The organism is Rhizobium leguminosarum bv. viciae USDA 2370, from assembly GCF_002008365.1.
GTDB lineage: Bacteria > Pseudomonadota > Alphaproteobacteria > Rhizobiales > Rhizobiaceae > Rhizobium > Rhizobium leguminosarum.
Map to the genome: position 1 here is coordinate 168,954 of NZ_MRDL01000007.1, position 55,478 is coordinate 224,431.

Below are 55,478 nucleotides of genomic sequence, written 5' to 3' on the forward strand. Positions count from 1 at the left end.
CCGCCGGCTTGATCCTCAAGCGACACAGGAATATATAAAAATTTGATATAATCGAACTCTGGAGCAGACGTTCGTGGACCTGAACCAGCTTCGATGTTTCGTGTCGGTAGCGGACGAGCTTCATTTCGGGCGGGCTGCTCAAAAGCTTGGCCTCCTGCCGGCGTCGCTATCTCGGCACATACGCCTGCTTGAAGAATCCCTCGGGACGCGGCTGATGGCGCGAACGACACGCAGCGTGTCGCTGACGGAAGACGGTCTCGTCTTCCTGGAAGGCGCGCGGGAGATCCTCGCCAAGACCGAAGCTCTTCAGCAACGGTTCCACACTTCCCGCCAGGCAAAAGCGGATGTGCTGCGGATCGGGGCGATCGACAGCGCGGCAGCAGGGCTCGTCCCCATGCTGTTGCACGATTTCCGCCAGCAGTGTCCCGACGTCTCGACGCAGTTGTCGGAAGACAAGACGATCAGGCTGATCCCGAAACTCCTGTCGGGTTCATTGGATTTGGCATTCATCCGCGCCCCCGATATCGTCGACCCCAAGCTGAAGACGATGTTTCTCTTCCATGAGACCGCGGTCGTCGCCATGTCCGAGAACCATCGACTGGCTTCGAGAGCCAGCGTGAGAATCGAAGACCTCGCCGACGAACCGTTGATTGTCCCGGAACGTCGATCGCGGCCGCATAGCCATGACCTGACGATGAAGCTGTTCATCGAGGCGGGACTGCAGGCGCGGGTGGCCCAGCTTGCTGAAGAAAAGCAGACGATTGTCAATCTCGTGGCCGCAGAGATCGGGCTGGCGATCGTTCCTCAATGGACATCGCGGCTCGCCGTCAGCGGCGTCCGTTACATCGCTCTCGATATGGGAGGGACGGCGGCCATGAACAAGCTTCCCCTATCGGTCGCGTGGTTGAAGGGCGTCCGCGACCCGGGACGGGATCGCATTCTCGCCATGCTTCAAGACAAGCTGGCCCACTATGCCGAGCTTGCCTGACAATCGAATTCAATTGCCGCCGCGTGGTTTGACGATGGGCGCCAACGAGCACGCTTGTTCGAAACTGCTCTTGATGATAGGAAAATCGCATGGACAACACCGTGATCAGCACCTTCGTGATGATGATGCCGCGCTCATAGCGTGGCGGGTTTCGTGCGTCCAGAATGCACCAGCGACCGCCCTCGAGGCGGTCTTTTCATGGGTCGATCCGTCTCGCGGGCATTAACAGCCTTCGAAAGGAAACGCCGATGAACAAGATCTACATCACCACCTCCATCCCCTACGTGAATGCCGCGCCGCATGTGGGCTTCGCTCTCGAGCTCGTCCAGGCCGATGCCTATGCCCGCCATTTCCGGCTTCTCGGCCATGACGTGCGCTTCCAATGCGGAACCGACGATAACAGCCTGAAGAATGTCCGGTCGGCGGAAGCCGCGGGACTGGAGGTGAGGGACTTCGTCAATGCCAACGCCGACAGGTTCGAGCGCCTTGGCGGCCTGCTCGATATATCCAACGAGGAATTCGTCCGCACGTCGCGCGATCCGAGGCATATTGCCTGCGTCCACGCCTTGTGGAGGGCATGCGCTGAAAATGGCGACCTCTATCGCAAGGCCTATGAGGGCCTCTATTGCGTCGGTTGCGAGCAATTCTACGAGCCGTCGGAACTCGATGACGGGCGCTGCCCGGAACACGGCATTGCCCTTGAGACCATCCGTGAGGAGAACTGGTTCTTCAGTCTCTCGCGATACGGCGACCGGCTGCGTGAGCTCGTCGAGACCGGGGGGCTTCGGATCGTTCCCGCCCATCGGCGCAACGAGGTCCTTGCCCTTTTGCGGCACGGCCTGAGCGACATCAGCGTGTCGCGCAGCGCCGAACGGGCGCGCGGCTGGGGTGTGCCCGTCCCCGATGGAGATGAGGTCGTCTACGTCTGGTTCGATGCCCTGGCGAACTATCTCACAGGCCTCAGCCACGGGTCCGACCCAACCCTGCTGCAGCACTATTGGAACGGCGGCCAACGCATCCACGTCGTCGGCAAGGGCATCTCCAAGTTCCACGCCATCTACTGGCCGGCCATCCTGCTTTCCGCAGGCCTGCCGCCACCTTCGTCGATCCTGGTGCACGGCTACGTCACGGTGGCCGGAAGATCGGCAAGTCGGCCGGCAACGGCATCGATCCGGAACGCATCATCCAATCCTACGAAACGCCCGACGCACTGCGATATTACCTGCTCCGGCATATACGCTCGGGTGACGATGGCGATTTCTCAGACGAGCGTCTGGAAGCCGCCTGGTCGGGAGAGTTGGCAGGGCAGCTCGGAAATCTCGCCAACCGGGTCCTTGCCCTTCTGTCGACCTCGTTCAACGGCATCGTTCCGCCAGTGCCAGACAGCGAGCTTGTGGAGGAGGCTGCCCGCCTTCCGGAGAAGGTGGCTCGAGCCTTCGCTGCCTACGAGCTCCATGTCGGCCTCGCGGATATTTTCGAGTTCATCGGTGCGGCGAACAGGCGGTTTGCACAACGCGCGCCATGGGCCGATGCGAAAGCCCTGCTTGCCGATCTCACGCCGGGCGATCGGAAGGCGACCGCTACTCGTCTTGGCGCTTCCCTGGCCGAGCAGGTCCACGGCCTTGCGATCATCGCCCGCTGCCTCCTGCCGTTCCTGCCAAGCTCGGCCGCAAAGCTGCATTCCAGGCTCGGAATACCGTCTCCTCGCCTCTATCGGGACCCCTTGATCGTGGCTGGAGTCAAAGCCGCCCCGCAAGCCGTCCTCTTTCCGCAAAGAGCGGCGGCTTGAAGGGGAACCAGCCCGAGATGCTCTGCGCTGCAACTAGCCAGCGCAGGGTTTTGACGTGATCCAGAGTGTCATGAAAGTTTCATATTCAGGCTATTTCCGAGAGCGGGAAAATAATCTACTATTTTAGTCAGGAAACGAGATTTCCTGAAACAACGAAAAGGATACTGATTGGAGATATTTCTTGTGGTTACCGTGCTCGTTGGAGGCTTCGCACTGATCTTTGCGCTGATCGCAAGGGCAGAAAGAGGCGCCACCACCCAGACCACCGCAAACACCAAGCGCAGGTGGGGCAATTCGGAAGGCTCCGGCGATGGAGGTGGAGGCTGGTTCGATGCCTCAGGCGACGGCGGCTGTGATGGCGGTGGCGGAGATGGCGGAGGAGGAGACTAAATCAAACTGAAATCGATAGAATGCCCGACCGCCTCAAGGCGGTTTTTTGTTGCCCGGATTCCAGGCCGTATCGAGACGGCCATACCGCGGGACCATCAGACGGAGCTGTCGAAGGCTATTTGACGGGCAAGTGGACCAACTGACCCACAATCATTATTCCTACGCCAACTGCGAGTATCTTGCGCCAAAATCCAAGTCCAGGTAGTACTGGATTTGATTTTGGGGGAAATCGCTATGGTAAAATCTGAAGCCGGCAGCCCGTATATTTACGGCGTCGACGCACTACGATTTGTATGTGCACTCATGGTAACGATGTTTCATCTTGGATTTGCTTCCTGGGCTTCGCCCTTATATCTAAGACCTTACAAAATGCCCCTGATAGAGAATATCGCCCAACCTGGATGGGTTGGTGTCGAATTGTTTTTCGTCATATCAGGGCTCGTCATCGTCAACTCTGCCGCTGCAGCCACTGCGATGTCGTTTCTCAGGGGGCGAATTCTGCGGCTCTATCCAGCAGTATGGATATGTGCGTCACTGACGCTGATCGTCATTGCAACTCAAGACGTTAATCGCCGCATCATCAAGAACTATCTGCGGTCGATCACCCTCTACCCTGGCGGGCCATGGATCGATGGCCAATATTGGACCCTGGCATGTGAGATCTGTTTCTACGCCCTTGTCTTCATCATGTGTGCGATGGGTCAGAAGGCAAGGATGCCTGCTCTGGCGCTCGGCTTGTCACTGGCCAGCACGGTGTTTATCGCTCTGTTATACGCCCTTCCCGATTCAGACATCCTGGCCACATTCACGGAGACCGCCTGGCGGGCCATCCCTTTTTACTATGGCTGCCAATTTGCCATTGGCATCTACATCTGGCTTTTGTCTCAAGCTCGGATGAGCCGAATTTCCTGGGTGGGTTTGATCTGCGCCTTGGTGACGGGGGCGGCTCAGATATACATGGCAGGCGAAAATACCAGCGAGCGCACTCTTGCCGCAGCCGGTCATTCCTTCTCGCCGCTTCCCGCAGTCGCAATCTGGGTGGCGGGGCTGATATCAATCGTTGCAAGCGTGACCTATGCCAAGCAGATCAGTCGTCTGCCGACCGCCCTCCTTCAATCGGTCAAAACCCTCGGCTCGATGACCTACCCGCTCTATCTGCTGCATTTCGCGATCGGCGTCCAACTTCTCGACTGGCTGACTGATCTGGAGATGACACCGCTGTTGGCGCTGGCCTTGGCCGTTGCGATCGTCTGTGTAATGTCGCTGGCGGTGTGCAAATGGGGAGAGCCTCCCATCCGCAGCGTTTTGCGATTGGTCTTCGACAGGCTTGGGCAACGCGTTGCGGGTCTTCAGGCGAAAGAGTCTCGGGTTTAGGTGCCCGAGCCCTTCATAGCGTCTGCGCTGTGAATGTGTCTTTCCGCCCACGTCGGCGCAGCTGTGCGGTCGGGTTCAATCCAAGGGCATCACAAAGGTGAAGCGTGTCTCGTTGTCACCGGAACTGACCGTGATGGCCCCGCCATGGGCGCGGGCGATTTCCGAAGCGATATACAAACCCAGCCCCAATCCTCTTTGACTTGTGCCGGCTTCGCCTTTGAAGAAAGGCTGGAAAAGCCGTGTCATCGCATCGCTGGAAATAGGAGCGCCGCCGTTGGCGATCCAGAGCTCCAGTCTTCCGTCGACGGTTGCCGCAGATAGCCGCACCGGTTCGTCCGGCGTCCCATGGGTCAGGGCATTTCCCAAGAGATTGGACACCAGCTGGCCAATCCGGCTGCTGTCGCAACTTATAGGGCCGTCTAATTCGATGCTCACCTCAATCCTGCGGTCGAGGTGACTATAGCGGAGTTCTTCGATGACCTGCCGCAGGATCGGCTCGAGCTCCTCCGCTCGCCTGTCGAGCACGATGCCGCCACCCAATCGTGCACGCGCGAAGTCGAGGACGTTGTCGATCAGGCCAGACATGCGAACGACGCTGCCCTGCATCAAATCGAGAACTTTAGTCGAGCGATCGGTCTGCTCTTCCTTTCGCAACATACGCCCCGCAGCGGCAATCGAGGCAAGCGGGTTGCGCAGGTCATGGCCAAGGATGGCGATGAACTGCTCCCGCAACTCGGCGGTTTGCTGTTCGAAGTCGAGCTGGGATTTGACGATGGCACCGGCCGTGTCCGCCGCCGCGCGCGCTTCGACCAGCTCCCGTTCATAACGGCGACGCTCGGCAGCCTGGAACATCGTCACACGGGTGAAAAGCAGGGCACCGTCTTCTGCACGTCTTTCCATGGCATTGGCGAGCACAGGCAGTTTTCTACCGTCCGCCGCCACAAGATCGAGGGCAACCTCGTTGAAAAACCCTTGCATGCGCAGCAAAGGCGCAAAATGGGTTTCGTAGAATATACGGCCCGAGGTGTTGAGCAGATCGTGAAGTCGTTTGCCGAGGAGTTGCTCGGCAGGGATGCCGATCCAGGTCGACAGCGTTTTGTTCACCTTGACGATGCGCCCGTCCGGCTGCAGCGAAAGATAGCCGCATGGCGCGTTTTCGTATAAGTCCTCAAGGTCTTCCGCCGGCATGGAGATCTGCGTGTCGGGACCGCTCATCAGACGAACCGCCGGATTGCAGAGATGACCTCGTCGGGAGCGCTGAGGTTAGGGCAGTGGCCACTTGCGTTCAGCACGACCAATTGACTATTCGGGACCTGCTGATGGACGAATTCGCCGACCTCTTCGGAGGCGATGATATCGTCGCGGCATTGAAGGATCAGCGTTCTGGCGGTGACGCGCGGAAGGTCGCGGCGATTGTCTGAGGTGAAGGTCACCCGTGCGAATGCCTTGGCGATCTCAGGATCGGTGCGGCAGAAACTGTTTGTCAGCTCTTCGCTAAGTTCCGGTCGATCCGGATTGCCCATGATGGCGGGTGCCATGGCGGCAGACCACCCCAAGTGATTGTCGTCCAACGATTTCAGGAGTTCGTCTATCTCGGCCGCGCTGAAGCCGCCGATATAGTCATCGTCGTTGATATAGCGCGGCGACGGCCCGACAAGGATCAGGCTTTCAAACAGTTCCGGTGCCTCCAGCGACGCGATGACGCCAATCATCGCGCTGACGGAGTGCCCGACGAAGACTGTTTGCGTCAGGCCAAGCGCGCGGCAAATTTCCACGAGGTCATCGGCATAACCAGACAATGAAGAATACTTTCCGGCATCATAAGCTGTGAGATCGGATCGTCCCGCGCCAACATGATCGAACAGCACTGTCTTGAAGTCGCCTTCAAAAGCCGGAGCCACGAAGCGCCACATATTCTGGTCGCACCCGAATCCATGCGAAAAGATCATCGCACGCTGGCCATCGCCCCGGACTTGAACATGATTTCGATCGATGACGGTCATCTCGTCCTCTTCCCTGCTTTCATAGCATGTTCAGCCTGTTTTGGATTGAGGAAAGATTATCCAGGCGCCAGCCGTTTGCTGCATACCTCAGTCCGTCACTTTCCGGAGCTTGAAGAAGAATCGCCGAGGGTCGTCGCGCACACACATCATTCCGGCAATCTCGTCATCGTCAATCCTCCGGAAGTAGTCCACGATCGGCTGTTTGTCGTAGATCATCGCAGCCGTTTCGATGCCGTCGACGGCCTGAAGCCGTAACGAAGCGGTCGTGCCTCTCGCTCGAAGCATCTTCTGCAGGTATGAGAACCAGCTGCGCGCGACGAACGTCCGGCCAAAGGGCGCTATCTTGATCGCCAGCCTGATGGGTAAGAAGCTTGGCTCGAGCGCCACCAGTCGGCCCGGTCTCCACGTGAAGAGCAGGGCGTCCGCCCGCATGTCGGAATGGAAGCGCTTGCCGAACCAGTTGAGATTCTCGAGCACGCCGTCCAGTGGATGATCCGACGGAATGCCGACGCCGCTCCAGAGGCCGACCATGTCCTTCGGCTGGACAGGATCCAGCGACCGGAACCAGGCAGCCATCTCCTCCTGCTGGTCGCCTCGCATGATTTCTCCTTCAGGGATGTTCGTTGCGACAAATGAAAAGAAGGTTTGGAAGGTCCCGTTCATGCGGACCAGGCGGAACGCCTGGTGCAGGCTTTCGCATAGGCTCTATGTCTTTAAGCGCAACGGCCCCCGAAGGGGCCGTTGGGGTATTCACCAGACAAGACCGGTCTATGCGTCAGGCGCGCGACGGCAGCAGGGGATAGCCGACCATGACGGCGCGGCCAAGCAGGGCTGCGACGAAGGCCTTGATCACGTCGCCGGGAATGAAGGCCATCGAGCCAACGAAGGCTTTCGTGAAGCCGAAGCCGGCGACGGTGGCGAGATAGGTGATGCCGAAAGCGTAGAGCACGACGATGCCGCCGGCCATGGCGGTGAGGAAGAAGCTCACCGTCTGCACCAGGCCGGATTGCTGTTCGTTGACCAGCCGTTCGCTGAGATAGCCGGTGACGAAGGCGGCAAAGATCCAGCCGATCAGGAAGCCGGCCGTTGGCGACGCGAAGATCGCAAGCCCGCCGCGGCCACCGGAAAGCACCGGCAGGCCGATCGCGACCAGAACCAGCACGATCAGCACGGCAATCGCGCCGCGCCGGGCGCCGAGCACGACACCGGCCATCATGACGCCGAGGGATTGGGCGGTGATCGGCACCGGAATGAAGCCGAGCGAGATCGGCGGCAGCAGGCCAAGCGCCACGATGATCGCGGCAAAGAGGGCGGTAAGAACGAGGTCGCGAGTGCTCATCATGAATTCCGTGTTTATCAATCGTTAACTCACATGCCGCCGAATTCCGCGCGCGTCAATCGCCGCGGCGATATTATCCGCATCCTTAAGGGTCAGGATGATCAGCGGCGCAAGCAGCGTCGTCGGCCGGACCTTCAGCCCGCGTGCCTTATGCGCCTCGCGGATCGCCTGATAACGGCCGACGATCTCCGGCACGAAACGCAGCACCAGCCCCAGCGCCAGGCCGATATCGTCGGCCTGCACCCAGCCGGTGCGTTCGAGCGGGCGGGCAAGCGCCGTCACTTCGTCGATGAACTCGGTGATCGACGTCGTCGCCGTCACGGTGGCGGCAAGCAGCATCAATGCCGTCAGCCGCAGCAGCGGCACGAGCGCCTCCTGCCAGGGATTGAAGATGAGGTTGAAAAGCGCCACGACCGCGATCGTCAGGAAGACCGGCCGCAGCCGCCTGAGCCCATTGGCAAACGGCAGGCCGATCATCCGGTAGAGAACCGCCGTCAGCAGCACGGCGATCGAAAGCAGCAGGATGTTGCCGCTGATGAACAGCACGACGCCGAAGACCGTCAGCGACAACAGCTTTACCCGCGGCGAAAGCCGGTGCATCACGCTGTTGCCTTCGACATAGAGCGATTGCATCAGGCGGCGATCTCCTTGTAGCGGGCGATCGCCTCGGCAGCCGGCGCATCGGCGGCAAGCCGCCCTTCATGAAACAGCAGCACCCGCTCGAAACCGGCGATCAGCTCCAGATCATGCGTGATGATGATGGCGCTTTCCGGGAGCCCGGCGATAATCCCTTCGACCAACGCCCGGTTCTTGAGGTCGAGCTGGTTGGTCGGTTCATCGAGGATGAGAATGCCCGGTCCCGTCGCCAGCACCGAGCAGAGGGCCGCCACCTGCAGCTCGCCGCCGGAAAGCTCGTGCGCGCGGCGCTCGCCCAGCGCCTCAGCGCCGAAGCGGGCCAGCACGCCCTCGACCTTTGCCTCGATTTCCGCCTTGGTTAAGCCGCGCCGCTTCAGCCCGAAGGCGATGTCGTCTTTGACGATCGGCAGGATGATCTGGTTCTGCGGCGACTGGAAGATGAAACCGACATCGGCCACAGCAGCCTTCTCATCGCTCGTGTCGCGGCCGTTGACGGTGACGCGGCCGACCGATGGCTTGGTCAATCCGTTGATCAGCCGCGCGAAAGTGGTCTTGCCCGAACCGTTCAGCCCGATGACGCCGATGCGTTTTCCACTGATGCCAAGCGTCAGCGGCTGCAGCGCCACCCGTGCCCCGAAACTGACCCCGGCGCCTTCGAAACGAATATCCAAACCCATCCCTCGCATCCTCGCGATCCCGCTTCTATACGGGGAATCTCGGGTGATGAAAGAGTAAATCTCCTTGTCGATATCGGGTGGCTAGGAAGATTTTCCGGATTATGATGCAGTCATGACGAATCTGCTTTCCAATTCCGACGCCCGCCGTGTCTTTCTTGCCAAGCAGGGCCTCAGCGCCCCGCCGAACCGCGCCCTGACCAAGGCCGGCCTGCTGCAGCTCATCCATGAACTGGGTTTCGTCCAGGTGGACAGTATCCAGACGGTGGAGCGGGCGCATCATCAGATCCTGTTTTCCCGCAACCAGACCTACAGGCGCGAGCATCTGACCGCGCTGCTCGAAAAGGACGGCGCGCTGTTCGAGCACTGGACACATGACGCTTCCATCCTGCCGAGCGCCTTTTTCGTCTATTGGAAGCACAAGTTCCGCCATCAGGAGAAGGTGATCGTCGAGCGCTGGCGCAAATGGCGCGGCGAGGGCTTCGAGGCGGCGTTCGCGGAGACCTATGAGCGCGTTGAGCGCGACGGCGCGATCCTGGCGCGCGACATCAAGGCCGACGGCCACGTTTCCGGCGGCTGGTGGAACTGGCATCCGAACAAGACGGCGCTCGAATATTTCTGGCACACCGGCAAGTTCGCCATCGCCGGCCGCTCGAATTTCCAGAAGATCTATGACCTGGCGGAACGCGTCATCCCGGCCGAGTTCCGCGAGCCGGAGGTGAGTCGCGAGGAGTTCGTCGACTGGGCCTGCCGCAGCGCGCTTACCCGGCTCGGCTTCGCCACCCATGGCGAGATATCAGCCTTCTGGAACCTGGTCTCGCCCGATGAGGCCAAGGCCTGGGTATCAGCCCATCGCGACGAACTGATCGAAGTGTTGATCGAACCGGCGCTTGGCGGCAAGGCGCGCCCATCCTGGGCTTTTACCGATTTCCTGTCGACACTCGACACTTACCCCGGCGCTCCGCCGCGCGTCCGCGTGCTCAGCCCCTTCGACCCGATGATCCGCGACCGCAACCGCACCGAACGCCTGTTCGGCTTCTTCTACCGCATCGAGATCTTCGTGCCCGAGCCGAAGCGCGAGTATGGCTATTACGTCTTCCCGCTGCTCGAAGGCGACAGGCTGATCGGCCGCATCGACATGAAGGCGGATCGGAAGAAGTCGACGCTCGACGTCAAGCGGCTCTGGCTGGAGCCGGGCGTCAAGCTGTCAGCCGGGCGGCTGGAGAGACTGGAAGCCGAGCTGGACCGGGTCGCGCGGTTTGCCGGTGTGGAGAAAGTCGTGCTTCTCGAGGGCTGGAGAGGGTAGGCGAATCTCGTCCGATATATCTTGCTCCTACCGAGGTGAAAGGACCGAGACGTTGCTACGTATCCCTTCGCCCCAGCGGGGAGAAGATGCCGGTAGGCAGATGAGGGGGTGAGCGGCAAAGCCGCGAATGCACTGAGCGTAAGCGAAGAGCAATAAATGGCGTGCCGTGTGGCCCCCTCATCCGACCCTTCGGGCCACCTTCTCCCCGCTGGGGAGAAGGGAAAAGCCTTTAGCAGATCTCCGTCGTGCTGATCTTGATGCCGAAACCTTCGAGGCCGACATAGTGGCGCTCGCGGCTGGTGAGCAGTTTGATCGAGCTGACGCCGAGATCCCTGAGGATCTGGGCGCCGAGGCCGATTTCCAGCCACTCGCTGTCGCGCGTCTGGGCTTCGGCATGGGCTTCGCGGCCCTGGTTGCGGGCCTTGCGGCCGTTGTCGTGGTGGCCGACGCCGACCGAGCCTTCGCGCAGATAGACGATGACGCCGCGGCCTTGCTCGGCAATCTTCTGCATGTAGAAATCGACCGGGCTGTTCTTGCCGAAGAGATCATCGGCGACATTCTCCGGATGCAGGCGCACCGGGATGTCGACACCGTCGCGGATGTCGCCGAAGACGACGGCGAGATGCTGCATCGGGTCCCAGGGCAGGGAATAGGTATGGGCCTTGGCTTTGCCGAACGGCGTCTCGATGTCGAAGCTGGTGCCGAGCTCGATCAGCGTTTCCTTGCGCTGGCGATAGGCGATCAGATCGGCGACGGAAACAAGCTTCAGCCCGTGCTGTTCGGCAAAGTCCACCACCTCCGGGCCGCGGGTGACGGTGCCGTCGTCGTTGACGAGTTCTGAGATAACGCCGATCAGCGGCAGGCCGGCGAGCTTGCAGAGGTCGACGGCAGCTTCCGTATGGCCGGAGCGCATCAGCACGCCGCCTTCGCGGGAAACCAGCGGGAAAATGTGGCCGGGACGGACGAAATCGGAAGCGCCGACATTCGGATTGGCGAGGTTGCGCACCGTCAGCGTCCGGTCGTCGGCGGAGATGCCGGTCGTCGTGCCGTGCTTGAAATCGACCGAGACGGTGAAGGCCGTCGTATGGGCCGAATCGTTTTCCGCCACCATGGCGTTGAGGTTGAGGCGCTTGGCCTCTTCCTTCGGCATCGGCGCGCAGACGATGCCGGAGGTGTGGCGCACGATGAAGGCCATCTTCTCAGGTGTGCAATGCACGGCAGCGACGATCAGGTCGCCTTCGTTCTCGCGGTCATTGTCGTCCATGACGACGACGATCTCGCCGGCCTCGAAGGCCCGGATGGCGTCGACGACACGCTTCTGGTCATAAGACATGGGACGAGCGCTCCTATTTCAGACGGCCGGTCTGGCCGCGGTCGCGAAGATAATGATCGGCGACGGCGCAGGCGACCATCGCCTCGCCGATCGGCACGGCGCGGATGCCGACGCAAGGGTCGTGTCGGCCCTTGGTGCGGATATCGACATTCTTGCCCTCCGCATCGATCGACTGGCGTTCGGTCAGGATCGAGGAGGTCGGCTTGACGGCGAAACGCGCCACCACCGGCTGCCCGGTGGAGATGCCGCCGAGAATACCGCCGGCATTGTTGGAAAGGAAGATCGGCGTGCCGTCATTGCCCATGCGCATCTCGTCGGCATTGTCTTCGCCTGACGTTTCGGCGGCGGCAAAACCATTGCCGATTTCGACGCCCTTGACGGCGTTGATCGACATCAGCAGCGAGGCGATATCCTGGTCGAGCTTGGCATAGATCGGCGCGCCGAGGCCGGCCGGCACACCTTCGGCGATCACCTCGATGACTGCGCCGATCGAGGAGCCGTTCTTGCGGATGCCGTCGAGATATTCCTCCCAGACCGGCACGATCGCGGCATCGGGCGAGAAGAACGGGTTCTGATCGACCTGGTCCCAATCCCAGTTGCGGCGATTGATCTTGTGTTTGCCGATCTGCACCAGCGCGCCGCGCACGGTAACGCCTGGCACGACAAGGCGGGCGATGCCGCCGGCGGCAACCCGCGCAGCGGTTTCGCGCGCCGAGGAGCGGCCGCCGCCGCGATAGTCGCGAATGCCGTATTTGAGGTCATAGGTATAATCGGCATGGCCGGGGCGATATTGCTTGGCGATCTCGCCGTAATCCTTGGAGCGCTGGTCGGTGTTTTCGATCAGCATGGAGATCGGCGTGCCGGTGGTCGTCATCGTCTCGCCGTCGGCGTCCAGCATGACGCCGGACAGAACCTTCACCAGATCGTCCTCGCGCCGCTGCGTCACGAAGCGGGATTGTCCGGGCTTGCGCTTGTCGAGCCAGACCTGCAGGTCTTCGAGCTTGAAGCGCAGCCCCGGAGGGCAGCCGTCGACGACGCAGCCGAGCGCCGGACCATGGCTTTCGCCCCAGGTGGTTACGCGGAAAAGGTGACCGAATGTATTGTGCGACATGTGTTCCCACGGTGGCGCGCCAAAACCGGTCGCTGCCGGCCGCGCCATTGCTTGAAAAGGCGCGACACTCATAGGCCAAAAACCCGCCGAGGCAAAAGCCTTTCTTTGCGCCAAACCACCAGCTCAGGAAATGCTGTTTCCGTTCGTTGTCGGGGATGGACGGCGCATCCTGCCGCCACTCTCTCTGCGCGGGCGGGGAGGGGTTAGGACGAGGCCGATCGGCAGGCGGCGATCACGAGGCCAGCCGCCACCCCGTTCCTGTGGCTTCTGCGGTGAAATCGTCAAAGGAGAGCGGCCGCGAGAAGGCATAGCCCTGCAGGATGTCGCAGCCGAGATCGCGCAGCAGTGCGGCATGTGCTGCCGTCTCCACTCCTTCGGCCACCGTCTCGACGCCGAGCGAGCGGGCGATCTCGATGATCGAGCTGACGAGTGCGCGCTCCTGCGAGGCATTGACGATCGGCTGCACCAGCTGCCGGTCGATCTTCAGCCGTTTGGGCTTCAGCTTCAACAGGCTGACGATCGAGGTATGACCGGTGCCGAAATCGTCGATCTCGATATCGATGCCGAGCGCCTTGATGCGCTCGAGATTCTGCGAGACGACGTCCTCGCTCTCGTCGAGGAAGATCGATTCCACGAGTTCGAAGGAGATTTCGCCTGGACGGATATGCAGGTCGGCGAGCGATTCCAGCAGGCTGCCGTCATGCAGCCGCCGGGCCGAAACATTGACCGAGACCTTGGGCACGGCAATGCCGCGCGCGGTCCAGCGCATCTTGTCGTGCAGCGCCGTTTCCAGCACGATCCGGTCGAGCATCTGCACGACATTGATCTCGTCGGCGATGCGCAGGAACTTGTCGGGCGTCAGCAGTCCCTTGGACGGATGCTTCCAGCGCACCAGCGCCTCGACGCCGGTCAGTTCCATCGTCCGGGCGCAGAATTGCGGCTGATACCAGGCGGTGAATTCGCCATTGTCGATGCCGGCGAGGATCTCGTCGGCCGTGCGCTTGGTGTTGATGATATCGGCCTGGAGATTGTGATTGAAGAATTCGAAGCGGTTGCGGCCCATGCTCTTGGCGCGGTAGAGCGCGATGTCGGCATTGATCAGCACCTTGCGCGCATCGACATGGATGCCGTTGGCGAGCGCAATGCCGATCGACACGCCGCAGCGGCAGGAAAAGCCCTGGAAATCGATCGGCTGGCGCATCTCCTCGATGATCCGCGTCGAAAGCTGCGCCATCTCCTTGTCGCCGACGTCGAGGGCGAGGATGACGAACTCGTCGCCGCCGATGCGGGCGACGATATCGCTGCCGCGGACATTCTTGGCGAGCACCTTCGAGGCGTGCACCAGCATCGCATCGCCGGCGGCATGGCCAAGCGTGTCGTTGATGTCCTTGAAGCGGTCGAGATCGATGTGCAGGATCGAGAATTTCTGCCGCTGCTGCCGGCCGTCATGGGTGAGATTTTCGAGTGCGATGTCGAGCTTGCGGCGGTTGGCGAGTGCGGTCAGCGGGTCGTGCAGCGAATTGTGCTCGATCCTGTTCTTGACAAGTTCGAGCTCGATATTCTTGGCGACCGCCTCGTCCTTGGCGGCCTTCAGCCGGATCGTCATCAGCACGTCTTCGGTGGCATCGAAGGCGATGCCCATGATCTTCATCTCGCCGGTCCCCGTCTGGTGGACCTTGCCGACCGAGCGCACATAGCGCACCGAGCCGTCGTCGACGATCACCCGGCAGACGAGGGTGTGCGTATCGCCGTTGCGCTTGAAGTGACGCGCGCTTTCGAGCGCCAGGCTCCGGTCCTCGGGGTGGATGCGGCTAAGCCAGATCTCCTCGGTCATGAAGCCGTTGCGCGGCGCAAGCCCGTAGAGCTCGTGCATCCGCTCGTTCCAGATCGATCCGCCGAGGCCGGGCCGCGCCTCCCATATGCCGCACTGATAGGAGTTGAGCGCCAGGTCGAGCCGGCTGGAAAGCTCGGCGAGCTGCCCCTCGCGGCTTGAGAGCTCTTCAAGCGCCAGCTCCAGCTCGGCATTCTTGACCTCGCTCATATCCTTGGCCTTGCGCAGCGTGTCGGTGGTCACCGCATCGGCGGTCACGTCCCAGACGATGCCGATCGTCTTGCTGACGCCACCGGCATCCGTATAGAAGGCGCCGACCGAGCGCAGGTGGCGGATGCCACCGTCGCCAAGCAGGATGCGGTACTGCGCCGTGCAGGCAGCGCCGGCAATGCTGCAGCTGAAGAAATGCACTTCGGCGGTTTCACGATCCTCGGGCAGGATCGACGCCAGCCATTCGTCGAGCGGCCGGCTTCCTTCTGCCGCCGCTTTGCCGTGCAGAGCCGCGGCGCGGGCGTCCCAGAGCAGGCTGCTCGAATGATCCTCCAGCTCCCAGATGCCGATATTGGAGGATTCCAGCGCCAGATTGAGCCGCTGCGACAGTTCCAGCAATTTCGCCTCGCGCCTCTCCAGCGCGGTAATATTGCGATTGCGCTCGCCGAGCAAAAGGGTCGCGAAGAAGATCGGCACGATGATGATGAAGCCGGCGGCAAGGATGATCAGACGCAACTCGGTGCGGTTTTCGGGTATCGCGTTCCAGCCGCTGTTCGGGACCGCGGAAAGCTCCCACTTGCCGCCGGCAAAGCCGATCTTCTGGCGCATCGGATGCTTGTCATCGATATCGGACGAACCGAAGAACGGCGGCGGCAGAGCCGCATTGGTCGCGGCCGCCGCGCCGATATCGCGGATGGCGATCGAAAGATGGTCGAGATGCGGATAGCGTTCCCGGTTCTCGCGGTCGCGTGCCGGCATCAGCCCGGTCGCCTGGTAGAACATCGTCTGGTCGATGGCGACCTCGACTGCCCCCCAGAGCCGCCGCTCGCCGTTCTCCCTGACGAAAACCGGGAAGAAGATGGCAAAGGCGTCGCGGCTATCAATGCTGATCGGGCCGTAGAAGCGCGCCGACTGGTCGCCGGCCGCGCTGGTCATCACCTGGCGGAAGAAGAGAGTTTCGCGCACGTCGCGGCCGATCCGCTCATTGCCGGATTGCGGCGGGTGGATGTCGCGGACGATGAAATCAGGGGCGACGGCGATATGAATGAAGGACGGGTTCTGGATCAGCAGCCAGTTGATCTGGCGCTCCATCTCCTCTCCGTTCGCCGCGCTGAGGGAGATCAGGTTCGTAAGGTCGCGGACGACGCTGAGGTCCAAATTGATCTCGGCCATGACCCGGGCGCGGATCAGATTCGTCTCGTTTTCGGTGCGGATATGAAGTTCGCGCACATAAGACGCAGTATTGGCCCGGTCGAGGCCGAAGCCGACCATGATGACGACGAGGGCGACAAGCGACGAAACCAGAAACGAAACGCGAGTATTCTTCAACACGCGCCGCAACTGCTTGCTGTCGCTGAGCCTGGATAGCAAAATGAAACTCCCCTGTTGGCGAGCAACTGTAGGACGCGCGGGTTAATTTACGATTGCCCGCCGGCGATGCCGAAAAATCGTGTGAAGGGAAAAACCGCGGGTTAACGCGGTATCTTGATTATATTTAAAATCCTATTCATCAATTGGGCGGGAAAAGCCATTCTTACGGGCAATTTTCGCCATATTCAGGAGCTTATCTGTGGCCAGTCATGTTCTCGTGCAGCGTCTTAAAAGGATTGTCGCCATGCGTTTCGTCGTCGCCACGCTTTTGGCAACAGCAAGCTTCCTGTCACCGATGAGCGGTTTTGCCGAGAGCGCCGATGTCGAGGCGACGATCAAAAAGGTCGACACAACAAACCTCGTGCTGACGCTCGATGACGGCAAGACCTATCAGGCGCCTGAGGAATTCAATTTCGACGGCCTCGAAGCCGGCGTGAAGGTGATCGTCTTCTATACCGAGGTCGACGGCAAACGCGTCATCAACGATCTCGACATCGTCAAATAGGCAGTTCTCTGGAGACCGATCAGGTGAGGTAAGCGCCGATCGCTGCAACCTCCCTGGACCGCACAGGCCAAACAGCTCGTTCGCATCCCAATCCGACCTGTTGAGCGCATCGCTGACTGGCACTGCCTAGAGCCAGACGATCGTCCGCTCCGAGGTTTCGATCCGGATGATTCGATCCTGCGGGATCGCGCCTTCCGCAGCAGTGCTTTTCGGCAGGTCGGCGATTGTCTGGAAAAGCGTGCGGATGACGCCGCCATGGGTGACGCAAACCGTCGGGCGATCGACGGAGTTCAGCCACGAGCCGGTCCGCCAGGAGAGAATTTCATAGCTTTCCGCATCATCGCCGGGCGGAATGAAATCCCATTTCGAGGCGTTGCGTTCTGCCACCCGCTCGCGCTGCGTCGCCTTCAGCTCCTTGATCGTCGAGCCCTCCCAGTCGCCGAAGGAAATTTCCACCAGCCTCGGATCGGTGCGATAGGCAAGCGGTGGCAGGCCCATGGCGGTGCGCATGATCTCCATGGTCGCGCGTGTGCGTCCGAGCGGGCTGGCGACGAAATCGAATTGGTCGATCGTGTCGCCGAGAATCCCGGCAAGCGCGATGCCGTTCTGCCGGGCCTGTTCCAGGCCCGTGGCATTCATCGGGATATCCTTCTGACCCTGCAGGCGGCGCTCGGCATTCCAGGCGGTCTGGCCGTGTCTGATCACGTAGATAAGCACGGTCTCAGCTCCGCTCGAAATGCTCTAGTCCTTGATGACGGAAATGTCGGGCGCGTCGACCGCCTTCATGCCGATGACATGATAGCCGCTGTCGGCATGGTGCACTTCGCCGGTGACGGAGCGCGACAGGTCCGACAGGAGATAGAGGCCGACATCGCCGACTTCCTCGATGGTGACGGTACGGCGCAGCGGCGCGTTATATTCGTTCCACTTCAGAATGTAGCGGAAATCGCCAATGCCTGAGGCGGCAAGCGTCTTGATCGGTCCGGCCGAGACGGCGTTGACGCGGATGTTCTGCGGCCCGAGGTCGACGGCGAGATACTTGACGCTCGCTTCGAGCGCGGCCTTGGCCACACCCATGACGTTATAGTTCGGCATCACCTTTTCGGCACCGTAATAGGTCAGCGTCAGCATGGCGCCGCCATCCGTCATCAGCTTCTCGGCGCGGCGTGCGACCGAAGTGAAGGAATAGACGGAGATCTGCATCGTCTTGGCGAAGTTGTCGGCCGAGGTGTCGACGTAGCGGCCGGTCAGCTCGTCCTTGTCGGAAAAGCCGATCGCATGCACGAGGAAATCGATCTTGCCCCACAGCTTTTCGACGTTCCCGAAAACCTCGTCGATGGTGGCTTCGTCGGCGACGTCACAGTGGCCGACCAGCGTCGCGCCGATTTCGGCGGCGAGCGGCTCGACACGCTTCTTCAGCGCATCGCCCTGATAGGTGAACGCGACTTCCCCACCCTGCGCATGAATGGCCTTGGCAATACCCCACGCAATCGAACGATTGTTGGCGACACCCATGATGACGCCGCGTTTGCCTGCCATGAGGCCGGATGCTTGAGCCATATTTCGCTCCCTAGGATTCTGATCGATCCTGCCTATGGCATAGGCCGTTAATCGGTTCAAGCTTGGCCGGGATCATCAACTGTTAGGGATCGTAATAAAGGGTGCGAATGTCATAAAAATTTCATAGGAACAGGCCTTCGCGCATGCTCCGCATGAGATCGGTGATTTTATCGTCGGGTTTTTCCCACAAGATAATGCGCAATTCGACGACGAGATCGCCTCTGCCGCCCTCTTCGCGGGGCAATCCCTGGCCGGGAATTCTAATCATCTTGTCCGAGCCGGACCATGCCGGGATGGTCACGTTCAGCGGCCCGCTCGGTCCCTCGATGCGGGCTTCGGTGCCGAGCACGGCATTTTCGATACTGAGCGGCAGCACGGCGTGCAGATCGAAACCGTCGACCGTGAAGCGCGGATCTGGCGCGATGCGAATGTTGATGACGGCGTCGCCGCGCTGCAGGCCCGGCAGTTTGAAGCCCTGTCCCTTGAGCCTGATCTCGTGACCGTCGGTCGTACCTGCCGGCAATGCGAAGCCGATTTCGCGGCCCTCCGGCAACGATGCAGTGATCCAGCCGCTCTTCAACACGTCGTCGATCGTCACCGTCGCCGTCGTCACCTCATCCGGTGCCTTTTCGAGGCTCGTATCCTTGGCGCCGGTGAAACGGCGCACCAGTGATGTCAGGATGCTGAGCGGCAGCGACAGGTTGGCGGCGGCATTTGCCGCAGCTTCGCCGGCTTCCTCGTCGCCCTTGCTGTCGGCCTCGGCGGCATCGCCGTCCATACGCTTGCCGGCGTCGCCCTGGGCGTTTTGTGTCTGCTGATTTTGGGCCTGCTGGTATTGCGTCTGCTGGGCGCGACCCTGCGCTTGGCCACTGGCAGCTGCGCGGGCCTGGGCGCCGAAAATGCGATCCACCATCTCGTCGGCGGCCTCAGCGGAACCTGCCTGTTGCCTGGAGCCGTCGGCGGCAGCCTTCTGGGCGGCGCGCGCCAATTCTTCCATCACGCGCTCGGCATTGGCCTGCGCCGCCTTGGCGCGCACGGCCGCCTCGCGGGCGGCCTGGCGCTGCTGCATGATCGTCTGTTCGTGTTTCTTGGCTTCGGCCATCCGCAGGGCATTGTCGAACAGGCTGCGCTTGCGCGGATCCTTCAGCGTTTCATAGGCGCGGCCGATCTCGGCGAACCGGGCCGTCGCTGTCGGATCGTCCTGATTGTGATCGGGATGGGCTGATTTGGCCATGTTGCGCCAAGCCGCCTTGATCTCGTCTACTGCCGCGTCGCGCTTGACGCCCAGAATTTTATAAGGATCGCGCATGTCAAAACCGCCGGTGTTGCGATGCGGCAAGCCTCGTCCTTGCCCGGCATCCCCGTCCAATAAAACGTGTGTGGCGCCACCTGCCACAAAGGCAGGAAGAACCACTCTCAACGCCGATCCTGCGGCGGAGTTGCTAATCACTTGTTATTTCTGTGCAGACATGTGGGGTGTTTCGCGGCGAATGGTTAGCTCTTTGCTAAGCATTGGGCAGAAAGCGGCCGCGCGTTAACCTGTTGGCGACGGCGCCGCGCGTCTTTTCGAACGCGCAAAGGGACGCTGTAATATTTTGAACTACCGTAGAGCCTTTCCGGGTTAGATTGAAGCATTCTGTTGGTTCAAACGGAGTCGGATGATCGACCGGTCGGCGCGCGTCGTAGCCAAGCCCTACGGCCAAGCCGGCCGGTCGATCAGCCGGCCCGTTTCAGCCAACCCTCCCGCAGATTTGCCGGGCAAATCTGCAAGACTTTAGAATCGCCGGACGCACCTATTGCTTCGCATGGCGAAGCAGTGCGGCCGGTGGGCCGGGCATCTTTCCGCCAGGATCAAAGGCGATCGGCTCGGACGTACCAGGAGGTATGCCCTTCGCCAATCGCCTTTGCCCTGACGAAAACCTGCTCCGGCAGAATGCTTCAATCTAACCCGGAAAGGCTCTAGGAGGATCAGCTCTCCGGCTGGAAACTCAGAAGCTGCCAGTTGCCGCCACCGACGAGGCAGGTCTTGCCGTAGAATTTGGCGATGCCGACATAGGAATGCCGGGTCGTGCGGAACTGGCGGCAGACCTGGCCGGACTCGTTGTTCTCGACGATCGTATCGATGACGCCGGCACTGCCCGTCGATGCATTTGCCCAGGGAAGCGGCTGGCCCTCGAGCCTTTGCACATCGGCCGAGGTGACGGCATTGCGCACGGTCATTTCGTCGGAAAGCGTGTCGGTGCTCGGCGGCGTCTGCGGCACGGTGCCGGTTGCCACCGACCGGTCGACCTTGGCGTCACTCAAGAAATCCATACCGCCGCCGACGCAGCCGGAAAGCGATAACATCGCGGTGCTGATGACGAAGAACGCGCGGCTGCGTCGCCGCAGGCCCTTTGTATGGCGAGATGACTTTGTTATGACTTCCACCCTGCATCCTGTCCAGTTATCAAAAGCTGGGCGAGTTTTGAATAATCCGGGGCATTTGAACCAATATGTCGGCAAACGAGTTAACAAGCGGTGACTTTACCGAAAGTGGCGAACCCTTCAAGCTCTTTGCCGAATGGCTGAAAGAAGCCGAGGCGTCCGAGCCCAACGACCCGAATGCGGTGGCGCTGGCAACGGTCGATGAGGATGGTCTTCCCAATGTCCGCATGGTTCTCCTGAAGGGATTCGACGACAACGGTTTCGTCTTCTACACCAATTTCGAGAGCCAGAAAGGCCGCGAAATTCTTGGACAGAAAAAGGCTGCCATGTGCTTTCACTGGAAAAGCCTGCGCCGCCAAGTGAGGCTGCGCGGCCCCGTCGAGATCGTCACCGATGCCGAAGCGGACGACTATTTCAAGACACGCGCGCGCGGCAGCCGCATTGGCGCCTGGGCCTCCAAACAATCCCGTCCGCTCGAAAGCCGATTCGCGCTGGAAAAGGCGGTGGCCGAATATACCGCCCGCTATGCTATCGGCGAGATTCCGCGCCCCGCCCACTGGTCGGGGTTCCGCATCCGGCCGACCTCGATCGAATTCTGGAAGGACCAGAAATTCCGCCTGCATGACCGGGTCGAATTCCGCCGGCCATCACCGGAAGGCGAATGGGACAAGGTGCGGATGTATCCGTAACGGGCTTATCGGCCCATCAGCTTCAGCGGGATGCCGGAGGCAAGCGCCGAGACATAGCGTCGCTTCTGGTAGAAGCCGTTGAGCGAAATGCGTGGGAGATAGCCGGTCAGCTTCGCTGCCGGCCGCCCGGGTTGCGTGGTAACCGCGAGGGTAAAGCCGAGATTGCGAGCGATGCGCGCCTCGCGGGCGGTCGCAGCGTCCGGCGTGCCATAGGGATAGGCGATCGTCTCGGGACGGATACCGGTCACCGCTTCGAGGTAATCGGCCGAAGCCTGCATTTCTATTCGTGCTTCGGCTTCCGGCAGCCGGGCCAGCGCGCGGTGGCTGATCGTATGGGCGCCGAGCGTTGCGAGCGGATGTGCCGCCAGCCATTGCAATTCGCCGGGTCCCATCACCAGTTCGCGGACGATATCCGTCGGCTCGATGCCGTTTTCCCGCGCCAGCAGATCGATGGCGGCGACGGCGCCCGCCTCGTCGGAGCGATGGATATAAGCGGCGAAGCGGTCGAAGGCATGCCATTGCTGCTGCGGGCTGTCGAGCGTGAGCCGCTCCATGCCGCGGCCGAAATCGAAACGGATTTCCGTCACTTGGCGCAAGAGGATCGCCAGCGTCTCCCACCAGATGCTGTGGGAGCCCTCGGCAAAACCCTTGGCGACGAATACCGTGAACGGCGCTTGATGCCGCTCGAATACCGGCAGCGCATGCTCCAGATTGTTGCTGTATCCGTCGTCGAGCGTGAAGGCAGCAAACGGCGCTCCACCCTCGGGCTCCGCCAGCAGCGCCGGCACCTCGCCGAGCGGGACGAAACGATAACCCTCCCGCCGCAGCCGCCGCAGCGCCGCATCGAGAAAACGGGGGGTGATTTCGAGATGCGCATTCGGCTCGAAGGCCTCTGGCACGTGCGGGCGGACATGATGCAGCGTGAAGACGACGCCGCGCCCGCGCGCTTCCCGCATCAGCCCGGCCGAGGCGAGCAGCCAGGAAACCTCGAGCCCGGCGCCGATCGCTGCGCGTTTTGCCAGTCGCTTGAATTGTCCCGTCATGCGGCGCCCGTCCCTTGCCTTTGCTGGAAACTAGCAAGTGCGACTTAAGCCTTGCTGAATCCTTGTTCGGAACAGGTCTTTGATTTCCTGTTAACCAAGGCAATGAAAAGACTAGAAAAATGATAGGCGTTGCCTCAAAGTCGCGCCAAACTTGCGGCTTCTGTCACATTACGGCACAAATGCCGGTCTGACCGGGAGCCCGCATCAAGGGCTGCGCATCAGGGGCCAGCGTATGAGGGGCCAGCGTATGAGGGGCCAGCGTATGAGGGGCCAGGGTATGAGGGGAAAGTGCATGAGAAAGCTTTTGGCGGCTGTTTTGACCGTAACGCTTGCCGTTTCGGCGCCTCTTGCGGCCCTTGCCGGCAATGCTTCGCTGATCCTCGATGCCCGCACAGGCAAGGTTCTCGCCGCCGAAAACGCCGATACGCTGAACCATCCGGCCTCGCTGACGAAGATGATGACGCTCTATCTCACCTTTGAGGCGTTGAAACGCGGCAAGATCGCCTGGGACACCCCGATCAGGATTTCGAAATACGCCGCCGCACGGCCGCCGACCAAGCTTGGTGTCAAGGCGGGTGGCACGATCACCGTGCGCGAGGCGGTCTATGGCATGATCGTCAAATCCGCCAATGATGCCGCCTCCGCCATGGGCGAAAAGCTCGCCGGCTCGGAAAGCGGATTTGCCCGGGTGATGACGGCCAAAGCCCGCCAGCTCGGCATGAGCCGCACCGTCTTCGTCAACGCATCCGGCCTGCCGGACGGCCGCCAGGTTACGACGGCGCGTGACATGTCGACGCTCGCTGTCGCATTGATGAAGAATTATCCGAACGAATACCGGCTGTTTTCGACGGCAAGCTTCAATTTCCGCGGCCGAACCGTGCGCGGCCACAACAATCTCATGTACCGCTACCAGGGCATGGACGGCATCAAGACGGGGTATACCAACGCTTCCGGCTTCAACCTCGTCAGTGCCGTCAGGGACGGCAACCGCCGCGTGGTCGGCGTCGTGCTCGGCGGCCGCACCGCCCGCAGCCGCGACGACAAGATGGCTGGTTTGCTCGACCGTTATCTCGGCCGTGCCTCGTCTTCCGGCGGCGCAAAGCTGGTGGCGAGCGTCGGCGCGAAGGAAACTGTCGAAGTCGCGTCCGCCGCTGACGCGTCCGATGTTCCGGTGCCGCTCAACGCACCACGCCCGGCCGACGATCTCGGAGCCAAGAGCCTGGCCTATGCCGATGACGCCGTCGTGCCCCTGGATCGTCCCGTCGCGATGGACGAGATCCTGAACGCCGGCAAGACGCCAAAGACAACAGCAGAGAAGGCCAATGGCGACTGGCAGATCCAGATCTCGGCCGCCCCTAGCGCCGATGCGGCGCGCGCGCTTCTCGCCCAGGCGAAGTCGGAAGCCGGTGCGCCGCTCGTTTCTGCCTCGCCCTATACCGAGGCGGTCGGGCAGGGTGCCAACAAGATCTATCGCGCCCGCTTCGTCGGCTTCGCCAGCAAGGATGCCGCCGTCTCGGCCTGCGATGCGCTGAAGCAGCGCTCCTATGACTGCATGCTGCTGCCGGATCGCGGCTGATCGTCGCCCGGCACTCTGGGCAATCCCGTTCTGGACAATTGTTGGGAATCAGCGTCTCCTCCATAAACAAAAGGAGAACGTCCATGCTACGCCGTCTCGCCGATCAATTCGAAACCTCATCCGCGGCCTATGCCGCAGCCAATGGCATCGAGCGTGACCCCGACTGGTTTCTCTTGAAGCTGCAGGAAGAGGTGGGTGAGCTCACCCAGGCCTGGAACCGCCTGACCGGCCGCGGACGCCGCAGGGACCGGACGCCGGAAGAACTCGACCGCGATCTCGCCGACGAAACCGCCGACCTGCTCGGCCACATCCTGCTCTTTGCCCGCCGCAACGATATCGATCTTGCCGCCGCCATCGAGCGGAAGTGGCGGTTCCAGCCGGCGCTGACGTCGAAGAGCTGATGCATGTTGCCCCACGTTTACGTGCGGCCGTCAGTCTTCCCAAAGCTTAAGTCAGCCGACCTTATAGCGGTAGAATTTGCTGTCCACCGCCATCAGCGGGAAGGAGCGGGGCAGGGCGCTCTTGGCAATCTCGGTAAAGCCGTTCTTCTCGTAGAAGCGATGCGCGGCGACGAACTTGTCGGTCGTGCCGAGGAAGATATCGGTGAGGCCGGCATCCCTGGCATGGGCAAACAGCCGATCGAGAAGCCGCGCCGCCACGCCATGCTCGCGGCCGCGAACCTCGGCGGCGACGAACATCTTGCGCAGCGCCGCCTGGTTGTTGCCGATATCCTTGAGCCCGACCGTGCCGACGATGGCGCCATCCTTGACGGCGACCCAGAACTGCCCCTTGCCGGACTGATAGAAATCCGGGATGACCCTGAGATCCGGCTGCGCATCCACGGTGATATCGATGCCGAATTCTTCGCGCTGGATCGGCAGGATCACCGAAAGCACGGCATCGGCGTCATCGGCGGTGAAGGTTCTGATTTCGACGTCCGCCATGACGGGTCCTTTCGCCTCAGGTCTGCGTGCCGCCGACCGTCACCTGATCCATGCGCAGATGCGGCTGGCCGACGCCGACGGGAACCCACTGGCCGGCCTTGCCGCAATTGCCGATGCCGGTATCGAGCTTCATGTCATTGCCGATCATCGACACCCGCTTCATCGCATCCGGACCGTTGCCGATCAGCATCGCGCCCTTGATCGGCGCGCCGACCTTGCCGTTCTCGATCAGATAGGCCTCGGTGCAGCCGAAGACGAACTTGCCGGAGGTGATATCCACCTGGCCGCCGCCGAAGGAGACGGCATAAATGCCCTTCTTCACCGAGGCGATGATTTCCTCGGGCGTCTTGTCACCGCCGAGCATATAGGTGTTGGTCATGCGCGGCATCGGCACATGGGAATAGCCCTGGCGGCGGCCGTTGCCGGTGGGCGCCATGCCCATCAGCCGGGCATTCTGCCGATCCTGCATATAGCCGACGAGCTTGCCGTTTTCGATCAGCACGTTATAGGCAGACGGCGTGCCCTCGTCGTCGATGGTGATCGAGCCGCGGCGATTGTCGATCGTGCCGTCATCGACGACGGTGACGCCGGGAGCGGCGACCATCTGGCCGAGAAGGCCGGCAAAAGCCGACGTCTTCTTGCGGTTGAAATCGCCTTCCAGCCCGTGACCAACAGCCTCGTGCAGCATCACGCCCGGCCAGCCGGAGCCGAGCACCACGTCCATCGTGCCCGCCGGCGCATCGATCGCCTCGAGATTGACGAGCGCCTGGCGCAGAGCCTCGTCGGCGCCGTATTGCCAGCTGCCTTCGGCAATGAAATCGCCGAAGCCGATGCGCCCGCCGCTGCCATAGGAGCCGCTCTCCTGCCGATCGCCTTCGCCGACCATGACCGAGATGTTGATGCGCGTCATCGGTCTGATGTCGCGGACGCGGTGTCCGTCGGCACGCAGGATATCGACGACCTGCCAGCTTGCGGCGACCGAGGCCGTCACCTGCCGCACCTTGTCATCCTTGCCCCTGAGATAGGCGTCGATGTCCTGCAGGACCTTGACCTTCTCCTCGAAGCTCGGCTGCCCGATCGGGTTCTCGTCGCTGTAGAATTTCTTGTTGGTGCCCTGGGGCGCTGCCGCATAGGAGCCGGAATAGCCGCGCGTCACCGCGCCGACGGCATCGGCCGCCCGCTTCAACGCCGCCACCGAGAGATCGCCGGCATGGGCATAGCCGACCGCTTCGCCGGCAACGGCGCGCAGGCCGAAACCCTGTTCGGTGTTGAAGCTGCCGCCCTTCAGCCGGCCATTGTCGAAGGTCAGCGCTTCCGCCTGCGCATGCTCGATGAACAGTTCGCCATCATCGGCGCCGGACAGAGCCTCGGCCACGTGCTTGCGCATCGTGGCTTCATCGGCATCGAAAAGCGTCAGGAGATCGGTGGTCATGGTATGGCTCCAAGCATGCGTTCAGGAGTGCACTTACTCCCTAGATAGGGCTCCACATAATAAGGAGTGAAGCCCCGCCGTCGAATTATTCTTTTTTAAAGGGATGGGAGCGGCAAAACGCGCCCTCCGTCATCCTCGGCTTGTGTCGAGGATCTGCTGCATATCAGCCGGCTGCAGATGCTCGGGACAGGCCCGAGCATGACGGAGTATAGGTTGAGCTTCTGGAGCAAGGACGGCGATGGGCGACGGAATAGGAGCGTAGCTGCACTCTACGCTCGACGCCGTCGGAGCCCGCATCACGGCAGGGCGTCGAAGCCTTCGGCGAAGCCCTTGAGGTCGACGGGGATGCCGATGCCTTCTTCCGGCGTCTGGAAGACGATGAAGGTTGCCTGGGCGCCGCTGCGGAAGGTCTTGAGCAACTCGTCCTCGAGCACGACCTCGGCGTAGCAGCCATCGGCAAAGCAGCGGACGAAATAGGCGCGGCCGATATCCTTGCCGTCGACATTGAGCCCGAGGCCGTTCGGCAGCAGCACGCCGAGCGGCGCGAGCACGCGCAGGATCTTCGACTTGCGGTCGGCCGTCTTCAAGACGACGACGGAAAGCCCGACCTCAGGCCGATCCTCGGCGATGACGTTCTGCATCAGCGCGCATTGTTCGGTCGCAGCCCCGGCCGGCTTGTCGCAGACGACAGACCATGCGCCATGATTGGACTTTACCGTGCCGGGCGCCGGCGGCTGCGTCTGGCCGGGCGTCACCTGTTCGACATTCGGTTTGGCGGCGCTCGGCTGCTGCGGCGCCGGAGCAGGGGTCGGCGCCGGCGCGGCAGCGGGGGGCTTGGCCTGTGACGGCGTGGGTTGCTGCTGTGCGAAAACGGGCGTCGTCGCTGCGGCCGCGATGCTGGCAGTCAGGAGAAGCGACTGCGCGAGGGAACGGAAACCCATGGAAACCTCTGGATATCGAATCATTGCGGCTATTGTTGAAGCTGCCCACCAAAAATGAAAAGCCCCACCCCGTGAAAACCGGGGGACTGCGGCGGAAATTGGACCTTTGCGAAATAATGTGTCGCGCTCGGATTGGCCGGAAAGCCGATTTTTCATATGCTGATGAAAAACTTGGGATGTTTTGCCGTTCTGACCTGCCTATGCTTTGAGCAAAAATGCCGCATAGACAATTGCTCTGACCTGTTGCGGCAAATGCCAAACTGTGGTTTGAAGCGCTGAAGATGGCAAGGATTCTGCGTTCTATTTTGCAGGTCAAGCGCTCGAGGGAGATAATAAGGTGATGAAGAAGGCTTATGCAGCCCTGACCACGCTGGTCTGTCTGCTTTTTGCTTCCGGCACATATGCCGACCAGCCCATGCCGTGGCAGGCAACGCTGCAGCCGGCGGCAACGCCGATCATGCGGGAAATCCATTGGTTCGAACAGTATACCCTCTGGTTTATCGTTCCGATCACGCTTTTCGTTCTGGTCCTGCTCATCGTCGTCTGTTTCAAGTTCCGCGCCAGCGCGAACCCGGTTCCCTCGAAGACGAGCCACAACACGCTGATCGAGATTGCCTGGACCGTGGGGCCGGTCCTGGTGCTTCTTCTTCTCGCCATTCCTTCGTTCAACCTGCTGACGGCGCAGCTGACGCTGCCTGAAAACCCCGACGTCACGATCAAGGCGACCGCCACCCAGTGGCAGTGGAACTACGAATATGAAGGTTCGGGCGAAAGCCCGCTGGCTTTCGATTCCTACCTCCTGAAGGATCAGGACCGCGCAGCCGCCGGCAAGGAAGACAAGTCGATCTATCCCAGACTTCTCGCCGTCGATAACGAACTGGTCCTGCCGGTCAACAAGACGGTCCGCGTTCTCGTGACCTCTGCGCCGACCGACGTCATCCACGCTTTCGCCATGCCGTCCTTCGGCGTCAAGATCGATGCCGTGCCGGGCCGCCTGAACGAGACCTGGTTCAGGGCCGAGCGCGAAGGCCTGTTCTACGGCCAGTGTTCCGAGCTCTGCGGCAAGGACCATGCGTTCATGCCGATCGCCATCCGCGTCGTCTCCGAGGACAAGTACAAGCAGTGGCTGACCGCAGCCGCCAGCGACCTGCCCGGCGCCTACAAGACACTCATGGCTGCAACCGATGGTCCCGCAAAGACCGTCAACGTCGCCGAAGCACAGTAATTAAGGGGATCGGGACAATGGCTGGACCTTCCGCTCACGACGATCATTCTCATGATCACGCCCATCATGACCATGCGCATGACGATCACCATGATCACGCGCACAAGCCGAGCTTTGCCAATCGCTGGCTGTTCTCGACCAACCACAAGGACATCGGCACGCTCTATCTGATCTTCGCGATCATTGCCGGCATCATCGGCGGCGCGCTGTCGGTTGCCATGCGTATGGAGCTGCAGGAGCCGGGCATCCAGATCTTCCACGGCCTGGCCTCGATGGTCTACGGCTATGAGGGCGATGCCGCAATCGACGGCGCCAAGCAGATGTTCAACATGTTCACGACTGCGCACGCGCTGATCATGATCTTCTTCATGGTCATGCCGGCGATGATCGGCGGTTTTGCCAACTGGATGGTGCCGATCATGATCGGCGCGCCGGATATGGCTTTCCCGCGCCTGAACAACATCTCCTTCTGGCTGATCGTTCCGGCCTTCGCGCTGCTGCTGCTGTCGATGTTCGTCGAAGGCCCGGCAGGCGCTTATGGCACGGGTGGCGGCTGGACGATGTATCCGCCGCTGGCAACGAGCGGCACGCCGGGACCGGCGGTCGATCTTGCGATCTTCGCGCTCCACATTGCCGGCGCCTCGTCGATCCTTGGTGCGATCAACTTCATCACCACGATCCTCAACATGCGCGCTCCCGGCATGACGCTGCACAAGATGCCGCTGTTTGCCTGGTCCGTGCTCATCACAGCCTTCCTGCTGCTGCTGTCGCTGCCGGTTCTGGCAGGCGGCATCACCATGCTGCTCACCGACCGCAACTTCGGCACCTCCTTCTTCTCTCCGGAAGGCGGCGGCGACCCGATCCTTTACCAGCACCTGTTCTGGTTCTTCGGTCACCCCGAGGTCTACATCCTCATCCTGCCGGGCTTCGGCATGGTCAGCCACATCATCTCGACCTTCTCGAAGAAGCCGATCTTCGGCTATCTCGGCATGGCCTACGCCATGGTCGCGATCGGCGCCGTCGGCTTCGTCGTCTGGGCCCACCACATGTACACGGTCGGCCTGTCGCTCGACGCGCAGCGCTACTTCGTCTTCGCGACGATGGTCATCGCCGTTCCGACGGGCGTGAAGATCTTCTCCTGGATTGCGACGATGTGGGGCGGCTCGATCTCGTTCCGCACGCCGATGCTCTGGGCGATCGGCTTCATCTTCCTGTTCACGGTCGGCGGCGTCACCGGCGTCCAGCTTGCCAATGCCGGTCTCGACCGCTCGCTGCATGACACCTATTACGTCGTGGCCCACTTCCACTACGTTCTGTCGCTCGGCGCCGTCTTCGCGATCTTCGCCGGCTGGTACTACTGGTTCCCGAAGATGACCGGCTACATGTATAACGAGCTGGTCGGCAAGCTGCATTTCTGGATCATGTTCATCGGCGTCAACCTGGTGTTCTTCCCGCAGCACTTCCTTGGCCTCGCCGGCATGCCGCGCCGCTACATCGATTATCCGGATGCCTTTGCCGGCTGGAACTATGTTTCCTCGATCGGCTCCTACATCTCGGCCTTCGGTGTGCTGATCTTCCTCTATGGCGTCTTCGAAGCCTTCGCCAAGAAGCGCGTCGCCGGCGACAATCCGTGGGGTGAGGGTGCAACGACGCTCGAATGGCAGCTGCCTTCGCCGCCGCCCTATCACCAGTGGGAACAGCTTCCGCGCATCAAGTAATTTGCGCGGACATCAGGACGCCGCCTTCGATACGGCGTCCTGATGGTAAGACATTCAGGACGGAATGATGACGGTCATCGACAATCACGAGGTGCTTGCAAAGGACGGCGAATTGTCGGAAGCGAGTGCGCGCGATTATTTCGAATTGTTGAAGCCACGGGTCATGTCGCTCGTGGTCTTCACTGCCTTTGCCGGTCTCGTGCTGGCGCCGGGCCACATCCATCCTGTCCTCGGCCTGATCGCCATTCTCTGTATCGCCGTTGGGGCCGGCGCCTCCGGCGCGCTGAACATGTGGTATGACGCCGATATCGATGCGATCATGAGCCGCACCGCCAACCGCCCGATCCCGGCCGGCCGCATTGCGCCTTCCGAGGCTCTGGCCTTCGGCCTGGTGCTTTCGGGCTTCTCGGTGGTGATCCTCGGCCTGGCCGTCAACTGGCTCTCGGCCGGCATCCTCGCCTTCACCATCTTCTTCTATGCCGTCGTCTACACCATGTGGCTGAAGCGCTCGACGCCGCAGAACATCGTCATCGGCGGTGCCGCCGGCGCCTTCCCGCCGATGATCGGCTGGGCTTGCGTGACCAACAGCGTGACGATCGAGAGCACGGTTCTCTTCCTCATCATCTTCCTGTGGACACCGGCGCATTTCTGGGCGCTTGCCCTCTTCAAGATGCGCGACTACGAGGCCGTCGGCGTGCCGATGCTGCCGAACGTCGCCGGCGAACGGGTGACCAAGCATCAGATCGTCGCCTATGCGGTGCTGACCGCCGTCTGCGCGGTATTGCCGTCCTTCCTCGGTTTCGCGAGCCTGGGTTATGGCCTCGTCGCTGCCGCTCTCGGCGCGATCTTCATATACTGTTCCATCGCCGTCTGGCGCATGCCCGACGGCGATCTGAAGATGATCCCGGCGAAGAAGCTCTTCGGCTTCTCGATCTTCTATCTCTTCGCCGTGTTCTCCGCCTTGATGATCGACCGGCTGGCCTCGCTGCTGGTCTCGCATGCGGGAGGTTGGTTCTGATGGAATTGATCAAGCTCACGGAAGCGCAGCGCAAGTCGCGCCGCAACCGCAACGTCGCCCTCGGGCTGGTGCTCGCCGGCCTCGTTATTCTCTTCTACGCGATCACCATCGTGAAGATCGGCGGGGGGATGGCTGGATGAGCGAAAACGCCGGTACACCGAAGAAGCAGGGCCGCAACAACGGCGCCGTCGTGATGATGTGCCTGAGCTTCGTCTTCGGCATGGGGGCGATGAGCTATGCCGCCGTGCCGCTCTACCGCATCTTCTGCCAGGTGACCGGCTATAACGGCACGACGCAGCGCGTCGACCAGGTGTCGAGCGTCGTGCTTGATCGCACGATGCGCGTCACTTTCGACGCCAATGTCGCGCCCGGCCTGCAATGGGAATTCAAGCCGGTCGAGCGCGAGGTCAATCCGAAGATCGGCGAGACGATCCAGGTCAATTTCACCGCCGAGAATCGTTCGAACGAAACCCAGCGCGGCCAGGCGGTTTTCAACGTCACGCCGGGCGAAGCGGGTGTCTATTTCAACAAGGTGCAATGTTTCTGCTTTACGGAAACGGACCTGAAGCCGGGCGAGAAGCTCGACATGCCTGTCGTGTTCTACATCGATCCGGAAATCGTCAAGGCCGTGGAATCCAAGGATATCCACACGGTCACGCTGTCATATACGTTCTACCCGAAAGAGGGTCCGAAGCCGGTGGCTTCGAATGAGGGTGGAGCGGAGAAGATTGAAAAGAAACTTTGATCAAGGCTCGTTTCCGGCTATGCCGGGAACGGAGTGAAGGAAGACATCCGGGGATAGCTACATGGCCGATGCTCACCAGAAGAATCACGACTATCACATCATCGATCCGAGCCCGTGGCCGATTCTCGCCTCGCTCGGCGCCTTCATCATGGCGATCGGCGGCGTCTGCTACATGCGCTACCTGAACGGCGGTTCCTTCAAGGTTGCCGGCGCGGAACTCGCCAATCCCTGGCTCTTCTACATCGGCTTCGCGCTGGTGCTCTACGTCATGTACGGCTGGTGGGCCGATACGGTGAAGGAAGCCCATGAGGGTTCCCATACCCGCGTCGTCTCGCTGCACCTGCGCTACGGCATGATCATGTTCATCGCTTCGGAAGTGATGTTCTTCGTCGCCTGGTTCTGGGCCTATTTCGACGCCAGCCTCTATCCGAACGAAGCGATCCAGGCCTCGCGCCTGCTCTATACCGGCGGCACCTGGCCGCCGAAGGGCATCGAGGTCCTCGATCCCTGGCACCTGCCGATCTACAACACCGTCATCCTGCTCCTGTCGGGCACGACGGTGACCTGGGCGCACCATGCGTTGCTGCACAACGACCGCAAGGGCCTGATCCAGGGCCTGACGCTGACGGTGCTGCTCGGCGTGTTGTTCTCCAGCGTCCAGGCCTATGAATATGCCCACGCGCCCTTCGCCTTCAAGAATTCGATCTACGGCGCGACCTTCTTCATGGCGACCGGCTTCCACGGTTTCCACGTCCTCGTCGGCACGATCTTCCTGGGTGTCTGCCTGATCCGTGCGCTGCGCGGCGACTTCACCCCGAAGCAGCATTTTGGCTTCGAGGCGGCAGCCTGGTACTGGCATTTCGTCGACGTCGTCTGGTTGTTCCTGTTCTTCTGCATCTACGTCTGGGGCGGCTGGGGCGCACCCCTCGCAGCCGGCTGACCGGAACCATAGTCAAGCAAAAGGCGGGCCTCGTGCCCGCCTTTTTTTGTTCACAAATCTCGCTCTCTACTCGGCGTCATCCTCGGCCTTGTGCCGAGGATCTGCTACATATCAACCGGGCGTAGATGCCCGGGACAAGCCCGAGCATGACGAAAGAGGAGTTGGCCGACTTCGTCCGCAGTCTAAGGCTGGCCCGTGCCCGCTTTTTTCGCCTCAGCGCGCTCCGGCGATCCGTTCGAAGGCCGATGGCCCGGGAATGCCGAGATCAAGCTGGTGGCGGATCGCCTCGGCACATTCGAGCGCCGTAAGCACTGACGTATCGACCTCCATGTCATAGATACCGGGACGATGAACCTCGTCCTGCCAGCGCTGCACCGGTTCGGGAACCGGTGTCTCCTCGCTGCCGCGCACGTAAAGGGTCTCGCGCCCTTCCTGTACGACCTCCCGCCGTTGCATGATCGTCTCGATCGGACAGCGCACGCCGACGAACAGCACGGAAAAGTCTTGCAGCCGCCGGGCGCAGTCGCCGAGAATGCCGAGCGGCTGCGAATAGCTGTCGTGATGACCGAGATCGGCCGCGACATTGAGTCCTAATCCGGCATGGATGGCGATCGATTCATAAAGCGCCGCATAGAGGAACGGCACCAGTTCCTCCAGCTCCCGCCGCTCGCCGCCGGGCCTGAGCCCAATACCGGGCAGGTAGCGCTTCGGTGTCATGGCATTGTAGCTGTCGACGCCGAGGTTGATCCAAGGTCCCTCGAATCCTTCCTGAATTGCGCGCGCAATACTGGATTTGCCGCTTCGCGGCGCGCCGTTCAGGATAATGATCTGTCCGCTATGGCTATCGTTGCTCATCAGTCTTCTTCTTTTGTTTGGCGCGAATCGCTGAGACGAAACCGCGCAGGCCTTTCCATTCGGGATGCGAATACTTTATGGGAGATGTAAGGCAGCATTGAAGAAGCCGCGACCGCGAATGCATCTGCGGGAAGGAATGCCATGAACGAGGACAGCGCCCATTTTCCCCCCGTCGATCCGGTGAAGACCGGCATCAAAGGCTGCTGCCCGCGTTGCGGCCAGGGCAAGCTGTTCGATGGCCTGCTCGGCTTAAAGCCGCGCTGCGCTTCTTGCGGCCTCGATTATTCCTTTGCCGATTCCGGTGACGGCCCCGCCGTCTTCGTCATCCTCATCGTCGGCTTCATCGTCATCGGCATGGTGTTGTGGCTGCAGGTGAATTACGGGCCGCCGATCTGGGTGCACATCCTGCTCTTTGCTCCGTTGACGATCGTCCTGTCGCTGCTGACGCTGCGCTGGTTCAAGGGCATCCTGATCGCCATGCAATACCGTCATAATGCCCGCGAAGGACGCCTGAGTGACTGAAATGGTGCATGTAACGCCGCGCCGGCGGCTGCCTGTCTTGACCGGTATCCTGGTGCTGATCGCCCTTGCCATCCTGATTTCGCTCGGCACCTGGCAGGTGGAGCGCCTGCACTGGAAGGAAGGCCTGCTCGCCGATATCGCTGCGCGGCAGGCAGCAAGCCCCGTGCCGCTTGCCGAGATCGAGGCGATGGCAGCTGCAGGCGGCGACATCGAATACCGCAAGGTCACCGCCACCGGCCGCTATATCAACAACAAGGAGCGGCACTTCTTCGCCACCTGGCGCGGTCAGACCGGCTATTACATCTATACCCCGCTGGAGCTCGCCGACGGGCGCATTCTCTTCGTCAATCGCGGCTTCGTTCCCTTTGACAACAAGGAGCCGGAAATGCGCATGCAGGGCCAACTGACGGATCAGCAGACCGTCACCGGCCTGGCGCGCGAAAAGCTTCCCGGCAAGCCCTCCTGGGTGGTGCCCGATAACGACGTCGCCAAGAACATCTTCTACTGGAAGGATCTCGACGTCATGGCCGAGAGCGTCGGGCTGGAGAAAGCGCGCGTCATTCCCTTCTTCGTCGACGCCGATTCCACCCCCAATCCGGCGGGCTTGCCGATCGGCGGCGTCACCCAGGTGGATCTGCCGAACGACCATCTGCAATATGCTTTCACCTGGTACGGGCTGGCCGCCGTGCTTATCGTCGTCGTGGCGATCTCCTGGTTCCGCAAGGGCGCCAAGACATCTCAGCAATAGTATCACTTCAATTCTCGACCATATTGGGCTAGAGGTCCCTAAATCTCTCAACCCGGAACTGACATGAATATTGCGGCGAAACCTCCTTTGACGATCAGGCTCTGCGGTCCGCGCGGCTTCTGCGCCGGCGTCGACCGCGCCATCCAGATCGTCGTGCTGGCGCTGAAATCCTATGGCGCGCCGGTCTATGTGCGCCACGAGATCGTCCACAATCGTTATGTCGTCGAGGGGCTGGAGGCCAAGGGCGCCGTCTTCGTCGAGGAGTTGGACGAAATCCCGGCCGAACATCGCGCCCAGCCGGTGGTCTTCTCCGCCCATGGCGTGCCGAAATCCGTGCCGGAGGATGCGGCAAGCCGTAACCTCTTCTATCTCGACGCCACCTGCCCGCTGGTCTCCAAGGTTCACAAGCAGGCGATGCGCCACAATCGCCTCGGCCGCCATGTCGTCCTCATCGGCCATGCCGGCCATCCCGAGGTGATCGGCACCATGGGGCAACTGCCGGAGGGTTCCGTTTCGTTGATCGAGACGATCGAAGATGCCGACGCCTACGTCCCTGTTGATCCCGATAATCTCGGCTATGTCACCCAGACAACGCTGTCGGTCGACGATACGGCCGGCGTCATCACCCGCCTGCACGAACGCTTCCCGAACCTGACGGCGCCGGCAGCGGACTCGATCTGTTATGCGACGACCAACCGCCAGGAAGTGGTCAAGCAGGCAGCCCCGGGCTGCGATCTCTTCATCATCGTCGGCGCGCCGAATTCATCCAATTCCAAGCGCCTCGTCGAAGTGGCGCTCAGGGCAGGGGCGAAGAAATCGATCCTCGTGCAGCGCGCCGCCGAGCTCGACTGGGACGAGATCGGCGCGATTTCGACGCTCGGCCTTTCCGCCGGCGCTTCCGCCCCCGAGGTCATCGTCAACGAGATCATCGAGGCTTTCCGCGCCCGCTTCGACGCTCGCGTCGAACTGGCCGAAACGGTGCAGGAAACCGAAAACTTCCTCGTCAACCGCGAACTGCGCAATATCGAGCTGACGGCGGCCGACATGGCTTTCGTCAACGGCTAGATCGGCCTTTCGGCCTAGCGTCCACTCCGGCAAATCCAATATCAACAAGGCATGAAGGGCGAGACCTCACTTGGCAGTCTATACCGATATCGCCGAAGACGATCTGAAGTGGTTCCTGACGGAATATGACGCAGGCACGTTGCTCTCCTACAAGGGCATCGCCGAAGGCGTCGAAAACTCCAACTTCCTGCTGCACACCTCCAAGGATCCGCTGATCCTGACGCTCTATGAAAAGCGCGTGGAAAAGAGCGATCTGCCTTTCTTCCTCGGCCTGATGCAGCATCTCGCCGCCCGCGGTCTGTCCTGCCCGCTGCCGCTGCCGCGCCGGGATGGCGCGCTGCTCGGCTCGCTCTCCGGCCGCCCGGCAGCACTCATCTCCTTCCTCGAAGGCATGTGGCTGAGAAAGCCGGAGGCCAGGCACTGCCGCGAAGTCGGCAAGGCACTGGCCGAGATGCATGTGGCCGGCGATGGTTTTGAGCTGAAGCGGGCGAATGCGCTGTCGATCGACGGCTGGCGGGGACTGTGGGAAAAATCCGAGCCGCGCGCCGGCGAGGTCGAGCCCGGCCTGCAGACCGAGATCCGCAGCGAACTCGACTTCCTCTCCACTGCCTGGCCGAGCGGCCTGCCGGCCGGCGTCATCCACGCCGACCTCTTCCCCGACAACGTCTTTTTCCTCGGCGACCAGCTCTCCGGCCTGATCGATTTCTATTTCGCCTGCAACGACCTGCTCGCCTATGACGTCTCGATCTGCCTGAATGCCTGGTGCTTCGAGAAGGACGGCGCCTACAACATTACCAAGGGCACGGCGATGCTCGAGGGTTACCAGAGCGTCCGGCCGTTGAGCGATGCGGAAATCGCTGCCCTGCCGGTGCTGTCGCGTGGGTCGGCGCTGCGGTTCTTCCTGACCCGGCTCTATGACTGGCTGACGACGCCGGAAGGCGCCATGGTCACCAAGAAGGACCCGCTCGAATATCTCCGCAAGCTGCGGTTCCACCGCCAGATCAAATCGCCCGCCGAATACGGATTGAGCCTATGAAACACGTCGATATCTTCACCGACGGCGCGTGCTCCGGCAATCCCGGCCCTGGCGGCTGGGGCGCGGTGCTGCGTTATGGCGATGTCGAAAAGGAGCTTTGCGGCGGCGAGGCGGATACGACCAACAATCGTATGGAACTGCTGGCGGCGATCTCGGCGCTATCGGCCTTGAAGAGCCCTTGCGAGGTCGATCTCTATACCGACAGCGCCTATGTCAAGGACGGCATCTCCAAGTGGATATTCGGCTGGAAGAAAAACGGCTGGAAGACCGCAGACAAGAAGCCGGTGAAGAATGCCGAGCTCTGGCAGGCGCTGGAGGCGGCCCGTGACCGCCACAAGGTGACGCTGCACTGGGTCAAGGGCCACGCCGGCCACCCGGAAAACGAACGCGCCGATGAACTTGCGCGCCGGGGCATGGAGCCGTTCAAGAAGGGCAAGGCGGTTTCGTTTTAAAGAAGGTGCACATGTCACTCAGCTTTAGGAGTCCGATCTATACCATTGCTATTTTCTGCCTTTTGATTGCGTTTGGCATGTATTGTGGTGCGAGCAGAGCTGTTGCGACCGAAAAACCGGTGCATAAACCCTTCGACGACCGGCCGATGTTGTGTGCCGCTTACTACGGCCATCTCGCTCAGGGATTCAAAGACAAGCGCGAGCCCAAGAAAGCGCAAGCGTATCAAGCCAAGTTTCGCATCTTATACGAGCGCGGCATCAAGAACATGATCGCTGGTGGGAGCACCAGAGATGAGGCACATACCATGACACAGAAATACGCAGATCTGCTTGGCGAACTGGCGCTCAAACAGGCTGCCGAGGTCCGTTCAATCGCTTCTATGTGTCAGCGCGAGTTTCCCGTCCCGACCATATGGAACTAGATGCGATTGAGTCCTGCAGCATGTTAGATCCGGGACGAGAGCCGACGACATAGCTTTCGAGAGGTGCACGTCGGCCAAATTAGTTCCGCGCCGAGCCGAAATTTTTGCAAGCTCCAGCAAAGCACCTCCCGCCAAAAATCTTGGTCGCCTTGAAAGCAGTCGAACTCGTAACCCGGTTCGGTAGCTTTCCAGCTCCTCAAGCCGCCTGCTGCTGCGGCGGCGCCGTCGCGGCGCCCTGGATCAGCCGGTGCAGATATTCGAGTTTTGCCACGACGGGTGAGGACAACACGAAGGGGTAGGAGTCCGGCTGCCCCATGCTGCGCTGGATGGCGTTGATCGCCAGGCTGAGCGGCACCCAGGCGCTGACCAGCTGTTCGGCGCTTCTTGCCCGGTAAGGGATGAAATCCACCTCGCCTGATATTTCCTCATGGCCGCGCGGATCGATGGCGATGCCGAAGGCACGCGCCGTTTCGAGCGTATCGACGATGTGGAGGTAATGCGCGAAGCATTCGGCGAAATCCTCCCAGGGGTGCGACGCCGCATAGGCGCTGATGAAATTGTCCGGCCATCCCAAGGGCGCACCGCCGGCATAATGGTTCTGGAGGGCTGTCGCATAGTCCTGCCGTTCGTCGCCGAAGACGGCGCGGAAATCGGCAAGGCCGCCCCGATCGCGCACCAGCTTGTTCCAGATGAAATGGCCGGCCTCGTGGCGGAAATGGCCAAGCAGCGTGCGATAGGGTTCGTTCATCGAGCTGCGCGCCTGTTCGCGCGTCGCATCGTCGGCCTCTGCGGCGCGGATGGTGATCAGGCCTTCCTCATGGCCGGTCATGGCCGGCACGATATAACCGTTGCTCTCTATCGAATCCTCGAGAAAATCGAAGACCAGGCCGCCTTGCGGGTCTTGCTCCCGATCGGGATGCGGCAGCTTCCAGCGCAGCAGCGAATAAAACAGATGACGTTGCGCCTGGCTGATGCGCCGCCAGCGATCGATTCCGTCCTGGGTATCGGTGTTCGGAACCAGCCGGTTATGGCGGCAGGCAACGCAGAATTCACTCTTGCCGTCACCGTCCACCAGCCAGTTGCAGATGTCGAGGCCGGCATTGGCGCAGAAGCGGACGTCGCGATCGGGATTGGAAACGAGCTGCCAGAGTGTCTCGTCGCGCGGCTCCAGCGCATGCATCGCCAGATCGCCGGGCAGGAAGCCGAGGCGATGGTTGCAGCGCACGCATCGCCGGTTGTCGAAGTGGACGACCTGATCGCAATTGTCGCAGGCAAAAAGTTTCATCGTATCTATCTCTGCAGAGCATGAGGGTGACGGATTAAAAATGCCTGCCGCGCGAGGGCGCAGCAGGCATGGTGATAAAGGATGAGCGTCTACTGCGCATTCCTTAAATCGGAAGCACAGCGTCCTTTGCGCGTCTTAGTGCTGTCGCTCAGAGCCGATCGACGGCGCCCTTGAGCTTGTCCTTGACCTTGCCGGTTGCGACTTGTCCCTTGCCCTTGGCTTCCTGGACGGCGCCCTTGGCTTGCATCTCGCGATCGTCCGTCGCCTTGCCGACGGCCTGCTTGGTCTTGCCGGCAATTTCGTTTGCCTTACCGGAAATCTTGTCGCTGGTGCTACCCATAAGTGATGTCTCCTTGGTCGGCATGGGCCTTTTGTCCATGCTTGCCGAAATGAAACGTCACTCTTGGCTATTCGTTCCCGCTGCCGTCAGGCCAGCCTTTCAGGCATGGCCGGCTTCGGCCGACAGCATCGCAGCGGTCACGCCCATGCCGGCGAGCGCCCGCTCGTATTTGTCGTCGAGGCTGCGGTCGAAGATCAGTTCCTCATTGGCCGGGCAGGTGAGCCAGCCATTGTTGACGACCTCGCTTTCGAGCTGGCCGGCCGACCAGGAGGAATAGCCGAGCAGCATCGTCGCCCGCGTCGGCCCATTGCCCTTGGAGATGGCGCGCACGATATCGAGCGTCGCTGTCAGGCAGATGTCGTCGCTGACGGGAATGCTGGAGTCGCTGGAATAATCGTCCGAATGCAGCACGAAACCACGGCCGCTTTCCACCGGGCCGCCGGTCTGGATCGGAAAGTCGCGCGCCCGCTTCGGCAGCACGATCGAATCTTCCTGCTTGATCATGTCGAGATGCAGCAGCACATCGGTGAAGGTGAGGCTCTGTGGCCGGTTGATGACGAAGCCCATGGCCCCGGCATCCGAATGCGCGCAGATGTAGATGACGGTGCGCGCAAAATTGCGGTCTTCCATGCCCGGCATGGCGATGAGGAACTGGCCATCGAAGAAGCCACGTTCCCGTCTGTTCTTCAGCGTCAATAAGGACATCGTTCCTCCTGCTGCTAGACCGCACCAAGGCCTCGACAAAAGAAACATGGGCCAATGTCACACATCAATCAACTGAAAATGAAGATTTATATCGCCGCGGCTTCTGGCGGCGAAACAGCACATTCGGTAAACCTTTGTTCCATGATGATTATTTCCTCAGGCCCGCGCAGGCTTTTAATCGCGGTTGTGTCGGTGGTCGCAGCCCTTGTGCCGTTTTATTCCGCCCATGCGGAAATGAGCGCCTGGGCGGACAACGAGGGCGGCCGCATGCGCCTCGTGGCGCTCGCGCCCGATGCCGGCGGCAAAATCCGCGCCGCCCTTCAGATCGAGCCGAAACCCGGCTGGATCACCTATTGGAAAGAGCCCGGCGGCAATGGCATTCCGCCCCAGATCACCATCGCGGCGGGCAGTGGCGTCACGCTCGATGCCATCGCCTATCCCGTTCCGAAGCATTTTTTCAACGGCACGGTCGAGGATATCGCCTATGACACGCCGGTGACGCTGCCGCTGTCACTGACGGCGGCCGGCAAAGGCCCGGTTACGATCGACGCTGCCGCCTTCATCGGTATCTGCAAGGATATCTGCATTCCCTTCCAGGCGAATTTTCAACTGAAGCTTGGCCCCGCCATCCAGTCGCACCCGCAAGAGGAGGCGATCCTTCAGGCCGCCGATGCGAAGCTGCCGAAGCCGCCGTCGCAGGATTTCGGCGTGACGGCGCATGCGATCTCGCCCGATAGGAAGACGCTGTCTTTGACACTCGCTCTGCCGGGCGGAGGGTTGGGCGAGGGCAAGGGCGCCCCGGATATCATCGTCACCGGCCCGAGCGGCCACGCCTTCACCAAGCAGATCGGCGGCAAGCGCGACGGCGCCACTTTCAAGGTCGACGTCGCTATCGGCAAACTGCCTGAGAATTACGACATATCCGGCAAGCGCTGGGGCGTACTGGTCATCGACGGCGAAAGGGCGATGGAGACCACTCTTGCCTTTCAATGACCGGGTCTTATAGTCGCCGCAGATCCCCTGCGGCGCCTGCCGCCAAGCAGAACCCCCAAAGCCGGAAACCCCCAAGCCAGAACCAAGGAGAAGACCATGACCATCGCGATCGGCGACAAGCTTCCTGCCGCCACCTTCAAGGAAAAGACGGCTGACGGCCCGGTTGAAATCACCACCGATCAGCTCTTCGCCGGCAAACGCGTCGTGCTCTTTGCCGTGCCGGGCGCCTTTACGCCCACCTGCTCGCTGAACCACCTGCCGGGTTATCTCGAAAACCGCGACACCATCCTTGGCAAGGGCGTCGACGATATCGCCGTTGTATCAGTCAACGACTGGCACGTGATGGGCGCCTGGGCGCAATCATCCGGCGGCATGGGCAAGATCCACTTCCTCGCCGATTGGGATGCCGGCTTCACCAAGGCCGTCGGCCTCGACGCCGACCTCTCCGCCGGCGGCCTCGGCCTGCGCTCCAAGCGCTATTCGATGCTGGTGGAAGACGGCGTGGTGAAGGCCCTCAACGTCGAGGAAAGCCCCGGCCAGGCAACGGTCTCGGGTGCTGCCGCGATGCTGGAACAGCTCTGAGCGTTCATCGCTGACGTTATGAAGGGGCGGCCGTTCGGTCGCCCCTTTTCAGTTGTGTCGGTGCTCAACGATGGGCCAGGTTATGCCAGGGCGTGCAAAACGGTCTTAGAACCGACCGGCGCGCAAAAATCGACATGCTTCCCTTCGCCTTTCCGAACTATCAATCGTCGAGAAACTCGCTCAGTGCAGCATTGAACGCCGATGCCGACTCCAGGTTGACGATATGCCGCCCAGGCAAGGACAGATGACGGCCCTGCCGCACACGAACGGCGATGCACTCCAAATCGGACGGCGGACAGACCGGGTCTTCTTCACCGGAGACGGCAAGCAAGGGGTTGGCGATCCGTGCGATGTCTACCTGCAAATCGGTGTTGGCCAGCGCCGCGCAGCAGCCGATATAGCCATCAACCGTTGTCGCGGTGAAACGGTCGAGAATGTCGCGCACCATGCCGGGTTGGCTGGCGTTGAACGCCGGGCTGAACCAGCGTTCTGCGGCGGCAGCGGTGAGCCCGCCAAGGCCGTATTCCCGCACGGCCGCCATGCGCGCGCCCCAGCTTTCGGCGGTGCCGATCTTGGCGGACGTCGCACACAAAAGAATTTTGTCCAGACGTTGTCCGGCATGAATGCCCAGCCACTGTCCGGTCAGGCCGCCGATCGACAGACCGCAGAAATGCGTCCGCTCTATCTCCAGCGCATCGAGCAGCGCAAGGACATCATTGCCGAGGTCTGACAGCGCATAGGGCGGCGGCGGTGCCGACGACAGGCCGTGGCCGCAGCGGTCATAACGCAGCACGCGGTAATGCTGGGACAATGCGGCCGCCTGCGCATCCCACATGTGCAGGTCGGTTCCGAGCGAATTGCAGAACATGAGCCACGGTTTGCCGGCCGCACTCCTGTCGCCGTCGATGCGATAGTGCAGGCGGTGGCTTGCGAGATCGAGATAGGGCATGGCTTGAGGACTCTCGGTTTTTGAAAATGGCTGGAGGCAATGTCCCGACGATCCGGCCGAACCCTCCTATCCCGATGACGAAGGTCGCCGCAGTCGCGACGCGAAGGCACCGACGGCCACATCGGGATGGCCGTCGGCGGAAGCATGACGCTGACCTGCGAGTGTGTTCTGTCCGCCCGCCGTCAACGTACCGACCCTCATGCTGCGGCGAGCAGAACGGCGTCGACGCGGCGGGCGTTGCTGATCGCGAAGACCAGCATGGCGAGCGCCGAGACGGCCGCGGGGATCGCGAAGATCAGGAAGTTCTGCTGCAGCGGCAGCTGTTGGGCCAGAAGCACACCGCCGAGGGTCGGACCGACAATGGCGCCGATACGGCCCACACCGGAAGCCCAGCCCAGCCCCGTCGACCGGACGGAGAGGTTATAGAGCTGCGCGACGCTCGCATAGAGCAGGATCTGCGTGCCGATGGTGGTGGCGCCGGCGATGAAGATCGTCAGGAACAGCAGCCCAGCCGGCAGGTTGAAACCAATCAGCGCGATCGACAGGGCGGCAGCCACGAAGAAGCCGACGACAACCTTCGGCAGGCCGAACCGGTCGCCCAGCCAACCGCCGGCGATGGCCCCGACCATGCCGCCAAAATTGAGCGAGAACAGGCTCACGAGGCTGGCTCTTTCGGCATAGCCGGCTTCCTGCAGCACTTTCGGCAGCCACGACGACAGCAGATAAACAAGCAGCAGGCAGCAGAAGAACGCCACCCAGAGCATCAGCGTGCGCAACGTGCGCTGGTGGCGGAACAGTTCGGCGACCGATGCGGACGCACCCTTGGTTTCAGTGAAGACCAGCATGTCGTCGTTGCCAAGGCGGGCAGACGGATCGATCTTCGCATAGATCCGTCTGGCTTTCTCCTGTTGCCCCTGGCGGATCAGAAAGCCAAGGGATTCGGGCAACTTCCAGAGCACCAGCGGCAGCATCAGCAACGGCAGGGCGGCGATGAAGAACATGGGCTTCCAGCCATATTGCGGGATCATGCCGATGCCGAGCCCGGCGGCAACCATGCCGCCGACCGAGTAGCCGGAGAACATCAGCGCGACGATGGTGCTGCGGAGGCGCTTGGGGGCATATTCGTTCATAAGCGCCACCGCGTTGGGCATCAGTCCGCCGCAGCCGAGACCGGCAATGAAGCGAAAGACTTTGAACTGGTCGGGCGAACTGGCGAAACCGGTCAGAAGGGTGGAAGCAGTGAACAGCACGAAGCTGATCGCAATGCCCTTCTTGCGCCCGATCCTGTCGGCCAGGGAGCCAAAAGCCAGGGCGCCGAACATCATCCCGAACAGCGCCCAGGCCTGCAGCGCGCCGGCCTGCGGTTTGGTCAGGCCCCATTCCGCAATCAGCGTCGGCAGCACGGTGCCGGCGACGAAGACGTCATAACCGTCGACGATCAGCAGCAGCGCGCAGAGCGCCACCACCGACCACTGAAACCTTCCGAATGGATTGTTGTCTATCGCTTCATTCACATCGATAGTGCGCATCATGGCTCCTCCCTGAGTTTCTACGCAGTCAGTATTGAGATGTCAGCCGGTATCGCCGCCGGCCACCGGCAGCACGCTGCCGGTGATGTAGGACGCTTCATCCGAGGCGAGGAACAGGATTGGCGCTGCCTGTTCCTCGATGGTCCCGTACCGCTTCATGAAACTGGATTGTTTCACCTGGCCGACGACGTCGGTCATCCAGGCCTTCTCGGCGTCCGTATCGCCCGCGACATTGCGCGGAATCCGACGCGGCGGCGCTTCCGTGCCGCCTGGTGCGGTGGCGACCACGCGGATGTTGCGCTCCGCCAGTTCCATGGCAAGCGACTGGGTGATGGCGTTCACGCCGCCCTTGGCTGCCGAATAAGGCACACGATGGATGCCGCGCGTTGCATTCGAGGATACGTTGACGATGGTGCCGCCGCCGCGCGCGAACAGATGCGGCAGGACGGCGTGGCAGCAATAGAGTGTCGGCATCAGCGAGCGGCGGATCTCCGCGTCGATCTGCTGCGATCCGAATTCCGCAAAGGGGCGCATCCGGATGGCGCCGCCGACATTGTTGATCAGGATGTCGATGCCACCGAAGCGTTGCTCGGCGAAGCGCATCGCCGAAGCCGCGCCTTCATAGGTCTCCAGATCGGCATTGAAGGCGGCGGTTTCGGCGTCTCTGGCTTCGGCTGCAATCTCCGTCACGAAATCGGCGCGGTCGACGAACAGCACCTTGCCACCCTCTGCCGCGGCGCGGATGGCCACGGCGCGGCCGATGCCCTGCGCGGCGCCGGTGACGACCAGCACCTTGCCGTCAAACCGACCGGCGAAGCGCGGCGCGCTCATGCAGCCTCCTTCGCCGCCGCATTGGGCGTGAACTTTTCGTATTGGAAGCTGTTGGGCTTCACGCCGTTGTCGTCGAAATGCTTGCGCACCGCATCGACCATTGGCGGGGGGCCGCAGAGATAGACGTCGACATCGCCGCCATGAAGCAGCTCGGCCGGCATATGTTGCGTAACCCATCCCTTACGCGGATGGCTCGAGGCCTCCTCGGCCACCACCGTGGTGAAGCTGAAGTTGGGCAGGCGCGTGGCATAGGCCGCGAACTCGTCGACGAGAACCAGATCGAGATCGCGCGTCACGCCATAGATCAGATGGATTTTCTGTTCCGATCCAGCGCGGGCAAGAACCTCCAGCATCGAGAGGAACGGTGCAAGGCCGGTGCCTCCGGCTAAAAACAAAAGCGGCCTGCGCACATCCCGCAGATAAAAGCTGCCGAGCGGGCCAGTCAGATTGAGCCTGTCGCCGGCCTGTGCGTCGGCGAGCCAGCCGCTCATCAACCCACCCGGGATCTTCTTGATCAGGAAGCCGATGCGTTGCTCGCCGGGCGCCGTGCTGAACGAATAGGAACGGCTCTGGCCGCTGGCCGGCACATCGATGTTGACATACTGGCCGGGCAGGAACGAGGGAGACGCCCCAGTGTCCACGTCCAGTTCCAATACGATCGCCGCATCGTTGTGCGGCGTCACCTTCGCCACAGTGGCGGCGAATTTCTGCTGCCCGGTTTTGCAGGCCGTCGATGTCGTCGGCACAGCGATGACGCAGTCCGACGTCGGCTTCATCTGGCAGGTCAGCACGAGGCCGCGCTCCGCCTCGTCGGCCGTCAGCGCATCATCGATATAGTCGTCGCCGAGATCGTAGAAGCCGCTTTCGGCGCGACATTTGCAGGTCCCGCACACGCCGTCGGAGCAATCCATCGGCAGGTTGATCTTGTTGCGGAAGGCGGCATCGAGAACCTTCTCGCCGTCCTTGCATTCGACGAACCGGGTGACCCCGTCCTCGAAGTTCAATGCGATCCTGTAGCTGGCCATGGAGCCCTCCTCATCAATCCCCTGCCGGCCGGCGACGCCTGTCAAACGTGATAGACGTCAATAACCTGGCGGATGTAGTCGTTCTTCAACACGATCTTCTTGCGCGCGATCAGCAGTGCGTCGTCGTCCTTGCGCAGCGTGGCGAACATGGTGCCGAAGAAGTGGTCGGTTACCTTGTAGCGGTGGTTCAACGTGTGGAAGTTGTAGCGCACGTCGACTTCGTCGCCCCGATGCGCCAGCACTTCGACATTGGTGACATTGTGGCTCGTGCGCGGTTCCGGCGTGGAAGCGCCGGAGCGCTCGGTCTTGATGCGGAATACCCGGTCTTCCAGGCCGTCGCGGTTCGGATAATAGATCAGCGAAATCTGCGACTGCGGGTCTTCGGTAATCCGGTCGTCGTCATCCCAGGCCGGCATCCAGTAGGTCACGTCGGGTGCATAGCAGGTCAGCCATTCGTCCCACTCGCGATCGTCCAGGAGCCGCGCTTCCCGATAGAAGAACGCGCAGATGGCGTCATAGGAAATGCTCATGCGACAACTCCGTTCTTTTCAGCGGACAGCGCCTGGCGCATCACCTTGGCCCAGTATTCGTGCTGGCGGACGAACAGGCCTTCGTCCTCGCTGCGCTCGCCGGACAGCAGCGGCTCGATGCCCATCTGCTTGGCGTTTTCGTCCGGACCATCGATCCACAGCGGCGCGCCCCGCGACAGGTCGTTCCAGAGCGCCGCGGTGCCGGCATAGCCGGCCTGGCAGGCGCGGAATTCCTCCAGGTCGTCAGCAGTGCCCATGCCGGACACGTTGAAGAAATCCTCATATTGGCGGATACGGAGCTGGCGATCAGCCTCGCTTTCGCCCTTCGGCGCAAAGCAGAAGATGTTGATTTCGGTCTTGTCGACACTGATCGGGCGGGTCACGCGGATCTGCGTGCTGAACTGGTCCATCAGGAATACATTCGGGTAAAGGCAGAGGTTGCGGGTCTGGTTGACGATGAAATTCGCCTTCTCGGCACCGACGCGCGCCGCGATCTCGTCTCGCTGGTCGTAGACCGGACGCACCTCGGGGTTCATGGTGTTGGTCCACAGCAGGATGTGACCGTTCTCGAAACCATAGACACCCGCGACGGAACGGCTCCAGCTGTTGGCGTCGACCGCCTTCGTGCCCTCTTCCTTGCGCCGCCCCATCGTCGCGGCATAGTTCCAGTGGACGGAGCTGACGTGATAACCGTCGCAGCCGTTTTCCATCTGCAGCTTCCAGTTTCCGTCGTAGATGTAGGACGAATTGCCCCGCAGCACTTCAAGCCCGTTCGGCGCCTGGTCGACGATCTGGTCGATGATAACCTTCGTCTCGCCGAGATAGTCCTCGAGCGTCGCGACCGCATCATTCAGGCTGCCGAACAGAAAGCCTCGATAGTTCTCGAACCGGGGAACGCGCTTGAGGTCGTGCGAACCGTTCTGCGCGAACTGAGGCGGATACTGGGTGGTTTTCTCGTCCTTGACCTTGAGCAGCTTGCCGGTGTTGGAAAAGGTCCAGCCGTGGAAGGGGCAGGTGAAGCTGCCCTTGTTGCCGTGCTTGCGGCGGCACAGCATCGCGCCGCGGTGGGCGCAGGCGTTGATGACCGCGTGCAGTTCGCCGTTCTTGTCGCGGGTGATGACGACCGGCTGCCGGCCGATATAGGTCGTGTAATAATCGTTGTTCTCTGGGATTTGACTCTCATGGGCCAGATAAACCCAGTTGCCTTCGAAGATATGCTTTATCTCCAGCTCGAAGAGGTCTTCGTCGGTGAAGATGTCCCGGCGGCAACGGAATAGACCGGCTTCCTTGTCGTCCTGCACGGCAGTGGCGAGCAGATGATCGAGTTCTCTTGCTTTGTCGATGATCGCAGACATGGCTTCTCTCCCGCAAAGTGCGCGGTAACCGGCGCAACCCTTGCAACAGTGTCGATGGTGACGATGATATGCGGGCTGGCGGCCATTCAGCCGCCGCCCTTGCCGTTTACGCGGCGGCGCGTTTGCGCTGTTCGTTGATCTGGTTGTCGATGCCATCGACCAGAGCGGTCAGATGGATGTCGAACGTGATCTCGGCGAACGGGCCGCTCAGACCATTGGCCTTGATGCTGGCTTCGTCGCTGCGCTCGATCACGGCCGGAACCAGGCCGTCTCGCGTCGCATAGGCAAAATCGTCATTGACCAGCGGATCGCCTTCAATGTTGATCTGGGTCGTCAGCTTGCGATGGCCGTCGGCGCTGATGAAGAGGTGGATATGCGCCGGGCGCTGGCCATGGCGGCCGAGGGCGGAAAGCAACTGTTCCGTCGGGCTGCCCGGTGGCACGCCATATCCGTGCGGCACGATGCTCTGGAATTTGTAACAGCCCTTTTCGTCAGTCACGATCGTGCGGCGCATGTTGAACGGCGCCTGCTTGCCGGTCGGGTCGAAGTGCGAATAGAACCCGCGGGTGTCACAATGCCAGACTTCGACAGTCGCACCCGGCTGCGGCTTGCCGTCAGAACCATAGACGGTGCCGTGCATGATCAGTGTGTGACCATTGGCGTCGGTGCCGTCATCGAGACGGGCAAAGCCATGACTGACCGGTGCGCCGGCCACATAGAGCGGCCCCTCGATCGTGCGCGGCGTCGGGTTTTCGATGCCGAGCGCCTCATCGATCGCGTCGAGGCGTTCGTCGAGGAAATGATCGAGACCGAGACCGGGCGAGATCAGGCCGGCCTGGCCGGCGGCGCCGATCTCATTGAGCCAGGCAATGCCGGTCCAGTATTCGTCGGGGGTGATGTCGAGATCATCGATCGCCTTGAACAGGTCGGACATGATCCGATGGACGATGAGTTTGACGCGCGGATTGCCGCCGTCCTTGTCGAGGCCGCTCAGGACGCTCAGAAAATCCTGAATGTCGGGCCTGCCGAAAATCTTCACGCTCATTTTTTCCTCCTCTTGCATTGTTCAGAAAGTCGATGCGGCTCCCGTTCCCGCGCCGAACACGGCGCTAGGTATCGTCCTCGCGGATCGCCGAGGGATGCCGCAGCAGCGGCGTTACTTCGATGTCCATGAACTTGAACAATGGCAGCCCCGACAGGATCTCGTGCAACTCCGTATTGTCCTTCACGTCGAAGATGCTGTAGTTCGCGTATTCACCGGCGATGCGCCAGATATGCCGCCATTTGCGGCTGCGCTGCAGTTCGTGCGAATAGGCCTTTTCCCGAGCGATGATCTCCGCCGCCTCCGCCGAGGGGAGATCATGGGGAATATTCACATCCATCCTCACATGGAAAAGCATGGTCGCCTCCCTTATCCGGCAATGCTGATCGTCTTGCGCATCCTGCCTCGAACAAAGAACGCCACACGATCCTCGTCCAGTTCGATCCCCAGTCCCGGTCCCTGGGGAACGGTCAGTTCGAAATCGCTGTAATCCAAGGGCGTGGCGAGGATCTCTTCCGTCAGCAGCAGCGGACCAAAGAACTCCGTGCCCCATTGCAGATCCTTCACGCCGGCCATCAACTGCGCGGCAGCGATCGTGCCGATCGGCCCTTCGAGCATAGTGCCGCCATAGACACCGATGCCGGCCGTCTCGGCGATGGCGATGACCTTGGCGGCGGCGAACAGGCCGCCCGCCTGCTCGATCTTGATCGAGAATACGTCGGCTGCGTGCGCCGTCACCGCTTCGAGGGCGCTTTCGGGACCGACAAGCACTTCATCGGCCATCATCGCGATCGGTGACACTCGCGTCAGCCGGGCAAGCGGCGCGACGCCGCACACCGGCTGCTCCACCAATACGCAACCCGCATCGCCGAGTGCCGCAATCGCATTGCGCGCCTCGCGCTCCCGCCATGCCATGTTCACGTCGACACGAACCGAGGCCATGTCCGGCAGCGCCTTGCGTATGGCAGCCACGTGGCGGATATCCTCCTTGATCGACTTGACGCCGATCTTCAGTTTGAAGTCCTTGTGGCGACGTCGGTCGAGCAGCGCCTGCGCCTCATCGATGTCCTTTGCGGTATCTCCGGATGCGAGCGTCCAGGCAACCGGCAGTTTCTCACGACGTCGGCCGCCGAGCAGTTCCGACATCGGCACGCCGAGCCGGCGGGCCTGGCCATCCAGCAACGCGGATTCGACGGCGCATTTGGCAAAGTGATTGCCCTTTACCGCCTTCCGGACGAGATCCATCGTCGCCTGTACGCGCGTCGGATCGCAGCCGAGGAGCAGGGGCGCGATATATTCGTCGATGGTGAGTTTCATGCCTTCCGGGCTCTCCGGTCCGTAGGCAAGTCCGCCAATGGTCGTGCCTTCACCGAGGCCTTCGATCCCATCGGAGCAGCGAACGCGCACGATCGTCATGCTCTGGCGGTTCATGGTGACCATCGAGAGCGTGTGCGGCCGGATGGTCGGCAGATCGAGTATAGTAGCCTCGATGGAAACGATCCGAATTTCCGCACGCACTGCGCTTCCTCCCTTTATTTGCAGGAAGGTTAGCCCTCGTTTAAGGTAAGGTCCAAGACCATATTAGTCGAAATCTATACCTAGGAGGTATAATAGGAATGGAGCTGCGCCAACTCCGCTACTTCGTGGCGGTCGCCACCGAGCGCAATTTCTCGCGCGCGGCGGAAATTCTCCACATCGCGCAGCCACCGCTCAGCCGGCAAATCCAGCAGCTGGAGGAGGAACTGGGCGTCAACCTGATCGACAGGTCCAAGCGGCCGTTGAGCTTGACGGAGGCGGGACGGTTCTTCTTCGATCAGGCCTCGCAGATCATGGCCCGGCTCGAGCATATCCGTGATCAGACCCAGAGAATAGGAAAGGCCCAGCGCGAACGGTTCGTCATCGGCTGCGTCGGCTCCACCCTCTATGGAGGTATGCCGGACCTCGTCAGGCGCATGCGGCAGCGCTGGCCTGATCTCGATATCGAGATCCGGGAAATGATGTCGACGGAACAGGTGACGGCGCTCAAGGAGCGACGCATCGATCTGGGTTTCGGCCGGGTGCGCTTCAACGACAGGGAAGTCGAACGGCTGACGCTCCGAGAGGAGCGGCTTGTCGTCGCCTTCCCGAAGAGCCATGCCAAATCCACCGCCAAGGAGCCCATAGGGCTTTGCGAGCTGGAGGGGGAATCCCTGATCATCTATCCCTCGACGCCCCGGCCAAGCTTTGCGGACGAGACGCTGAACCTGCTCGGCGAGATCAACGTCAATCCCGGGCATGTCGAGGAGGTTCGCGAAATCCAGACGGCGCTGGGCATGGTCGCAGCCGGCGCCGGCCTGTGCATCATTCCCGCGGCCTCGCAGCGCCAGCGACCGGACGATGTCTGCTATCGCATGATTGCCGACGAGAGGGCGACCTCACCCATCATCATGAGCTACCGGCGCAACGAAGCCGGCGGCCGGATCGAATTGATAAAGCAGATTATCCGCGAAATGTATGCCGACAATCCCCCCTGGCTCCAGCTCTCCAATGTCCGTCTGGACGCGCTCGAGAGTTGAGGCAGGCCTGCGCTTCGGCCTACTGCCATCCACTCACTTCCGGGTGCAGCACTTCGACCCCCAGGGAGGCGCGCCCGACTGGCATGCCGGACCGAACGATCTGTTGGCAGAAGGCGGCAAACAGTTCCTTGACGCCGTTATGAGGCGCGTCATTTGCCAGCCAGCGTGCGATATCTTCCATCCTCTCCGGCCTCGCTTCGCAAGGTTAAGTTCGGATTTCGAACCAGCCCGCCGTGGCACGAATAATGTTCCAGAGTTTGACTGGAAGCGTGATCTCCGAAACCGTGAGTGGGCTGAGCGCAATGTCGATTTCATGACTTCTTTGGTTCTGGGCGAGTTCAACCCATTCCGGATTCATCACCAGCCCCTGGCCGACGGCGACGAGCGACAGGCCAAATTCGAGGGCCTTTTCGGCCTCATCGGGTTTTCTGATTTGGCCGGCGGCGACGACGGGTATGCGGCCCTCGACGTGCTCGGCAATGAGCTCAGCGATGGAACGGCCGCCGGCATCGTGGATAGGTTTGGCATGAAGCACGCTCGAGAGCGACACGTGCATGTAGTCCACACCGGCCACGACGAGGCGATCAATCAGTTCGCAGGTGTCACCGAGCCGAAGGCCGCCTTCATCAGATTCCTCAGGCGAGATCCGGTAGCCCAACAAGAAGGGCCGCTTCGCGTGCGTATCGACGATCCGCTTGACCTCTTGAGCGACGGCGAGCGGAAAGCGCATGCGGTTCTCCAGCGAACCGCCCCATTCGTCCTCTCGCTGGTTAGATAGCGGTGAGAAGAAATTCTGAATCAGGAACCCGTGCGCCCCATGCAACTCGATGCCGTCGAAGCCTGCCTCGATTGCGCGGCGTGTGGCCTCGCCGAAAGCAGCCACGACAGCCAGGATTTCATCGTGAGTCAGCGCGCGCGCTGTCATGTTGCCATTGTTGAACGCACCCGCAGCAGCCTTGACGGCGCTCGCGCTGACGATCTCGCCCCCTGGAACCAGTTCGGGCACGGCTTTGTTGCCGGCATGGAAGATCTGGAGGATCGCCGGCGCGCCGCCACTCTTGGCCGCCCCTGCCAGGCGGCGCAGGCTCGGCGTGAAGCTATCGTCGCAAGAGGCAAACTCGCCCGTGAAGCCGACGCCGTTCGGCATGACGTGGGTGCAACCGGTAATCACCAGGCCGACGTCCTTTGCTCTGCGACGGTAATACGCGACCTCTTCGTCAGAGACCGTTCCGTCCTCATTGCCCGACCATGTCGTCATGGGGGCCATGACAATCCGGTTGCGAAGGGTGATCCCCTTGGCGAAAGCGAACGCGTCGAAGAGTTTCGGTTGTGTCTTGCTCATGATCTCGTCGTCCTCGCGCTGCTCTATGAGCCAATAAATAATGGAGGACAGGCATTCCGATTAGCCGCTATAATCTGCATGAACTTAGAAATGGGGTTTATGAATGAGAAAAGGTGATTTCAGCGAGCTGGCGGCATTCATCACCGTCGTGGAGGAGGGAAGTTTCACGCGCGCGGCCGCAAAGCTTGGCCTCTCTCAGTCCGCACTCAGCTATGCTGTTCGAATGCTCGAGCGACGTCTGGATGTGCGGTTGATTTCACGGACGACCCGCAGCCTTTCGACGACAGAGGCGGGAGAACGGCTGTTTCACAGCCTGCGTCCCGCATTTGATCACATCGACAGCGAGATTGCCGCGCTCACCGCCCTTCGCGATAAGCCTGCAGGCACGATTCGCATCACCACCTTTCGCCATGCCGCCCGAATGGTGCTCTGGCCCGCATTGCTGAAACTCGCGCCCGAGTATCCGGACATCATCGTTGAGATCAATGTCGACGAAGGGCTCACGGACATTGTCGCTGGCCGATTTGACGCGGGCATAAGGCTCGGCGAACAGGTCGAGAAGGACATGGTCTCGGTGCGGGTGAGCCCCGAGGTTCGAATGGCGGTTGTCGGATCGCCCTCTTATTTTGCCAACCGTAAGCGCCCGGAAACGCCACGTGACCTGAACAGTCACGCTTGCGTAAGCTATCGGCAGAGCAGGGGAGGCGGTCTCTATGCCTGGGAATTCGAGCGCGACGGCATCGAGCTGGAGGCGCGCGTCAGCGGATCGCTTATTCTTAATGACAATGAGATGCTCGAAAACGCGGCCCTTGATGGACTGGGGCTTGTTTATGTCTTCGAAAGTCAGGTTTCTCACCATGTGGCCGAGGGACGTTTGATCCGAGTTCTGGAAGACTGGTGTCCGCAATTCCCGGGCTATCACCTCTACTATCCAAGCCGGCGGCAACACACCCCGGCCTTCTCCCTCCTGGTCGAGGCACTCCGTTACCGGGGACCGTAACGGCATTCATCAATCCCATTTCTAACCCCATGCAGAAAATGGGGCCTAATCGCTGGTGCTGCGCTGCTTATCTCACCTCACGAGGACGGGCGCAAAATCACTGTGCCGGCGAGGTGATCGAGATCGCCACGGCTCGTCCCTCCTTCGATGAAAAGACGGCTCTGCCGCTAAAGTTCAGGAGACGACCTATGGACAAAAACAAGCCAAATGCGGGTTCCAATGCCAACGAACATCCGGGCGTTGCTCGCCGCGACTTCTTGATCAACTCGGCGCTCGCCGGGGCAATGTTGACCGTCGCATCGCCGGCCTGGGCCGCTTCGTCGGATCAGCCCCAGGTAACCAAAAGCACTCCCCAGGCAGGACAAGCCCAGATGAAAACCCGGAAGCTCGGAACACTGGAAGTCTCGGAAATGGGAGCTGGATGCATGAGCATCAGCGCCAATTATGGACCGGCCGCCTCGACTGCCCAAGGCATCGACACCATCCGCGCCGCCCACGAAAAGGGCGTTACATTTTTTGATACCGCCGAAGTCTATGGGCCGTATACGAGCGAAGAGCTTGTCGGAGAAGCGTTGGCACCGATACGCGATCAGGTGAAAATCGCCACCAAGTTCGGCTTTGCAATTGACGGCACTGCTGGGCTGAACAGTCGTCCGGAACGGATCAAGCAGGTGGCGGAGGCTTCGCTCAAACGCCTGAAGACCGATCGCATCGATCTCTTCTATCAGCATCGCGTCGACCCCAATGTACCGATCGAAGATGTGGCTGGTGCTATCAAGGAGTTGATCCAGGAAGGCAAGGTTCTGCACTTCGGTCTCTCGGAGCCGAGCGCCGGGACAATTCGCCGGGCACATGCCATCCAGCCTGTGACGGCGGTCCAGACCGAATACTCCGTGATGGAAAGGAGCCCGGAACGCAATGGCGTTCTCGCAGCATGTGAGGAGCTTGGCATCGGCTTCGTCCCGTGGGGTCCCATGGGAATGGGTTATCTCACAGGCAAAATCGACGCGAGCACACGGTTCGACCCGAAGACCGATCTGCGCTCGACATTCGACCGCTTCAGCCCTGAAAACCTGGCAGCCAATATGCCGTTCGTCGCGTTGTTGAAGCAACTCGCCGAAAAGAAAGGGGCAACACCCTCTCAGATTGCCCTGGCGTGGCTGCTGGCGCAGAAGCCGTTCATCGTTCCCATCCCAGGCA

At 61.3% G+C, this 55,478-nt stretch carries 58 protein-coding genes and 1 pseudogene (2 of these 59 cut by a window edge); 26 read left to right on the forward strand and 33 right to left on the reverse strand.

Features of this window, described 5'->3' with window-relative positions; all coding sequences use genetic code 11:
* A protein-coding gene (locus BS629_RS03705; protein WP_018245064.1) for an MFS transporter crosses the window boundary here: on the reverse strand, positions 1–26 show its 5' portion. It extends 1,366 nt beyond the left edge of the window; only the first 26 of its 1,392 coding nucleotides appear in the window; the start codon lies at positions 24–26; the stop codon falls past the left edge of the window.
* Positions 27–73: 47 nt separating this feature from the next.
* Between BS629_RS03705 and BS629_RS03710 the strand changes: the two genes are divergently transcribed.
* From BS629_RS03710 to BS629_RS03720, 4 genes and pseudogenes are all read left to right on the forward strand, one after another.
* Positions 74–988: a LysR family transcriptional regulator gene (locus BS629_RS03710; protein ID WP_018245065.1), complete on the forward strand. Its 915-nt coding sequence runs from the start codon at positions 74–76 to the stop codon at positions 986–988.
* Between the two features lie 248 nt (positions 989–1,236).
* Positions 1,237–2,777 (forward strand): annotated as a pseudogene (locus tag BS629_RS03715) (methionine--tRNA ligase).
* A gap of 168 nt (positions 2,778–2,945) precedes the next feature.
* Positions 2,946–3,167: a hypothetical protein gene (locus tag BS629_RS37990; protein ID WP_104891238.1), complete on the forward strand. Its 222-nt coding sequence runs from the start codon at positions 2,946–2,948 to the stop codon at positions 3,165–3,167.
* A gap of 234 nt (positions 3,168–3,401) precedes the next feature.
* A complete protein-coding gene (locus tag BS629_RS03720) occupies positions 3,402–4,541 on the forward strand; it encodes an acyltransferase family protein (protein ID WP_018245067.1) in 1,140 nt (379 codons plus the stop codon).
* A gap of 75 nt (positions 4,542–4,616) precedes the next feature.
* On the opposite strand, the gene BS629_RS03725 is transcribed toward BS629_RS03720, so the two are convergent.
* The 6 genes from BS629_RS03725 to BS629_RS03750 form a co-directional block, all read right to left on the reverse strand.
* Positions 4,617–5,756: a PAS domain-containing sensor histidine kinase gene (locus BS629_RS03725; protein ID WP_018245068.1), complete on the reverse strand. Its 1,140-nt coding sequence runs from the start codon at positions 5,754–5,756 to the stop codon at positions 4,617–4,619.
* Complete coding sequence (locus BS629_RS03730; protein ID WP_018245069.1) at positions 5,756–6,544, reverse strand: alpha/beta fold hydrolase; 789 nt, start codon at positions 6,542–6,544, stop codon at positions 5,756–5,758. Before BS629_RS03730 ends, BS629_RS03725 begins: the two co-directional genes overlap by 1 nt.
* A gap of 87 nt (positions 6,545–6,631) precedes the next feature.
* The gene (locus tag BS629_RS03735; RefSeq protein WP_018245070.1) at positions 6,632–7,207 is read right to left on the reverse strand and encodes a GXWXG domain-containing protein; all 576 of its coding nucleotides are present in this window, start codon (positions 7,205–7,207) and stop codon (positions 6,632–6,634) included.
* A gap of 112 nt (positions 7,208–7,319) precedes the next feature.
* Positions 7,320–7,883, reverse strand: a complete 564-nt coding sequence (locus tag BS629_RS03740) for a biotin transporter BioY (RefSeq protein ID WP_018245071.1) — start codon at positions 7,881–7,883, stop codon at positions 7,320–7,322.
* Between the two features lie 24 nt (positions 7,884–7,907).
* Positions 7,908–8,516: an energy-coupling factor transporter transmembrane component T family protein gene (locus tag BS629_RS03745; protein ID WP_018245072.1), complete on the reverse strand. Its 609-nt coding sequence runs from the start codon at positions 8,514–8,516 to the stop codon at positions 7,908–7,910.
* The gene (locus BS629_RS03750; protein ID WP_026188642.1) at positions 8,516–9,190 is read right to left on the reverse strand and encodes an energy-coupling factor ABC transporter ATP-binding protein; all 675 of its coding nucleotides are present in this window, start codon (positions 9,188–9,190) and stop codon (positions 8,516–8,518) included. Before BS629_RS03750 ends, BS629_RS03745 begins: the two co-directional genes overlap by 1 nt.
* 118 nt (positions 9,191–9,308) lie before the next feature.
* On the opposite strand from BS629_RS03750, the gene BS629_RS03755 reads away from it, so the two are divergent.
* The gene (locus BS629_RS03755; RefSeq protein ID WP_018245074.1) at positions 9,309–10,499 is read left to right on the forward strand and encodes a winged helix-turn-helix domain-containing protein; all 1,191 of its coding nucleotides are present in this window, start codon (positions 9,309–9,311) and stop codon (positions 10,497–10,499) included.
* Between the two features lie 229 nt (positions 10,500–10,728).
* Here the strand turns inward: BS629_RS03755 and ribB are convergent, their stop codons facing one another.
* The 3 genes from ribB to BS629_RS03770 form a co-directional block, all read right to left on the reverse strand.
* On the reverse strand, positions 10,729–11,832 hold the full coding sequence (ribB, locus tag BS629_RS03760) for a 3,4-dihydroxy-2-butanone-4-phosphate synthase (RefSeq protein ID WP_018245075.1): 1,104 nt from the start codon (positions 11,830–11,832) through the stop codon (positions 10,729–10,731).
* A gap of 13 nt (positions 11,833–11,845) precedes the next feature.
* Positions 11,846–12,943, reverse strand: a complete 1,098-nt coding sequence (gene aroC / locus BS629_RS03765; RefSeq protein ID WP_018516574.1) for a chorismate synthase — start codon at positions 12,941–12,943, stop codon at positions 11,846–11,848.
* A 232-nt stretch (positions 12,944–13,175) separates the two neighbouring features.
* The gene (locus tag BS629_RS03770; protein ID WP_018245077.1) at positions 13,176–16,355 is read right to left on the reverse strand and encodes a bifunctional diguanylate cyclase/phosphodiesterase; all 3,180 of its coding nucleotides are present in this window, start codon (positions 16,353–16,355) and stop codon (positions 13,176–13,178) included.
* A gap of 244 nt (positions 16,356–16,599) precedes the next feature.
* On the opposite strand from BS629_RS03770, the gene BS629_RS03775 reads away from it, so the two are divergent.
* Complete coding sequence (locus BS629_RS03775; protein WP_018449305.1) at positions 16,600–16,860, forward strand: DUF1344 domain-containing protein; 261 nt, start codon at positions 16,600–16,602, stop codon at positions 16,858–16,860.
* Positions 16,861–16,986: 126 nt separating this feature from the next.
* Here the strand turns inward: BS629_RS03775 and BS629_RS03780 are convergent, their stop codons facing one another.
* From BS629_RS03780 to BS629_RS03795, 4 genes are all read right to left on the reverse strand, one after another.
* On the reverse strand, positions 16,987–17,577 hold the full coding sequence (locus tag BS629_RS03780) for a histidine phosphatase family protein (RefSeq protein ID WP_018245079.1): 591 nt from the start codon (positions 17,575–17,577) through the stop codon (positions 16,987–16,989).
* A 24-nt stretch (positions 17,578–17,601) separates the two neighbouring features.
* Positions 17,602–18,420, reverse strand: a complete 819-nt coding sequence (gene fabI, locus BS629_RS03785; RefSeq protein ID WP_018245080.1) for an enoyl-ACP reductase FabI — start codon at positions 18,418–18,420, stop codon at positions 17,602–17,604.
* Positions 18,421–18,541: 121 nt separating this feature from the next.
* Positions 18,542–19,759, reverse strand: coding sequence for a J domain-containing protein (locus BS629_RS03790; protein ID WP_018245081.1), 1,218 nt, complete (start codon positions 19,757–19,759; stop codon positions 18,542–18,544).
* 629 nt (positions 19,760–20,388) lie between these two features.
* Entirely contained in the window at positions 20,389–20,847 is a 459-nt protein-coding gene (locus tag BS629_RS03795; RefSeq protein WP_018245082.1) for an RT0821/Lpp0805 family surface protein, read from the reverse strand.
* Between the two features lie 65 nt (positions 20,848–20,912).
* On the opposite strand from BS629_RS03795, the gene pdxH reads away from it, so the two are divergent.
* Positions 20,913–21,533 carry a pyridoxamine 5'-phosphate oxidase gene (gene pdxH, locus BS629_RS03800; RefSeq protein ID WP_018245083.1) on the forward strand — a complete coding sequence of 207 codons (621 nt, stop codon included), beginning with the start codon at positions 20,913–20,915 and terminating at the stop codon, positions 21,531–21,533.
* 5 nt (positions 21,534–21,538) lie between these two features.
* Here the strand turns inward: pdxH and BS629_RS03805 are convergent, their stop codons facing one another.
* Positions 21,539–22,576 carry a polysaccharide deacetylase family protein gene (locus BS629_RS03805; protein ID WP_018245084.1) on the reverse strand — a complete coding sequence of 346 codons (1,038 nt, stop codon included), beginning with the start codon at positions 22,574–22,576 and terminating at the stop codon, positions 21,539–21,541.
* Between the two features lie 292 nt (positions 22,577–22,868).
* Here BS629_RS03805 and BS629_RS03810 point away from each other — a divergent pair, with 292 nt between their 5' ends.
* Together BS629_RS03810 and BS629_RS03815 are read left to right on the forward strand one after the other, a co-directional pair.
* Positions 22,869–24,152 carry a D-alanyl-D-alanine carboxypeptidase family protein gene (locus BS629_RS03810; protein WP_018449301.1) on the forward strand — a complete coding sequence of 428 codons (1,284 nt, stop codon included), beginning with the start codon at positions 22,869–22,871 and terminating at the stop codon, positions 24,150–24,152.
* A gap of 83 nt (positions 24,153–24,235) precedes the next feature.
* On the forward strand, positions 24,236–24,553 hold the full coding sequence (locus BS629_RS03815) for a nucleoside triphosphate pyrophosphohydrolase family protein (protein ID WP_018245086.1): 318 nt from the start codon (positions 24,236–24,238) through the stop codon (positions 24,551–24,553).
* 51 nt (positions 24,554–24,604) lie between these two features.
* Here BS629_RS03815 and BS629_RS03820 read toward each other — a convergent pair whose 3' ends face one another.
* The 3 genes from BS629_RS03820 to BS629_RS03830 all read right to left on the reverse strand — a co-directional run bounded on the left by BS629_RS03820 (position 24,605) and on the right by BS629_RS03830 (position 27,493).
* Positions 24,605–25,096, reverse strand: a complete 492-nt coding sequence (locus BS629_RS03820) for a GNAT family N-acetyltransferase (protein ID WP_018245087.1) — start codon at positions 25,094–25,096, stop codon at positions 24,605–24,607.
* 16 nt (positions 25,097–25,112) lie between these two features.
* The gene (gene tldD, locus BS629_RS03825; protein ID WP_018245088.1) at positions 25,113–26,528 is read right to left on the reverse strand and encodes a metalloprotease TldD; all 1,416 of its coding nucleotides are present in this window, start codon (positions 26,526–26,528) and stop codon (positions 25,113–25,115) included.
* 296 nt (positions 26,529–26,824) lie between these two features.
* Positions 26,825–27,493, reverse strand: a complete 669-nt coding sequence (locus BS629_RS03830; RefSeq protein ID WP_018245089.1) for an invasion associated locus B family protein — start codon at positions 27,491–27,493, stop codon at positions 26,825–26,827.
* Positions 27,494–27,809: 316 nt separating this feature from the next.
* On the opposite strand from BS629_RS03830, the gene coxB reads away from it, so the two are divergent.
* The 6 genes from coxB (at position 27,810) to BS629_RS03855 (ending at position 33,115) form a co-directional block, all read left to right on the forward strand.
* The gene (coxB, locus tag BS629_RS03835; protein ID WP_018449294.1) at positions 27,810–28,694 is read left to right on the forward strand and encodes a cytochrome c oxidase subunit II; all 885 of its coding nucleotides are present in this window, start codon (positions 27,810–27,812) and stop codon (positions 28,692–28,694) included.
* Positions 28,695–28,711: 17 nt separating this feature from the next.
* On the forward strand, positions 28,712–30,412 hold the full coding sequence (ctaD, locus tag BS629_RS03840) for a cytochrome c oxidase subunit I (RefSeq protein WP_018245091.1): 1,701 nt from the start codon (positions 28,712–28,714) through the stop codon (positions 30,410–30,412).
* Positions 30,413–30,479: 67 nt separating this feature from the next.
* Positions 30,480–31,430, forward strand: coding sequence for a heme o synthase (locus BS629_RS03845; RefSeq protein WP_018449292.1), 951 nt, complete (start codon positions 30,480–30,482; stop codon positions 31,428–31,430).
* Complete coding sequence (locus BS629_RS39100; protein WP_018245093.1) at positions 31,430–31,570, forward strand: hypothetical protein; 141 nt, start codon at positions 31,430–31,432, stop codon at positions 31,568–31,570. Before BS629_RS03845 ends, BS629_RS39100 begins: the two co-directional genes overlap by 1 nt.
* Positions 31,567–32,175 (forward strand): cytochrome c oxidase assembly protein, encoded by a 609-nt coding sequence (locus tag BS629_RS03850; RefSeq protein ID WP_018245094.1) that lies wholly within the window; start codon positions 31,567–31,569, stop codon positions 32,173–32,175. The genes BS629_RS39100 and BS629_RS03850 overlap by 4 nt, the downstream gene beginning before the upstream one ends.
* Positions 32,176–32,236: 61 nt before the next feature.
* Positions 32,237–33,115, forward strand: a complete 879-nt coding sequence (locus BS629_RS03855) for a cytochrome c oxidase subunit 3 (protein WP_018245095.1) — start codon at positions 32,237–32,239, stop codon at positions 33,113–33,115.
* A gap of 213 nt (positions 33,116–33,328) precedes the next feature.
* On the opposite strand, the gene BS629_RS03860 is transcribed toward BS629_RS03855, so the two are convergent.
* Positions 33,329–33,970 carry a chloramphenicol phosphotransferase CPT family protein gene (locus tag BS629_RS03860; protein WP_018245096.1) on the reverse strand — a complete coding sequence of 214 codons (642 nt, stop codon included), beginning with the start codon at positions 33,968–33,970 and terminating at the stop codon, positions 33,329–33,331.
* A gap of 141 nt (positions 33,971–34,111) precedes the next feature.
* Between BS629_RS03860 and BS629_RS03865 the strand changes: the two genes are divergently transcribed.
* The 6 genes from BS629_RS03865 (at position 34,112) to BS629_RS03890 (ending at position 38,215) form a co-directional block, all read left to right on the forward strand.
* Positions 34,112–34,492, forward strand: a complete 381-nt coding sequence (locus tag BS629_RS03865; RefSeq protein WP_018245097.1) for a DUF983 domain-containing protein — start codon at positions 34,112–34,114, stop codon at positions 34,490–34,492.
* Position 34,493: 1 nt separating this feature from the next.
* Positions 34,494–35,240 (forward strand): SURF1 family protein, encoded by a 747-nt coding sequence (locus BS629_RS03870; protein ID WP_204339580.1) that lies wholly within the window; start codon positions 34,494–34,496, stop codon positions 35,238–35,240.
* Between the two features lie 63 nt (positions 35,241–35,303).
* On the forward strand, positions 35,304–36,305 hold the full coding sequence (ispH, locus tag BS629_RS03875) for a 4-hydroxy-3-methylbut-2-enyl diphosphate reductase (RefSeq protein WP_011650764.1): 1,002 nt from the start codon (positions 35,304–35,306) through the stop codon (positions 36,303–36,305).
* A gap of 70 nt (positions 36,306–36,375) precedes the next feature.
* Complete coding sequence (locus BS629_RS03880; RefSeq protein WP_018245099.1) at positions 36,376–37,341, forward strand: homoserine kinase; 966 nt, start codon at positions 36,376–36,378, stop codon at positions 37,339–37,341.
* Positions 37,338–37,793 carry a ribonuclease HI gene (gene rnhA, locus BS629_RS03885; protein WP_003545999.1) on the forward strand — a complete coding sequence of 152 codons (456 nt, stop codon included), beginning with the start codon at positions 37,338–37,340 and terminating at the stop codon, positions 37,791–37,793. Before BS629_RS03880 ends, rnhA begins: the two co-directional genes overlap by 4 nt.
* An 11-nt stretch (positions 37,794–37,804) precedes the next feature.
* On the forward strand, positions 37,805–38,215 hold the full coding sequence (locus BS629_RS03890) for a hypothetical protein (protein WP_018245100.1): 411 nt from the start codon (positions 37,805–37,807) through the stop codon (positions 38,213–38,215).
* A 196-nt stretch (positions 38,216–38,411) separates the two neighbouring features.
* Here the strand turns inward: BS629_RS03890 and BS629_RS03895 are convergent, their stop codons facing one another.
* The 3 genes from BS629_RS03895 to BS629_RS03905 all read right to left on the reverse strand — a co-directional run bounded on the left by BS629_RS03895 (position 38,412) and on the right by BS629_RS03905 (position 40,545).
* A complete protein-coding gene (locus BS629_RS03895) occupies positions 38,412–39,500 on the reverse strand; it encodes a zinc-binding metallopeptidase family protein (RefSeq protein ID WP_018245101.1) in 1,089 nt (362 codons plus the stop codon).
* 148 nt (positions 39,501–39,648) lie between these two features.
* Positions 39,649–39,840: a CsbD family protein gene (locus tag BS629_RS03900; RefSeq protein ID WP_003546001.1), complete on the reverse strand. Its 192-nt coding sequence runs from the start codon at positions 39,838–39,840 to the stop codon at positions 39,649–39,651.
* Positions 39,841–39,939: 99 nt separating this feature from the next.
* A complete protein-coding gene (locus tag BS629_RS03905) occupies positions 39,940–40,545 on the reverse strand; it encodes a YqgE/AlgH family protein (protein ID WP_018245102.1) in 606 nt (201 codons plus the stop codon).
* Positions 40,546–40,686: 141 nt separating this feature from the next.
* On the opposite strand from BS629_RS03905, the gene BS629_RS03910 reads away from it, so the two are divergent.
* Positions 40,687–41,538: a protein-disulfide reductase DsbD domain-containing protein gene (locus tag BS629_RS03910; protein ID WP_026188643.1), complete on the forward strand. Its 852-nt coding sequence runs from the start codon at positions 40,687–40,689 to the stop codon at positions 41,536–41,538.
* Positions 41,539–41,634: 96 nt separating this feature from the next.
* Positions 41,635–42,120, forward strand: coding sequence for a peroxiredoxin (locus tag BS629_RS03915; RefSeq protein ID WP_003557102.1), 486 nt, complete (start codon positions 41,635–41,637; stop codon positions 42,118–42,120).
* A gap of 160 nt (positions 42,121–42,280) precedes the next feature.
* On the opposite strand, the gene pcaD is transcribed toward BS629_RS03915, so the two are convergent.
* The 9 genes from pcaD to BS629_RS03960 form a co-directional block, all read right to left on the reverse strand.
* Positions 42,281–43,069 (reverse strand): 3-oxoadipate enol-lactonase, encoded by a 789-nt coding sequence (pcaD, locus tag BS629_RS03920; RefSeq protein WP_018245104.1) that lies wholly within the window; start codon positions 43,067–43,069, stop codon positions 42,281–42,283.
* A 197-nt stretch (positions 43,070–43,266) separates the two neighbouring features.
* Entirely contained in the window at positions 43,267–44,601 is a 1,335-nt protein-coding gene (locus BS629_RS03925; protein ID WP_018245105.1) for an MFS transporter, read from the reverse strand.
* A gap of 39 nt (positions 44,602–44,640) precedes the next feature.
* Positions 44,641–45,429: a benzoate diol dehydrogenase BenD gene (gene benD / locus BS629_RS03930; RefSeq protein ID WP_018245106.1), complete on the reverse strand. Its 789-nt coding sequence runs from the start codon at positions 45,427–45,429 to the stop codon at positions 44,641–44,643.
* Positions 45,426–46,454 (reverse strand): benzoate 1,2-dioxygenase electron transfer component BenC, encoded by a 1,029-nt coding sequence (gene benC / locus BS629_RS03935; protein WP_018245107.1) that lies wholly within the window; start codon positions 46,452–46,454, stop codon positions 45,426–45,428. Before benC ends, benD begins: the two co-directional genes overlap by 4 nt.
* Before the next feature lie 41 nt (positions 46,455–46,495).
* Positions 46,496–46,984 (reverse strand): benzoate 1,2-dioxygenase small subunit, encoded by a 489-nt coding sequence (gene benB, locus BS629_RS03940; RefSeq protein WP_018245108.1) that lies wholly within the window; start codon positions 46,982–46,984, stop codon positions 46,496–46,498.
* Positions 46,981–48,339: a Rieske 2Fe-2S domain-containing protein gene (locus tag BS629_RS03945; RefSeq protein WP_018245109.1), complete on the reverse strand. Its 1,359-nt coding sequence runs from the start codon at positions 48,337–48,339 to the stop codon at positions 46,981–46,983. Before BS629_RS03945 ends, benB begins: the two co-directional genes overlap by 4 nt.
* Before the next feature lie 106 nt (positions 48,340–48,445).
* Positions 48,446–49,384 carry a catechol 1,2-dioxygenase gene (gene catA / locus BS629_RS03950; protein WP_018245110.1) on the reverse strand — a complete coding sequence of 313 codons (939 nt, stop codon included), beginning with the start codon at positions 49,382–49,384 and terminating at the stop codon, positions 48,446–48,448.
* Positions 49,385–49,448: 64 nt separating this feature from the next.
* A complete protein-coding gene (catC, locus tag BS629_RS03955; protein ID WP_018245111.1) occupies positions 49,449–49,739 on the reverse strand; it encodes a muconolactone Delta-isomerase in 291 nt (96 codons plus the stop codon).
* Positions 49,740–49,750: 11 nt separating this feature from the next.
* The gene (locus BS629_RS03960; protein WP_018245112.1) at positions 49,751–50,899 is read right to left on the reverse strand and encodes a muconate/chloromuconate family cycloisomerase; all 1,149 of its coding nucleotides are present in this window, start codon (positions 50,897–50,899) and stop codon (positions 49,751–49,753) included.
* A gap of 98 nt (positions 50,900–50,997) precedes the next feature.
* Here BS629_RS03960 and BS629_RS03965 point away from each other — a divergent pair, with 98 nt between their 5' ends.
* Positions 50,998–51,936, forward strand: coding sequence for a LysR family transcriptional regulator (locus BS629_RS03965; protein WP_018245113.1), 939 nt, complete (start codon positions 50,998–51,000; stop codon positions 51,934–51,936).
* A 19-nt stretch (positions 51,937–51,955) separates the two neighbouring features.
* Here BS629_RS03965 and BS629_RS39105 read toward each other — a convergent pair whose 3' ends face one another.
* Together BS629_RS39105 and BS629_RS03970 are read right to left on the reverse strand one after the other, a co-directional pair.
* Positions 51,956–52,117 (reverse strand): hypothetical protein, encoded by a 162-nt coding sequence (locus BS629_RS39105; RefSeq protein WP_018245114.1) that lies wholly within the window; start codon positions 52,115–52,117, stop codon positions 51,956–51,958.
* A gap of 24 nt (positions 52,118–52,141) precedes the next feature.
* Positions 52,142–53,278 (reverse strand): NADH-dependent flavin oxidoreductase, encoded by a 1,137-nt coding sequence (locus tag BS629_RS03970; RefSeq protein WP_018245115.1) that lies wholly within the window; start codon positions 53,276–53,278, stop codon positions 52,142–52,144.
* Between the two features lie 103 nt (positions 53,279–53,381).
* Here BS629_RS03970 and BS629_RS03975 point away from each other — a divergent pair, with 103 nt between their 5' ends.
* Both BS629_RS03975 and BS629_RS03980 read left to right on the forward strand, forming a co-directional pair.
* Positions 53,382–54,278 (forward strand): LysR family transcriptional regulator, encoded by an 897-nt coding sequence (locus tag BS629_RS03975; protein WP_018245116.1) that lies wholly within the window; start codon positions 53,382–53,384, stop codon positions 54,276–54,278.
* Positions 54,279–54,466: 188 nt separating this feature from the next.
* Positions 54,467–55,478 carry the 5' portion of an aldo/keto reductase gene (locus tag BS629_RS03980; protein ID WP_018245117.1) on the forward strand. Its footprint extends 158 nt past the window's final position, so 1,012 of the gene's 1,170 nt are visible here — the first part of the coding sequence; its start codon is at positions 54,467–54,469; its stop codon lies off the right edge, out of view.

Excerpts from the sequence above, each read along its gene's own strand:
- BS629_RS03860 (WP_018245096.1), bottom strand. The coding sequence starts at position 33,970 with ATGAGCAACGATAGCCATAGCGGACAGATCATTATCCTGAACGGCGCG.
- ispH (WP_011650764.1), top strand. The coding sequence starts at position 35,304 with ATGAATATTGCGGCGAAACCTCCTTTGACGATCAGGCTCTGCGGTCCG.
- benC (WP_018245107.1), bottom strand. The coding sequence starts at position 46,454 with ATGGCCAGCTACAGGATCGCATTGAACTTCGAGGACGGGGTCACCCGG.
- BS629_RS03815 (WP_018245086.1), top strand. The coding sequence starts at position 24,236 with ATGCTACGCCGTCTCGCCGATCAATTCGAAACCTCATCCGCGGCCTAT.
- BS629_RS03900 (WP_003546001.1), bottom strand. The coding sequence starts at position 39,840 with ATGGGTAGCACCAGCGACAAGATTTCCGGTAAGGCAAACGAAATTGCC.
- BS629_RS03745 (WP_018245072.1), bottom strand. The coding sequence starts at position 8,516 with ATGCAATCGCTCTATGTCGAAGGCAACAGCGTGATGCACCGGCTTTCG.
- BS629_RS03720 (WP_018245067.1), top strand. The coding sequence starts at position 3,402 with ATGGTAAAATCTGAAGCCGGCAGCCCGTATATTTACGGCGTCGACGCA.
- BS629_RS03820 (WP_018245087.1), bottom strand. The coding sequence starts at position 25,096 with ATGGCGGACGTCGAAATCAGAACCTTCACCGCCGATGACGCCGATGCC.
- BS629_RS03810 (WP_018449301.1), top strand. The coding sequence starts at position 22,869 with ATGAGAAAGCTTTTGGCGGCTGTTTTGACCGTAACGCTTGCCGTTTCG.
- BS629_RS03735 (WP_018245070.1), bottom strand. The coding sequence starts at position 7,207 with ATGAACGGGACCTTCCAAACCTTCTTTTCATTTGTCGCAACGAACATC.
- BS629_RS39100 (WP_018245093.1), top strand. The coding sequence starts at position 31,430 with ATGGAATTGATCAAGCTCACGGAAGCGCAGCGCAAGTCGCGCCGCAAC.
- BS629_RS03975 (WP_018245116.1), top strand. The coding sequence starts at position 53,382 with ATGAGAAAAGGTGATTTCAGCGAGCTGGCGGCATTCATCACCGTCGTG.
- BS629_RS03830 (WP_018245089.1), bottom strand. The coding sequence starts at position 27,493 with ATGATTCGATATCCAGAGGTTTCCATGGGTTTCCGTTCCCTCGCGCAG.
- BS629_RS39105 (WP_018245114.1), bottom strand. The coding sequence starts at position 52,117 with ATGGAAGATATCGCACGCTGGCTGGCAAATGACGCGCCTCATAACGGC.
- BS629_RS03805 (WP_018245084.1), bottom strand. The coding sequence starts at position 22,576 with ATGACGGGACAATTCAAGCGACTGGCAAAACGCGCAGCGATCGGCGCC.
- BS629_RS03740 (WP_018245071.1), bottom strand. The coding sequence starts at position 7,883 with ATGAGCACTCGCGACCTCGTTCTTACCGCCCTCTTTGCCGCGATCATC.
- BS629_RS03925 (WP_018245105.1), bottom strand. The coding sequence starts at position 44,601 with ATGATGCGCACTATCGATGTGAATGAAGCGATAGACAACAATCCATTC.
- rnhA (WP_003545999.1), top strand. The coding sequence starts at position 37,338 with ATGAAACACGTCGATATCTTCACCGACGGCGCGTGCTCCGGCAATCCC.
- BS629_RS03775 (WP_018449305.1), top strand. The coding sequence starts at position 16,600 with ATGCGTTTCGTCGTCGCCACGCTTTTGGCAACAGCAAGCTTCCTGTCA.
- pcaD (WP_018245104.1), bottom strand. The coding sequence starts at position 43,069 with ATGCCCTATCTCGATCTCGCAAGCCACCGCCTGCACTATCGCATCGAC.
- BS629_RS03870 (WP_204339580.1), top strand. The coding sequence starts at position 34,494 with ATGGTGCATGTAACGCCGCGCCGGCGGCTGCCTGTCTTGACCGGTATC.
- BS629_RS03725 (WP_018245068.1), bottom strand. The coding sequence starts at position 5,756 with ATGAGCGGTCCCGACACGCAGATCTCCATGCCGGCGGAAGACCTTGAG.
- BS629_RS03895 (WP_018245101.1), bottom strand. The coding sequence starts at position 39,500 with ATGAAACTTTTTGCCTGCGACAATTGCGATCAGGTCGTCCACTTCGAC.
- BS629_RS03850 (WP_018245094.1), top strand. The coding sequence starts at position 31,567 with ATGAGCGAAAACGCCGGTACACCGAAGAAGCAGGGCCGCAACAACGGC.
- benB (WP_018245108.1), bottom strand. The coding sequence starts at position 46,984 with ATGAGCATTTCCTATGACGCCATCTGCGCGTTCTTCTATCGGGAAGCG.
- ctaD (WP_018245091.1), top strand. The coding sequence starts at position 28,712 with ATGGCTGGACCTTCCGCTCACGACGATCATTCTCATGATCACGCCCAT.
- BS629_RS03845 (WP_018449292.1), top strand. The coding sequence starts at position 30,480 with ATGACGGTCATCGACAATCACGAGGTGCTTGCAAAGGACGGCGAATTG.
- coxB (WP_018449294.1), top strand. The coding sequence starts at position 27,810 with ATGAAGAAGGCTTATGCAGCCCTGACCACGCTGGTCTGTCTGCTTTTT.
- tldD (WP_018245088.1), bottom strand. The coding sequence starts at position 26,528 with ATGACCACCGATCTCCTGACGCTTTTCGATGCCGATGAAGCCACGATG.
- aroC (WP_018516574.1), bottom strand. The coding sequence starts at position 12,943 with ATGTCGCACAATACATTCGGTCACCTTTTCCGCGTAACCACCTGGGGC.
- BS629_RS03915 (WP_003557102.1), top strand. The coding sequence starts at position 41,635 with ATGACCATCGCGATCGGCGACAAGCTTCCTGCCGCCACCTTCAAGGAA.
- fabI (WP_018245080.1), bottom strand. The coding sequence starts at position 18,420 with ATGGCTCAAGCATCCGGCCTCATGGCAGGCAAACGCGGCGTCATCATG.
- BS629_RS03965 (WP_018245113.1), top strand. The coding sequence starts at position 50,998 with ATGGAGCTGCGCCAACTCCGCTACTTCGTGGCGGTCGCCACCGAGCGC.
- BS629_RS03905 (WP_018245102.1), bottom strand. The coding sequence starts at position 40,545 with ATGTCCTTATTGACGCTGAAGAACAGACGGGAACGTGGCTTCTTCGAT.
- BS629_RS03970 (WP_018245115.1), bottom strand. The coding sequence starts at position 53,278 with ATGAGCAAGACACAACCGAAACTCTTCGACGCGTTCGCTTTCGCCAAG.
- ribB (WP_018245075.1), bottom strand. The coding sequence starts at position 11,832 with ATGTCTTATGACCAGAAGCGTGTCGTCGACGCCATCCGGGCCTTCGAG.
- catA (WP_018245110.1), bottom strand. The coding sequence starts at position 49,384 with ATGAGCGTGAAGATTTTCGGCAGGCCCGACATTCAGGATTTTCTGAGC.
- catC (WP_018245111.1), bottom strand. The coding sequence starts at position 49,739 with ATGCTTTTCCATGTGAGGATGGATGTGAATATTCCCCATGATCTCCCC.
- BS629_RS03755 (WP_018245074.1), top strand. The coding sequence starts at position 9,309 with ATGACGAATCTGCTTTCCAATTCCGACGCCCGCCGTGTCTTTCTTGCC.
- benD (WP_018245106.1), bottom strand. The coding sequence starts at position 45,429 with ATGAGCGCGCCGCGCTTCGCCGGTCGGTTTGACGGCAAGGTGCTGGTC.
- BS629_RS03945 (WP_018245109.1), bottom strand. The coding sequence starts at position 48,339 with ATGTCTGCGATCATCGACAAAGCAAGAGAACTCGATCATCTGCTCGCC.
- BS629_RS03855 (WP_018245095.1), top strand. The coding sequence starts at position 32,237 with ATGGCCGATGCTCACCAGAAGAATCACGACTATCACATCATCGATCCG.
- BS629_RS03910 (WP_026188643.1), top strand. The coding sequence starts at position 40,687 with ATGATGATTATTTCCTCAGGCCCGCGCAGGCTTTTAATCGCGGTTGTG.
- BS629_RS03890 (WP_018245100.1), top strand. The coding sequence starts at position 37,805 with ATGTCACTCAGCTTTAGGAGTCCGATCTATACCATTGCTATTTTCTGC.
- BS629_RS03730 (WP_018245069.1), bottom strand. The coding sequence starts at position 6,544 with ATGACCGTCATCGATCGAAATCATGTTCAAGTCCGGGGCGATGGCCAG.
- pdxH (WP_018245083.1), top strand. The coding sequence starts at position 20,913 with ATGTCGGCAAACGAGTTAACAAGCGGTGACTTTACCGAAAGTGGCGAA.
- BS629_RS03865 (WP_018245097.1), top strand. The coding sequence starts at position 34,112 with ATGAACGAGGACAGCGCCCATTTTCCCCCCGTCGATCCGGTGAAGACC.